Source organism: Embleya sp. NPDC005575 (assembly GCF_040605455.1).
GTDB lineage: Bacteria > Actinomycetota > Actinomycetes > Streptomycetales > Streptomycetaceae > Embleya.
In genome coordinates, this window is sequence record NZ_JBEXCV010000040.1 from 1 (window position 1) to 57,671 (window position 57,671).

Consider the following 57,671-nt stretch of genomic DNA (forward strand, 5'->3'; position numbering starts at 1 on the left):
TCGTCCCGGGTCGGTTCGGGGCCCTCGGGCGGGACGATCGCGATGACGTCGCCCTCATGGCCGAGGGTCAGGTCCGGAAGGTTGAACCCGATCCACGCGTCGCCGCCCTTCTTCCCGGGTTGGGCCAGCGGCGGCGAGCTGTCCAGGTCGACGTAGTTGGCGTTCTCGGTGAGGACGACGCGCACCGGTCCGGCCAACACCTTCGCGGGCTGGTTCGCCGGCGACGCGTTCCCGCCGCCGGACGCGGGAGGCGCGTTCCCACCACTCGACGCCGCGGGCGCGGACGCGCCGGTGTTCGTGGGCCGGCCCTTGTCGTCGTCGGAGCCCGAGTTCGTGGCCAGTTGGATCGACACCAGGATGCCTGCCACGGGGATGACGATCCCCACGACCCACCAGGCCCATCTCGGTTGATTGCTCACAACACTCCCCCGCAGGCACGTCGTCCAGGCTCGGCGAGCGTACCAACAACCCCGGGGTGCCGGGCCGGTCCAGGGCTCGTCAGGTTCCATTCCGGTGGGCGAGGCCTGCCACGTAGGGGCTCCAGTCGTTGCCGTCCCTCCAACGCCTCGTTCGGGATCAGCTGCCCAGGGGGACCGGCCACGATGGGCTGCCGGGTTCGCCACACCACACGGTCTGGGTGCCGTCGACGCCGACGTCGAGGCCGAACGTGTCGAACGCCGGTCGGCCGGCGCCCGTCCACCAGGACCAGGCCGCCGCGGTTTCGTCCCACAGGCGTCGGGGCCCGTGTTGGCGGAGGCGGAAGGTGTCGAGTTGGCGGCCGTCGTAGTCCACGGTGGCCCAGGACGTCAGCGCGTCGTCCCAGATCCACAACCGGGAGCGGAAGTCGTCGTCCGCGGTGGGTTCGTCGTTCCAGTGTGTACGCAGGCCGGGCAGCATCAGGCCCATGACCGCCTCGGCGTGGCGGTCGCCGCCCGCGACGTCCCACGGCGACAGGGTGGTGACGCTGGTGTCGGGGACGTCCCCGGGCCGGACGACCGTTGCGGCAACATCGCGGACGCGGGAGCGATGGCTGCGCAGCGACATGAACGCCCCACCGTGCACGAACCGGCCGCGTGCGCCTCCGTGGTGGTCCGGCGTCAGGACGAGGTTTCCGTACGCGGCCCACGCGGTTGCCCACGGAGTGACGATCAGGCCGCCCGGCGTCGTCTGCCCGATCCACGCGGCCGGGACGCGGGCCACCGAGCAGGTGCCGACGATCCGGTCGTACGGCGCGCCCGCAGCCCATCCCTGGGCCCCGTCGCCGGCCACGACGGTCGGGTGGAGTCCGAGCGCGTCGAGTCGTTCGCGTGCCGCGGTGGCCAACTCGGGGTCGACCTCCACGGTGACGACGTTCGCGCCGCCGAGGCGCTGGGCGAGCAGCCCGGCGTTCCAGCCGCCGCCGGTGCCGATCTCCAGCACGCGGTGCCCGTCCGCGACGTCGAGGGTCAGGAGCGTGGCCGCGACGATGGACGGTTGGGAGACCGAGGACGAGGGCCAGGCGGGTTCGTCGGGCTCGGGGTCGCGGCCGTCGCGGACCTGGATGACCACCGGCGCGTCGGCCCACGCCTCCGCGTTCCAGCGCTCGGGATCCGTCGCCCTGTCGCACGGCACGTGATCCGCCGGCCCGTCGGCGGCCTCCACCCAGATCACGTCCGGCAGGAACGCGGCGCGGGGAACGCGCTCGAACGCGTCGCGCCACGGAGCGGGCAACGCGCCCGTGGTCCGCTCCACGAGGCGGAGCAGGCCCTCGGGGGCCCGCTCCGTTGCTTCACTCGTCACTCACTTGTCCTTTTTGGGAGTGCCGGGGTTCGGCGGCTTGTCGGGCAGGATGGGCGGCGGTATCGGCCGGCCGGGCTGGTTCCCGTCCTTCTCGATGGGGCTCGAGTGATCACCCACGCTTCGGCTCCTTCGCAGCAGTCGGCACCGGTCGAGGGGAGCATGTACCCCGGCGAGTGCCGATACGGTCTGTGACGGATGCGGTACCCATCCACGATAGGACCGCGTGCGGGGCGACGGAATCCCCCGCGATCGCGTGACGAGTTCGACGGCCGACCACGGAGGCCGACGTCGGGAGGCGTGGTGTCGACCACGGTGCCCCGCCCGATTGCCCTTGGGTTGGGCCGTGTCGATCCGGCGCCCCGGTATCGGAACTCCCGACGGGCGCCCTCGTTGTGTCCGGGGACGGCCATTGTTGTTTCGAAGGGAAGTCGCCTGATGGGCAGGAAGTCTCGAACGAAGGCGTCACGGCGCGCGGCGGGAACGAGCCGACGCAGCAACCAGACGTGCCGTTAACGAACGGCGAACCAACCGACAAGTAACCCACGAGTAACTTCTTTGGGGCTGTCTCGCGTCGCCTGATCGACATGCTGAAAGAGGCAGCGCTGCGGACCGGCTGCCTGGACATCGAAGCGTCGCCAACGAGCCCAGTGCACCAGTCGTTTCCGGTCATACTTCGTTTCCCTCGTCCCGTCGGTCCTGCTCGGCGGCACGATCCGGATCGTCCCCGGCAACGCACCGTTCCGCGCCCCTCGGGTGTCGAATCCTTGGGTGTGCGGAAAACGACCGATTGACGAACAAGATCGCCTGGGGGCGGCGCGCATCGGATCCAGCGTTCAAAGCGTCCGGGAATCGGTGTCAAGAAGTCCGACTGTTCAACAACCCCCGCACCACCGTTTTCCATACGATCCAACGTATGGAATCGCGCTCCGACGACCCGCTCGTACCCGAACCCGCCGTCCCGTCGGGCGCGTTGATCGGATACGCCCGCGTCTCGACCAAGGGGCAGTTGCTCGATCGACAGATCCACGCGCTCACCGAGGCCGGTTGCCTGCGGATCTTCGCCGACAAGAAGTCGGGGAAGACCGCCGAGCGCGAGGAACTGTGCCGCAGAGTCCGCACACGCGAACTCGGGGGACCCGGAACGAGACGTCCTCTGATGAGGACTCTGGGAGGGAGCCAACAACCCGCCCGGCGCGCTCGCTCCAGCGGCGATCACGGTCAGCCCGAGTCGTTGAGCCGGCTGGCGTGAGGGCGTGCGTCGTAGAAAGGCCAGCAAACGCAGGGCGTCCCGGCGACCGGAATCCCTGCCAGCCCTGGCCCTCCGAGCGCAGGAACGGGAACAGGTACTGCAGGTCGTAGGCGTACGCGCTCAACGTGTGCGGTGAGAACTCCCGGTCGCCGAGGTGATCCAGGCGGGCCCCACCGGTTCCCCGTCGTCGTCCACGAGCCGCACCCGACGAACAATCCCACCCTGACGCTCTTTCAGAACCTGCACCCGGGCCTCCCCGAACCGTCACTCGACCGGCTCAACGAGCCCTGCGAGCCTGCGGCCACGAGGTAACCACCACAGTCACCCGAAGGTGTCCAGATAAGGACATCTACAGCCGGTTCGAACTGGACATGGACTCCCGGCTCGACCTGAATCTCGGGGCTGGCACGTCCGGTGCCAGCGGCACCGACCGGGGCGACATGCCGGGCTCCACCCGTCAGTGAGCCCGGCCGGAGCCTCACCAGCCTTCACCGGGCGGGGCGCACCGGCGATGTGAAAGTACGCCGTTCCGCAGATCAGGACAGCCGTCAGCCACGTCAACGCCCGGGCGGGGAGATATCCGAACCCGACCACCGCGTCCTGGATCGCGCCCCACAGCGCGCTGACCCGGCCCAGAGCCCGGTGCCGCAGGCGCTCCTTGGCCCGCAGCACCTGGCGCGCCTCGTGCTCGCGGCCCTCACGCTGGAGCGCGGCGGCCAGTTACTCGTACGGCGCGGGCGAGAACCCGGCGCTCGTGGCGTCGGTCTGCCGGGCAAGCCAGGTCAGGCGCTGGGTCACGTCGGGTCGGACGGTGTCGGACGTCCGGTGGGTCAGACGTTCGTACGTGAATCCGTCGAGTTCGGCGGACATCGCCTCGGGCCAGCCGACGACGTCGTCCACGAACCGGCCGAAGTGTGCGTCACGCAGGCTGACACGGCCGCGCGAACCGGCGGTCGGACGCAATCTGGCCATCGGGGCCTGGGCCTCGATGAGCAGCAACACCCAGCCGGTGGAAGGTGGTTCCCGCAACGTCACGTCGACTAGGGCGAGGGTGCCGCCGATCCGCGCGCCGGTGAGGTTCGCTTCGCCGCGTACGGTCAGCCCGTGCGCCAGGAAGCTGCCGTCGACAGTCAGACCGCTCGCGGACAACGCGGTTGCGCCGGGATTGCTCAGTGCTGCCCCGGCCAGGTCGAGGTCACCGGATATCCGGCAGCTCCTGAGCCGAGCCTCCCCACCGCAGGCGAATCCGGTCAGGCGTAGCCCGCCGCCCATGACCGAAGAACCGAGGGTGAAATCCCCGCCGACCGTGGTGTCGCCAAGATCGGCCGTGCCGTCGATCCGGGCGTTGAACATCCACAGATCACCTCCGACCCGGCCACCGCGTATGCCCAGCCAGGTGCTGACCCGCAGCGCCTCGGCCTCGATCCCGGGGAGGTGGCAGCCGTCGAGGTCCAGCGCTACCAGGTCTGCGTGGTCGAACGTCGGTGTCTGGTCAAAACAGGAGGACTTCACCGACAGCGGTATGTCGATACGGGCCGCCGAAAGGTCGAGCTTGCCGGTGATTCGGGCGCCGATCACCCGGAGGGGCCGGGCCACGGCACCGCTCTTAGGCGGCCCGGCGAGAAGGAGCTCGGCGAGGACCTCCGCCCGAAGGAACCGCTCCTCGGGCCAGTCCGAGCCGGCGGCCGGGTCGTCGCGTGCGGGGTCACCGGTGCGGAGGTCGAGCGGGCGTCCGGCGTGATGGGCTTGCCATAACGCCTGTTCGGGCGCAGTCCACATCGCCGGTGGCAGCAGGTCGGGGGTCTGATGTTCCGTCATGCGCTACATCATCGACGCTGTGACGTTGTTCAGCGTGATCTCTTCCGCAAGTGCGTCCTGATCAACTCGTGAGCTACCAGTCAGACCGCATCATCAAGGAGCCCGAAGTCTTCCGGAAACAGGCGCCGCGCAGGGTCGAACTCGGATTTCGCCATCGTCACCAACACCGGTGGGCTGATCCTCGGGCTGGGGGACGCGTCCGGAGCGGACGCCGGGCCCGCGCCCCCGCCCGGTCGTGCGGCGACACGAAGCTCGACACCTTCCGCCTCCGCCAACACGGCCCCGACGCCTGTGGGACGAAACCGCGGCGACCTGGTCCTGGTGGACGGGCGCCGGCCGACCGGCATTCGATTCTTGACTCGTGAAACGCATTCCTGAAACGATCCCGGCGTGAAACCCGCCCCGTACAAGTCCGTCGAAGCGCAAAGATGCCCGATGTCCACCTGCCGGGCCCCGGCGGGCTCCCCGTGCCGGACCACCGCGGGCAAGGTCGCGCTCAAGTACCACACCGCCCGCTTCCGACTCGTCCCCGCGCTCCGCTCCGAACTGCACGTCGCCACCCCGGCCGTACGCCATCCCGGCTCCGCCTGGACGGCGCTCCCGGTGCAAAGGCTCGCGGCGCCGGCCGTGCCGATGGAGGTCCGGCTCGCGTACGCCCGCGTCTCGGCCCGGACGCAGGAGATCCGGTCACAGGTCGACGCCCTCGAAGCCTCCGGCGTACACCGGCTGTTCCAGGAACAGATCAGCGCCCGGGTCCGCGAGCGCCCCGAAATGAAGGCGGCCCTGGCGGCGGCCCGCGAGTACCGCTCGCTCGGCGCGAAGGTCACCCTCGTCGTGCACGAAATGAAGCGTCTGGGGCGCGGCGCCCTGGAACTGTTGAAGGTCGCCGAGGAACTGCGGGACGCCGAAATCGAGCTGGAATTCCTCACCGGCCCCCTCGCCGGGAAGCACGACCCGGCCGGCCACGGCGCCGCGCTGTTCGCGTTCTTCGCCGCCATGGCGGAGTCCGAGCGCGACTACATCCGCGACAAGACCCTCGAGGGGCAGGAGACCGCTCGCACGAACGGCAAGGCGATCGGCGGCGTCAAGGTCTCCGACGACGACATGCTCGCCACCGCACTCCGACTGCGCGACCAGGAACACCTGTCCCTGCGCGAAATCGCCTCCCGCCTCGTCATCCGCACCGGCAAGAAGCGCGGCCGGCACCCGGCCCCCGCAACCGTCATGCGAATGCTGCGAGAACACGACGAGCAAACGGCCACAGCCACAGAGGGAGCGTGATCCTAGCGTTCGATCCTGCTGAAATCTGCGCCGAACTCCTATCCCAAGGAGGAGTTCAACGGGGCCCCTCTAAAGAAGGACCTCGTGGACGGACACGCCTACGAAGTGATCGCGGTCGACGACGAGGGTCAGTTCCACCTGCACAACCCCTGGAACGATCAGCACCCCGAGCCCTTGACGGTGGCAGAGTTCAGGAGATACATCGATCCGCCCTACACCACATTGGAGTGACCACATGACCGGCGAGATCTCGATCAGGCACGGCGTTCCGAGGCGGGCTGCCACCGCCTCCTTCGGAGTAATCCATGTGGATGCCCGCCCCGGGCATCCCCTCACGGTTCGCGTGGGTGTGAACGACGGCGAGGAGCGTCGGTACACCCTTGAACCCGGTGACACCTTTCCCGTCCGGAATGAACTCTGGGTGCTGGACCGCGTGGACGACCCTTCCGGGAACTGGCGGGTCGTCATTCACAAGGCCTTATGACGGACCGAGGCGGGTGGGTCCGTGCGGGTGGTCGATATGAACCGGTGGGTCACATCCGCCTGGGGTACGCGCGGGCGTGCACCGCCCGCCAATCGCTGGACGCCCAGCTCGACTCGCTCGCCGAGGCGGGCGTGACCCGGGTTTTCTCGGAGAAGGTCTCCACCCGCGCCACCCGGCGCCCCGAGTTGGACAAGGTCGTCCATCTGGCCCGCGAGCTGCGCGCCTCCGGGGCCCGGGTCACCCTGGTGGTCCACGAACACAAGCGGCTCGGCCGCGCCATCGACCTCGCGGCCCTGGCCGAGGACCTGAAGGCGAGCGACGTCGGTCTGGAGTTCCTGACCGGTGAACTCCGGGGCTCGCACGACCCGTCCGGGGTGGTGTTCACGGTGCCGGCGGCACTGTCGGGCATGGAGCGCGAGTACATCCGCGATCGCACCCTCGAAGGCCAGGAGTCCGCCCGCCGGCGCGGCAAGACCATCGGCGGGGCCGGCGTCGCCGACGACCACATGGTGTCGATGGCCGTGCACCTGCGCGAGCAGGAGATGAGCCTGCGCGACATCGCCGCCCGGCTCGTCATCACCACCGGGACGAAGAAGGGCCGGCACCCCTCGCCGGTCACCGTCATGCGGATGCTGCGCGAGCACGACGAGCACGCGAACGCGTCACCGGCCCCGGCGGCACCGACACCGGGAGCCGGCCGCCCCTGAACGGTCAACCGCCCGCGCAGGTCCACACGATGCGGCCCGCGCAGGCGTCGCACCCATCGCCCGCGGTGCAGTCGCGCCATCCACGGTGCGGCAGCGCGACGCCGGGGCAGTGGACGCCGAGCGTGCACGACATCGAGCCGTCGCGGTGGTCGAGTTGGTATCCGGAGCACGTGGTGCCCGCGGTCGGCTCCGCGCAGCCGCACCCGGGGGAGCAACTGATCGCCTCGATCGGCCGGGCGGCCGGGTTCTGCGGCCCGGTCCGCTTGTTCCGCACTCTCTTGTCGCGCTTTCCCATATCCACCCAACGAGCCCGCCGGGGCCGGCGGCGCCGTGCGAACGGATGAACCGGGGCGAACCTCGACCGTCGTGGCCGGGCGGTCGGGGCCGTTGCTCCCGAGTCGTCGTCTCGTTAGGCCGAACGCGTGGTTGTGGGCGGTTCGGTGACGGGCCGACGGTGAAGGGGCGGGGTAGCCGGGATGGCGCGGGATCTGGGCCTGGACGAGGTCGTCGACCACTTCACGCTGAACGGTGAGGAGAGCGGTTGGCTGCGCAACAAGACCGGTGCCACCCGGCTCGGTTTCGCGGTGCAGATGAAGTTCCTGCTCTGGCGCGGCCGGTTCCCGAGGATGCGGCTGGAGCTGCCGCGTGATGCGGTCGAGCACGTCGCCCGCCAGGTCGGCGTCGACTCCGGTGATCTGGCCGGGTACGACTTCACCTCCCGGACCGCCCAGCGCCACCGCACCGAGTTGCGGGAGCTGACCGGGTGGCACGAGTGCACCCGCACCGACATGGTGAAGCTCGTCTCGTGGCTGGTCGACGAGATCTGGCACGACGAGCGCCGCGAGGAGTCGATCCGCGTCGAACTCCTCAAGCAGATGCGCGTCGACCTGATCGAGCCGCCCACGCCCGACCAGGTCACCACGATCGTGCGCTCCGCGCTGCACCAGGCCGAGGAGCGGGCCGTCGACGAGGTCGCCACCCGGCTGGCACGGGTCGAGGGGTGCACGCGCCGGCTGGACGCCCTGGCCCACACCGATGTCGTCGGCGACCAGGACGGCGAGGCCGGTGAGGAGGACGTCGAGGCGGTCCTGTCGCGGATCAAGGCCCACCCCGGGAACGTCAGCCTGAACTCGCGCTGGACGAGATCGCCAAGCTTCGACAGGTCCGCGCCCTGGCCGTGCCCGCCGACGCCTTCGCCCGGATCGGTCCGCAGGTCGTCGACGCCTGGCGGGCCAGAGCGGCGGCGTCCTCGCCCAGCCACCTGCGACGCTTCGGCCCTGAGGTACGGCACGTCCTGCTCGCCGCGCTGGTCTTCCGCCGCGAGCGGGAGATCACCGACACCCTGGTGGAGTTGCTGAACTCCACCGTGCACCGGATCAACGCCCGCGCCGAGAAGAAGGTCCTCGAACACTTCGTCGCCGAGTTCACGCAGGTCCGGGGCAAGTCCGGACTGCTCGGGAAGATTGCCGCCGCCTCCCTGGGCCGCCCCGAGGGCTCCGTGCGCGACGTGGTCTATCCGGCGGCCGGCGGGGAGAGGACGCTGCGGGACCTGGTCGCCGAACTGAAGGCGACCAACGCCGAGTTCGCCCGCTCCAAACGCGAGGTGTTCAAGTCCTCCTACAGCAACCACTACCGGCGCGGCCTGATGGACCTGCTCGGCGTGCTGGAGTTCCGCTCGTCCAACGACCGGCACAAGCCCGTCATCGACGCCCTGAAGCTGATCGAACGGCACAGGGACTCCTCCACCAGCTACCTGCCGCTCGGGGAGACCGTCCCGCTGGAGGGTGTGGTGCGCAAGGACTGGATGGAATTCACGCTGCACACCCCCGACAAGGGCCCGCGGCGGGTGATCCGCACCGTCTACGAGGCGTGCGTCTTCCAGGCCCTGCGCGAGAGGCTGCGCTGCAAGGAGATCTGGGTGGTCGGCGCCGACCATTGGCGCAACCCGGACGAGGACCTGCCCGACGACTTCGAGACCCGCCGCGCCGAGTACTACGACAAACTGGGCAAGCCGCGTGACGCGAGGGTGTTCACCGCCGAGCTGAAGGCCGAGATGCGGGCCGAGCTGAGCGCCCTGGACACCGCCCTGCCCACGCTGCCGTGGGTGAGCATCGGCGCCCGCCGGAACGGCGGCGCCATCAAGTTCACCGAGCCCGAGCCGCAGCCGGAGGCGAAGAACCTGCGCAAGCTGAAGAAGGCGATCACCAGGAAGCACGGCACGGTCCCGCTGATCGACGTCCTGAAGGAAGCCGCGCTGCGCACCCCGATGCTCAAGGCCCTCGTCCCGCTCGGCACCCGTGAGGCCGTCGACGAGGCCAAGCTCCTCGAACGCCTGCTCCTGATCGCGTACGCGTACGGCACCAACTCCGGCATCCGCGCGGTCGCGGCCGGCGGCCACGGCCACACCGAGGAGGAGATCCGCTACACCGCCCGCCGCTACCTGACCGCGCCCGGACTCAAAGGCGCCCAGGTCGCAGTCGCCAACGCCACCTTCGCCGCCCGCTCCGAGACGATCTGGGGCCGGGGCACCACCACCGTCGCCTCCGACTCCACGCACTTCAAAGCCTGGGACCGCAACATCTTCACCCAGTGGCACTCCCGGTACGGAGGCCGCGGCATCCTCGTCTACTGGCACGTGGAGAAGGGCTCGATGGCCATCCACAGCCGGCACCTGACCTGCACCGCGTCCGAGGTCGCCGCCGCCATCGAGGGCATGATGCGCCACGCCACCGCCATGAAGGCCGAAGGCAACTACGTCGATTCGCACGGCCAGTCGGAAATCGGCTTCGGCCTGACCCGACTCCTGGGCTACGACCTGCTGCCGCGCATCAAGCAGATCAACACCGCCAAGCTCTACCGGCCCGGCCGCGAGGACGAGGACACCTACGAACGCCTCACCGACGCCCTCACCCGCCCCATCCGGTGGGACGTCATCGAGAACAACTACGACCAACTCATCAAGTACGCCACCGCGATCCGCGTCGGCACCGCCTCCACCGAGGCCATCCTGCGACGCTTCACCCGCACCGCCTCCCACCCCGTCTACCAGGCCATGCTGGAAGTCGGCCGCGCCCAAAAAACGATCTTTGTATCCCGCTACCTGCGCGACCGCGACCTCCAGCGCGAGATCCAGGAGGGCCTCAACGTCGTCGAGGGCTGGAACGGCGCGAACGACGTCCTGTTTTTCGGCAAGAGCGGCGAACTCGCCTCGAACCGCCGCGACCAGCAGGAACTGTCCATCCTCGCCCTGCACCTGCTCCAGGCCGCCCTGGTCTACGTCAACACGCTGATGATCCAGGACATGCTCGCCGAGCCCGAATGGGCCGACGTCCTCACCGACACCGACCGCCGTGCACTCACCCCACTGTTCTGGACGCACATCCAGCCCTACGGCGAGGTACGACTGAACATGTCCAGCCGCCTTCAGCTCTCCACACCCGCCGGCGCCGAACCGGAACCCCCCGCGGCCTGACCGCCTTCACGGTCACCACCGTCTCCGCCTCGGTCTTCACCCTGGTCAGAGCCCCGGAGCGGGTACAAGGATCGGTCACCCGTGACGGCTTCGCGGACCCGCTCCGCCCGCCGTCGGGCCCGGTACGCGGTCTGCCGACACGCATGTCCGCAGTAGACCGCGTCGCGCCGGTGTCCATGACCGAGCGCGAACCGCCGGCCACAGACCGGACACCGGACGACGAGTTCGTCCTCCACACCCCGTAGGAACGCGACCCCGATACCGACGGCCTCCCGGTTGTGCCGGCGCCACCGTCGCCCCGCGGCCTTGCACGCCCGCGAGCAGAGTCGGGCGTCGCTGCGGGCCATCGCCCGCAACGGCTTCCAGCAGTGCGCGCACCGGCGCACCAGCCCGGCCATACCTTCACCGTACGCCCGGCACCCAGCACAAACACTCTCGGTGAAAGCACCTCCGGAACGGGCCACGCTCAGCTACATGTCGGCTGGATCGCCGTTCGTTAACGGCACCCCAACCAGGTGCGGTATCCCCTGTACGTGGCGTGCGCCCCCGGGGAGGCGGAGACGGCCGTGGGCGCCGGGCGAGCCGCCGAACTGCTCGCCCTGTACGAACTCCCCCTGCGGAAGGTCGACGTCGCACTCGACCGGGTTTTGCGAGGGTCGTTCGTGGTGGTGAACGACGAGTGGCCGCAAGGCCGAACCTGGACCCTGGACACCTACGACAGCGTGTGGGCGAAGGACGACGAGATCGAGACCTCGTTCGGGGACTTCCTGCACCAACTCCACGCCGACGGCGCGTTCTTCGTCGACAGGGAAGGCGCACTGCGGGAAGAGTGGACGGGAGCGCTGTCCGGCGATCACGCCGACAGCGCCGTCCGACGCCAGGCGCTGAACCTGCCCATCCAGCGATTCCGCCCCTGACGGGCGCGATCGCCGCGCCTCCGGCACCGTGTCGAGATCCCTAGGAGCATCGGATGGGCCCAGGGGTTCGGCGGAGAGTCGCGGCGTGCCTCTCCCCCGCCATCCGCCGCCGGTCCCGGTGCCGGGCGTCCTCCCTGGCCTCCGCGGTGACGGCCTCGCCGAAGGTGACCGTCGCCGTGTCGGCGACCGCGCTCAGCGAGTACCGGACCGGTGAGCGGGTGGACCGGGCCGGCAGGTGCAGTCGCGCGACGCCGGCAGGGAGTTCGGCGCGCACCGCTCCGTGCCAGCGGATCCACAGTGCGGGGCACCCACGCAGCGCTTCGTCGCGGAGCTTGTCCACGGCGGTGCCGCGCTCCTCCCGGTCGATCTCCACGGCGACGGGAGGGCCGTTCCCGCGCATCAGGCGCAGATCCAGATAGGCGGACCAAGGTGGCGACCAGTACATTCGGCATCCCCCGTCCAAGGAGCGAGGCGGGTCGATGTAACGCATCGGCGCCTCCCCTTCGCTCCTCCAGCCCGACTCCTTCGCCCACCCCGCCACGGCCCGAGTGATGCGCCGGGTCGCCTCTTCGCCGGTCAAGCCGGTGAAGGCGAATCGCGTCTCGGACAGGTGCGTGCGCAAGGCGACGGCCAGGTTCTCGGACTCGCCGATCGCCGTCGATTCGAGGGTCACCCGCCGATTGTCCGCCCGAGCACCGACACCCGCCGAGGCTGTCGAAGCGGACGATCCACGAACCGAGGTTCCACCGCCGGATTCGGCATCCGTAACGGTGCGACGTCCCGTGTGTTCCCTTGGCATCGCCAACGCCGGAACGCTCGGAACCGATGTGCGCCTGCACGCCCCCGAAACGCAACGGTGCGCCGACAGTGCGGTGTTGTCAGCACGGTGTTGTGCGAGCAGGATCCGGAACTTGACGAGTACCGACGAACCGACCCGCCCGCTCCGGACGGTTCCGCATGCGATGGACGAGCAGCAGGCCCGGGTGCTCGTGCGGCTTCGCGACCGGTACGCCGACGCCCTGCCCAGGGTCCGGGACCGCGATCCCGAGGCTTCGATCGCCGTGCTGTTGCACGCGGTTCACGCCCACCAGGCCCGCCGCCTGTTCGCCTCCGACCGGCGGTGGCGGGAAACGACGGGAATCACGGAACGGCCCGAGGACCGCCCAGACGACGTCATCGACGCCCTGACGCTGCTTCGGGTCGCCCGCGCGGACCTGGACTCGATGGAGGCCGCCCTGCTCCTGGCCGCCCGTCTGCCCGCCGCCGACACCGGCAAGCCGTTGCTCACCTTCAAGACGATCGCGGCCGCGCTCGGCGTCGACTCCGAGCAGGCCGCCCAGGGGCGCTACCGGCGCAAGGTCGGCAATCTCAACGGCAGCGACGCCGGCGCCGACGGCACCCCGTAGGTCGAGATTCACCCGATGGCGTGATGCCCGGTGTCCGGGGACGGCCGGGGGCGTACGGTTCGGGCATGACCTCGACGCCGCGGCCGGTCCCTGGTGTGGTGTCGGGGCGGGTGTACGCGCGCGTCCGCCCCAGAGGGTTCACCCCTTGGAATCCGCGAGCCGCGACGCTGGAATTGATCGCGCAGGTGCGGGCGGTGCTCGACGAGTACCGCGACCATCTTCCCCTGACGGCTCGTCAGATTTTTTATGCACTCGTTGGCTCGGGGACGATTCCCAAGACGGAGAACGCGTACGACCGGCTGATCCAGCATCTGGGTCGCGCGCGGCGGGCCGAGATGATCCCGATGAGCGCGATCCGCGACGACCGCGCCGAGGCGTGGGGGCCGACCGGGTGGGACGGGCCCGCCCACTTCTGGCGGTCCGTCCGGGAGAACGCCGAGGACTACCGGCATGCGCTCGCAGACGGGCAGCCCCGCGCGACCGAGGTGTGGGTCGAGGCCGCCGGCGGCCTGCCGATGGTCGGCAGGTTGGCCGCGGAGTACGGTTCCGCGGCGTTCAGTTCGGGGGGCTTCGAGAGCGTGGGCGCCAAGCACGACGCGGCCCGGCGGATCGCCGACCGCGAACTCGCGACCGTCATCCTCCTGTGCGGCGACCACGACCCGAGCGGCCTTTCGATGATCGACGCCGCCGCGGCGGACGTGATCGCGTTCCTGGAACGCATGGCGCCGCCGGCGGCGCCGACGTTCGCCCGGATCGCCGTCACGTCCGACCAGGTCGCCCGCTACGATCTGATCACCGCGCCGCAGAAGGCCGCGGATCGGCGCGGCGAGGTCATGACCGAGACCGTGCAAGTGGAGGCGATGTCGCCGACCCAGCTCGTCACGGAGATTCGCGCGGGCCTCGAAGCCGTGGTGGACATGGCCGCGTTGGAGCGCGCACGGGCCCGCTCGACCCCGAGCGTCGCTCGATCCTCGCGGAACTCGACCGCCTCGGTCGTACCGATACCTGACATGTCGAACACCCCACCCCGGGAGATCCCGATGACCGCCACGACGTACGACCCCGACACCCTGGCCGAGGCGCTGCTTCGGTACGCGGAGGGCTCGAACACCCGCCGCGCGGCGATCGGCCTGTTGATCGAACACGACTACTGGGTACGCCGGATCTCCTTTCATCACCCGGAGTGGGTGCGCGTGGACGAGGGCGGAAACCCGTGGGATCTGGATTGGCCCGCGCTTGGGAAGGTTCTGACCGCCAGCGTCACCGGGTCGACGTCCGAGATCGGCGTCCTGGCCCTGTGCTCCCGAAGCTGCCGCGAAGTGACAAGTAGCTCGCAGTAGCTGTATCTGACGCCCACACGTCGGACGGGGCCCGGCTAAGCGACCACGCCAGGAGGCGCTGTCGCTAAGATCCGCTCATGACGTCACGATGGGCAGATGCCGCGTAGACCGCCGCGCAAGGTTCGGGTCGTAGCTCCCGGCCCTCCGAGCGATGGTGCCACCACCAGCACGTTGTTCGTCGGTCGCTGCTCCGGGGCGCCGGGTTGTACAGGTGTGCACACGTACCTCTTTGTCGATGGACTCGACATGATCGCGCGAAGCCACAGCGGTGCGGTCGGCCTGCATCCCCGACAACTCCTCCGCCCCGGCGGACCGCTCTATCCGACCGATGCAGTTCGAGACGTCAGCGTGGCGTCTGTGGTGCCCTCTGAACCCGAGGCGGGCGGAGTCGTCGTCCGTGTGCGCCTCCAGGGCGAGACCGTCGTGTGGACCGATCTGATGTACCCGGACCTCCAGGGCAGCCTCGTGGACGAAGTCCGGTTCGATCTCGGGCAGTACCTCGGCGAGATCGAGAGGGCCTACCGGGAGTCGGTGACTGCTGACGGCCAGGCCAGCCCGGCAGGAGATGACCGTCGCGACGTCCGTGGTCCAGTTGAATAGGCGCATGAGAAACGCCCGGGGTAAGCGGCCCTCATCGCGCCGATGGCGCCTACGTGGTGGTGCGGCCGACTACGCGTACTCCGGCGAACAGGCGAGGCAGTTGCTGGGCCATCGGCTTGACTGGGCGAGCCAGGAGACCTGGTTCGAGGATGAGCATGGCCGGCTGTTGGCGGTGGTCACCAACGGCACACGCGCGATGGTGATGTTGATGCACGAGGACGGGGATCCCGGTGAGCACCTGATCGACCCCCGTGCCGAGGGACGCTCTGGTGGGTTCGTGCTGGCGAATGGACAGGTCGATACATATGCCGACCGGGACACCGTCGTCTTCAGCGTCGCCGGCCGAGCCGTGGCGCATCTCATCGACCACGGCGTGTGGCCTGATGACGTGATCGTTGAGGATGACCGCGGGACGTGAATGACGAGCTGTGGGCTCAGGCAGGGCCAGGGCTGTGATCAGTCACTGTCGCGCCGCCGTTGACCGTCGAAGCTGTTCGTTGCCTCGGGGACGTAGCCGCAAAATTCCGGGGCACACTCGGCCTTATGGTCCCGGCCCCAGAGATAGGCGTCGCGCTCGGTGGAGCGGACGCAGTGGGCAAGGCGAAGCTGTTGCCGCCGGGGCAGCGCCGTGAAGGTCTCCGGGAGAAACGGCGACCATGCCGCTGACCTGCTCTCCGTCGCGCATCCGCAGCAGCGCGGTGCACTGCCACCAGCCGATCTCGCCATCGCTGCTCGGGGTGTCGGGCCAGTAGTACGACGCCGGGTCCGGCAACAGGTAATGGGCGCCATCGGGATCCAGGTGGACTCGGAGTCACGGACCTCCTCCACCCAGGCCGAGCCGGAGCCGTCGGGCCTCGTCGTACAGCGCGCAGACCGTTTCCGTGTCGAGGGCCTTGAGGACGTTCGCCGCTGCGGGCAGCGGCCGGCGTCCGACGGGAGTCCTGACGGGCCAGCGCCCGAGCAGGAATCCGGCCCGCTGCCACATTGTCATCGGCGACGGGCCCTTACGGCGCTGCGGCAGGGGCGGGGGCGGCGTCCAGGTTCGTCCCACTTGTCCGATGTGGCGCAGTATCCACGCCCCGCAACGGGGGCGGCCCGGGCTGACGGCCTCGGTGCTCGAGGCGTTCGCACGGGCGCGGCCGCTGCTCGAGGGTGTCGAAGCCGTCGGTGACCCGATCGAGGTCCTCCCCTGCGTCTTTCACGCCTTGTGGCACTCGCGTCTGTCCGTGTCCTTGGACGAGCCGTTGCACGAACGCGTCCTGGTGCGTACGTCGGTGGCGGGCGCCGAGGGCGCAACTGCGTGTGGGGAGGCGGGGTGAGCGGGGCACGGCGGGGTCGGCTGCCGGTGGTCGCGGTGGGGGCGCATGTGCGGTTCCGCGGAGAGCGGTGGCAAGTCGTCGCGCTGTCCGGACAATGCTTCCACCTGGTCGGCGAGAGCGGGGGCGACGATGTGGTGCCGGCCGGGCACCTGTTCGCCGATCCGGACTTCGCCGTCCTGGGCGCCGAAGTCGGGCCGCAGGCGGTGCCGCAGTGGGGGCTGTTCGAGACCGCCCCGGCCGCGGCGCGGAGAGGGCGTTGGCGTGGCAGCGGCACATCCGCGAGGTGGAGTGCGGTCGTGCCGGCGGGCCCGACGGTGGCGCAGTGGTGCGGCCGGAGTACGACCCGGCGCGGTTCACGCTGGCCAAGCGGGAACGGGCCAAGGCCGAGGAGTTGACTGCGCTGGGTTTTGGGCGGGTGTCGCGGACGACGGTGCAGCGTATGCGCGGCCGGTATCGGCGGCAGGGATTGTGGGGCTTGGTCGATCACCGCATGACGCGTGCTTCCGGCGGGGTGGGGCGGACCGACGAGCGGGTCGTCGTCGCGATCACGGACGTGGTCCTTGGGCAGCGGGGGCGTTCCAAGGGCACGGTCAAGGGCTTGATGCCGTTGGTCGCGCAACTCCTCGAGGATCGGTACGGCGATGCGGTGCCGATGCCCCCACAGGCCACCTTCTATCGGCTCGTCGATCGACTCGCCCGTCCCGTCGACCGTCCGGGGCGTCCCGTCCGCGATCCCCCGATCACCGAGGACGGGCGGGGGTTGACCCCGACGGTGGCGTTGCGGCCCGGGGAACAGGTCCAGATCGACACGACCCGTCTCGATGTCCTGGCCTTGTTCGAGGACGGCACGGTGGGGCGGCCCGAACTCACCATCGCCGTCGACGTCGCGACCCGGGCGATCCTGGCGGCGGTGCTGTGTCCGGGCGGAACCAAGGCCGTGGACGCGGCGCTGTTGCTCGCGGAGATGGCCGTCCCGCACCCGGCCCGGCCCGGGTGGCCCGACGCGCTGCGTTTCGCCCCCACCCGGCTGCTCTCGCGCGATCGGCTGATGACACTGGACGAACGCCTCGAGGGCGCGGCGGCGCGGCCGGCCGTGGTACCGGAGACGATCGTCGTGGACCGGGGCAAGGTGTTCGTCGACGTGGCTGGTTTTGGCCGACACGTGGGCCTCGGACACGGCGAGCCGCGTCGCCGGGAGGACTTTCGCCCGAGCGTCTGCTACGCGTGGACTGATGAGCAACTGCCCTATTTTCATGAGCTGTTCGATGTGGGCCGTTCGCGTGGTACGGATATTTGTTCCCCTTGACAGCCTGTTGGACGGGCGTTGATGCTCGGTAATCTCCTCGATGCAGGGAGTGATCGGGATGACCCGTACCTTGATTGATGCCTTTTTCACCGTCACGGACGAGGAACGACAGATCGGGTATGCCATCCAGGGCGGCCGGGTCGCACGATGGGACTGGAACGCCGAGAAGGCGCTCGACGCGGACGCGGCGCTGCTTTCGCGGCGCTGGCCGCAGTTGCCCGAGTCGTTCACCGAGGGCTTCGACGCGACCTTGACCACGCCGGGCGACAACCCGTGGACGTGGGTGTTCCGGAGCGAGCGATGTCTGCGGCTCAACCCGTTGGACGGGAGCGTCGCCGAGGTCGGCACGATCTCCGCCCGTTTCCCGGGTCTGCCGGCGGTCTTCACCGCCGGCCTCGACGCGGCCCTGCCCAGCCTCACCGCCAACCGGGTCCACCTGTTCCGAGGCGACCAGTGCGCGCTGTACGACCTACGCGCGTCGAATCTGATCGAGGTCAAGTCGCTCGCCGACACGTGGAGCGGACTGGCCGCGAAGGCACCGGAGTTCACAGCCGGGATCAGTGCGGCGACGTTCAATCCCAAGACCGGCTCGTGTTACCTGTTTCGGGGCGGGCAATACACGCGCGGCAATCTCGCGACCCGCGTGATCGACCTCGACGCGAGCGCGGTCGACAACACGTCGTGGGTGGGACTGATCCCGGCGTTCTCCCGCGGGCACATCATCACCTCGGGAAGTCGCATCTACAGCCTCGACCTGGAGACGCGCACCGTGACGTCCATGGACTGGGCGCACGGAGTGGGGCGAGTCGAGGTGAGCCCGGATGGTCGATACATTCACTTCCTCCGGGAGCTGTCGTACGGGCCCCGGTGGCAGTGCCGTGACATGACCACCGGGCGGGAAGTGGCGACGGACTGGGGGCCCCCCAGGCGCATGGCTTTCAGCCCGGACGGCAGCCGCACGTACTTCGTCCCTGCGGGCACGCGTGATCTGCGCGCGGTCGGTCTGCATCCGCCGGTGAACCTGTCGGACATCCTCCTTGACGATTCGGAGCGCACCTCGGACGCGGCTGACGTCCCCGGCAGTGCCCCCGAATCGGGATCCGGCTCCCCCGCACCCGTCGACTGGACGAGCGATCCGGCCCCCGTGGTCCTGTCGCCCGACGCCCGCCGCGTCTATGCCGCACCGAGCCAGGCGGACGGTCGGTCGATCGTCTACGAGGTGGACCTCGACGAGAGTGTCATGCGCCAGGCGTTCGCGCTCCCCGGTCCGTCTCCGGTCGCCGACCTGGCCGTCTCCGCGGACGGCAGACTCTTGCACGTCGCGCTCTCGAACGGCGTGTGTGCGCTCGACCTGCTCACCGGCGAGGTCGTGCTCCAAGACAAGTTGCCCGCGTGTACCGCCATCGCGCTGACCCCCGACAAGCGGGAACTGTGGTGCCTGCCGACCGCGAGCAACTCCGGAATCCTGGTGGCGGATCCTGCGGATCACCGACTGCTGCGCCGCATTCCGATCGGGGGCCGCGGCGGGCTCGGTACGGCAAGCGTGCTCGCCTTCAGCCACTTCGGCACGTACGCGTACACGATTCATGCGACCAGCGGGACCGTGGCAATCATCGACGCCGGTTGCCATCGCAAGATCGCCTCGATCCGAATTCCGGACGCGATCTCCGGCATCGCCTACACCCAGTACTGATCCGGAGGCCCCGCCGTGCCCGAGAACCAGGTCAACGCGCTCTTCACCGTCGCCAACGCCGGCCCCGGAGCCGAGCAGACCGGATTCGTCGTCCAAGACGACCAAGTGGCCCGCTACGGCTGGGTGAGCGGACGGATGCTGGATGTCAACGCGGTCCCGCTCGCGGAACGATGGCCGCAGCTCCCCGAGGCGTTCAGGGCCGGCTTCGACGCGACCCTGACGACGTCGCTCGACGACCCGTGGACGCTGGTCTTTCGCGGCACGCAATGCCTGCGACTCCACCCGATCGACGGAACGGTCGCCGAGCCGAGCACGATCGCGGCACGCTTCCCCGGGCTTCCGGCAGCCTTCCAATCCGGGATCGACGCGGCACTGCCCGGAACGAGCGGCAACCAACTGTTCCTATTCCGGGGCAACACCTGTGTCCTGTACGACATGCGGGTCCCCGGAGTGGTGGAGACCGGGACGCTCACGGCGATGTGGCCCGGCTTGCAGGCCAAGGCCCCGGCGTTCGTGAACGGCGTCAGCGCGGCGACGTACGACCCGACGAACGACGAGTTCCACTTCTTTCGAGGCCAAGCCTTCACCACGGGCGTCCTGGCCACCCGCACGGTGACCCGGGATGCCACCGCGATCGACGACACCTCGTGGCCGGGCCTGGTCCCGGCCTTCGGAGTCGGGTTCCTCTACCTCACCCTGATGATGAATCCGTCCTCCGGAGACGCCACCCACATCGTCGATCTGCGTACCCACCAATTCGTGGGGACCTTTCCGCATCCGAGATCCATGCGGTACGGCGGAGTCACCACCTCGCCGGACAGCAGGTACGTGTATGTCTGTGAGGAACGCGGACGATTCTGCCTGGACGCGACCACACGGCAGGTGATCGCGGAATTCCCCGAGGACATGCCCACGGGAATGCGCAGCCGGATGGTTTTCAGCCCGGACGGCGAGCGAATGTACATCGTGACCCGGGAGAAGAGCGACCAGGATCCCTACTTGGAGATCTTCCGCACCGGCACCTTCGACAGCATTGCGCGCATCCTCTTACGGGGCTACGGCAACCCCACGAGTGGTATGGGCAGCGAGCACACCTCGTTGGCCGCCGGCCGGGACGACAAGAGTGTCTACGTCGGCGTCGACACGCGTGCCGGGGGCAGCGTGGTCGTCGAGGTCGACTTGCTCAATCATGAGGTCCGCCAAGCCTTCACGTATCCCGAGGCCGGTCGGATGCACTCCATCGCGCTCGCGTCCGACGGCACCGTCGTGCATGTCGCGCACGAGAAGGAGACTCTCGCGATCGACGTGCGCACCGGAGTGGTCCTCCGGCGTGGAATCCTCCCACGCTGTACGAGACTCGAACTCGTTCCGGGTCGGAACGCGTTGTATTGCACGCCGATCGTCGGCAGCGAGCCCGGCCTGCTGGTGGCCGACCCAGCAGACCACCGGGTCGTCCACCGGATCCCGATCCGGTCGGGCGGCGGCCTGGGCAAGCCGGGTGACATGGCGTTCAGCCACGGGGGCGCGTACGCCTACGTGACCGACACGTTTTCCAGGTCCATCGCGATCGTCGACGTCGCGGATCACCGACGGATCGCGTCGATCGATCTCGCCGCCGACGTGGTCAACCCCGCCGGCCTCGCGTACACCCCCTACTGAGCATCGGCGCCGCCACGGCGTTTCCAACCGACCCGCACGGGAGGCCCACCATGCCCGAGCACCAAATGGACGCGTTCTTCACGACAGCCAACACCGGCTCGGGCACCGAACAGACCGGGTACGTGGTCCAAGGGGACCGCGCGGCCCGATTCGGCTGGGCGAGCGGCCGGATGCTGGACGGGGCGTTGGCGCTCGCGCGCCGATGGCCCGATCTCCCCGCCGCCTTCCGGACCGGCTTCGACGCGACGCTGACGACGTCGGCGGACGACCCGTGGACCATCGTCTTCCGCGGCACGCAGTGCCTGCGGTTGCATCCGTTGGACGGGACGGTCGCGGAGGTCACCACGATCGCGGCACGGTTCCCGGGGTTGCCGGCGGCGTTCGCGTCCGGGATCGACGCGGCACTGCCGGGGTCGAGTGGGAATCAGGCGTTCCTGTTCCGGGGCAACACCTGCGTTCTGTACGACATGCGGGCCGGTGCCGTGGTCGAGACGCAGACGCTCGCGGCGATGTGGCCCGGCTTGCAGGCGAAGGCCCCGGCGTTCGTGAACGGGATCAGCGCGTCGACGTACGATCCGAGCAAGGGCGAGTTTCACTTCTTCCGTGGCACGCAGTACACCAAAGGCGTCCTGGCCACCCGCACCGTCACGGCCAACGCGGCCACGATCGACGAGAGTTCGTGGCCGGGGCTGGTTCCGACGTTCGCACCAGGGCACGTGTACGCCTGGACCTACGGCGCAGGCCACTCGCTCGACGTCGTGGACGTGGCGGCCGGGAAGGTAACCGGCAGCCTGGACATCGCCGTCGCCTCCGATCCGCACCAGACGCTTAGCGTCAGCCCCGACGGCCGATACCTCTACGTCCGAGCGGACCGGACGTGGGCGTGCCTCGACACGTCCACCAATCGTGTCGTGGCACGAACCCCGGAGATGGCGCAAGGCCTGACCGGCACCAACATGGGATTCAGCGCGGACGGCCGGCTCGTTCACGGAGTCATCACGGTCTACCAAGGACCGACCTACCTGGACACCTATCGGGTCGGCACCGCCGAACGCACCCGGCGCATCGAGATCCGAGGCACCGACCTGTTCGCCGACCCCACCGAGGCTGCCAAGAGCGGTGACCTGTATGTGTTCGATACTCCCCTGCTCACCGTGCCGGGTGGTCGGTACCTCTACTTCGGTGGCTCACTCGACGGGAACGCCGCCGTGATCGAGGTCGACGACCAGGCGGGCCGGGTCCGACAGGCGTTCCGGATCCCCGACTCCGGCGACGCCCGAGACCTGGCCATCTCTCCAGACGGCCTATTCGTGCACGTGGCCACCCGCAACGACGTCGTAACGGTTGACGTGCGCAACGGGAGCATTCGGCGCCGCGGCGTGCTGCCGGAGTGCGAGAACATCGCGTTGACACCGGACGGACAGTCGTTGTACTGCCTGCCCTCCGCGCTCAAGAGCGGTGTCCTCGTGGCCGATCCGATCGATCACGGCGTGCGATATCGCATTCCGGTGGGCGGCCGGGGCGGTCCCGGCAGTCCCCAGGGGATCGCGTTCGACTTTGCCGGAACCCACGCCTTCGTCTGCGACCGGGAATCGACCTCGGTGTCGATCATCGACACGACCGACCATGTGCTGGACCGCGCGATCGCGGTAACCCCGGGCGCAGGGCTGCGCGCCATCGCGTTCACGGTCTACTGACCTCCCCGTCCGCCCGGCGCCACCCCACCCCCGTCCGCCGAGGAGGCCCCCGTGTCCCCTGCCACCGAACAAGTCACCCTGCTCGACATGTTCAACGCCATCGACCAACCGATGGTGGAACTCCCGGACGAGTTGGTCCCCTACCTCGAGAACGTGGTCGAGCACACCGACCTGCCGCTCGGTGAGAAGCTCTACACCGCCCGCTCGCCCGGCTACGACCAACCGGGCGAGGCGAGCCCCGTGGACCTGCTGTTCGTCAAGACCAACCGGGTCGGGAACGCCTCGCTGAGTGCCGCCGTGCTCGACATCCGGATCGGCTTCGACGCCTCCGGCCTGAGCCTGGTCGGCGAGAGCATCCCCAAGGGCGCGTTCGTCTTCCCGACTGTGCGCGTCGTCTACATGTCCCGCGCGATCGTCGTGGACGAGGTGAACGAGCTCAACGCGGTGCTGCGCGGATACGGGATCACCGAACCCATGTTCCCGCTCCCGAACGTGATGACCGCGCACGCATGGCCGCAGAAGTTCACCGCGGTGCTGAGTTGGTGGGTGAACGGCGGCGAACTGCCCGGCCTGTCGATCTCACTGGACAAGGAGAAGAAGGACAAGCCGGATAGCCCGGACAAGGACATTCGGGTCCCCGGCTTGCCGGTCGGCTTCGGTCCGGTCGAGATCGCCGCCGTTCGCCGCGCCTACGACAAGAAGAAGGGGCTGCGGATCTTCCTGGTCGGCGAGTTCCGCCTCTCGGGCTTCACCTTCCAGCTCGACGGGCTCGGCATCGTCGTCCCGCTGAAAGGCGGCTTCGTCCCCAAACCCGAACTCATGGGCGCCGCACTGGATATCACCCGCCCCAAGCCACCCATGCAGATCATGGCCGCGATGCGCTGGGCCGGCGGCAGGGATCCGGAAATCGCCGGCGGCCTGGTCGGACTCGTCCGGGTGACCACACCCGCGGTGGAAGTCCTGGGCGCGGGTGGTTTCTTCCGCGCCACCGAGGGGTTCAACTCGGTGTTCCTGTACGTCGAGGCGCTGCTCGCGGGAGGCCGGTCGCTGTTCGGGCCGCCGCCGTTCACCGTCACCGGGCTGTCCGCCGGGTTCGGCATCAACAGCAGCATTCGGCCGCCCACCGCGGCCCAGTTGCCCGCCTTCCCGCTGGTGTCTCGGCTGGACAAGGCCCCGCCGACACCTGAGGATCCCGAACCCGACCCGCCGACACCGATGAACATGCTCGACAACCTCGCGGGCAAGGCGGGGTGGGTCCGGCCCGAAGACGGCTCGTACTGGGCGGCGATCGGCGTGCAGTTCACGTCGTTCCGCTTCATCGAGACCAAGGCGCTCGCGCTCGTCGAGTTCGGCAATCGGCTCAACCTGATGCTGCTCGGTCGCACGTCCGTCACCTTCCCCAGGAACGCCGACGTCGGCGGCCGGGTGCACGCTCGGCTGAACATCGACCTGCGCCTGGCATACCTCTCCGACGAGCACCTGATCAGCCTCGACGTCGCGGTCGCCCCGGGATCGTTCTTCTTCGACCCGGCGTGCGAGCTGACCGGTGGGATCGCGCTGTGCGTGTGGACCGGCGGCCGGCGCGCCGGCGACTTCGTGATCAGCATCGGCGGCTATCACCCTCAGTTCGCCCGCCCCGCCTACTACCCGACGCCCGCCCGGCTCGGCTTCCGGTGGAACCCGTGCAGCCGGGTGGTGATCCAGGCCCAGGGGTACACCGCGCTCACCCCGGGCGCGATCATGTTCGGCGGCGCGCTCGCCGCCCGCTACGAGAAGGGCCTGCTCAGTGCGTGGTTCACCGCGCACCTGGACGCGCTGATCCAATGGAAGCCGTTCTACCTCGACATCGCGATGGGTGTCTCGATCGGTGTCGCGTTCACCATCAAGGTGTGGTTCGTCAAGGTCCGGGTCTCCATCGAGGTCGGCATCAACCTGCAATTGTGGACCCCGCCGCTCGGTGGCCACGTCACCGTCAAGGTCTGGTTCATCTCGTTCGGCTTCGACTTCGGCTCGTCCCGCAAGGGCGCGCCACCCGTGCCGTGGAGCGAGTTCCAGATGCAGTTGCCCTCACCGATTCGGGCCAAGCCGGAGAAGGGCCTGCTGCTCGACGTCGACGAGTCCGAAAGCGAGGCGCGGGAGGCCGCGAAGGAGCCGCTGCTCGTTTCCTCGGACGGGTTCGCGTTCTCCACCGAGGCCGCGCTGCCGGCGTCCGTGATCCGCCTGAACGGCAAGGTGTTCGCGACCGCCCGGGAGAAGGTCGACATCCGGCCGATGCGCAAGACCGGCCTGACCTCCGAGCACATCGTCACGCTCGGCCTCGACGGCGAGGAGTTCACCCCGGACCCCAAGCTGTGGAAGCTCGGTGTCATCCGCCGCGACCTGCCTCGCGCGCTGTGGGGCAAACCGGTGATCAAGCCCTCGCCCGACGAACCCGGTCTGGAACCGGGCTTGTTCACCGGTCTGCGTGTGGAGGTCCCCGGCCCCGACCTCAGCCCCGGCCTCGGCCCGGTCACCTCGGCCGCGCTCGGCGTCGAACCCCAGGCCGAGGGTTACACGCCCCTGCGCCAAGCCGACGCCCAGGGGCCCACCCCGATCGACAACCCGGACAGCGTCGGCCTCATCGTCGACACACTCGCCGCGACCGCGACCCGACGCAGCGCCGTGTTCGACGCGCTGACCCGCCTGGGAGCCGCTCCCGGCAAGGACACCGACGGCGCGCTGACCGACTACGCGCGCCTGGTCGGCCGCAGCATGACCGACGCCCCGTTGACCACGGCCGCTCCCGCTCCGTCGACCCCGACCGTAACGAGGTGAGCCGCGTGCCCGAAGGCCTCGCATCGACCGAGCCGCCCCGACTCGACGTCACCTTCCACGACTACCTCGTTCCGCGCGCGGACCCCGGCGTGTACACCGTGCGCGCCGAGCACCTCCTCGAAGAGGCGGACGGCACCCGTGTCGACACCGAGCCGCTGCCGGCCGCCGAGCAGGAGTTCGAGATCCGGGCGGCCCGGTTCACGCTGCACGAGACGTCCGTGCACGCGTTCTACCCGCCCGCCGGCAGTAGTGGTCGCTACGACGCGGTACTGCCGCACATCACCTTGGACCGGGCGATCCTGCCGTGGGAGCGCCCGCTCACCGGCGCGCGCTCGCGCGCTCGCGCACCCTGGATCGCCCTGCTGGTCTTCCGCGAGGGCGAACTGCCCGACGACCCGGCGGCGACCGGGGAGTCCGTACTGCGCACCGTCACCGAACTGACCAGGCCCACCGAACAGGGCGTGATCGGCCCCACCCTCGACCCCGGCGGGATCACCCCCGGCATCGCCGGGAGCAAGTGCACCACCATCGACGTCCCCCGTGAGGTCTTCCGCCGGGTCGCGCCGCACCAGGAGGAGATGTACTACCTCGCGCACGTGCGCGACGTGGTCCGCCCGGTGCAGCGCGCGGACGGGGAGGTGCTGATGGAGGGCAAGTACGCCGTGGTGACCGCCAATCGCTTCCCGCGCGACGCCGGGCGCTACACCGCGCACCTGGTCTCGCTCGAAGGCTACGAGGCCCAGTTGGCCCCGGGCGCGCCCGGGAACCACCATGCACTGCGCCTGGTGTCGCTGTCCTCGTGGTCGTTCACCACCGACCTCACCAACGCGCTCGACATCCCGGAGATGCTCGGGCACCTGGTCGAACCGAGCCGAACCGGCCACCCGGAGGACCTCGCGCTGCGGATCAACCCGCCGAAGGGCGAACCCGCCGACGACGCGGAGCGGTACGCGCGGGCCCGGCTCGCGCTGGGTTACGCGCCGGTGCCCTTCCGGACCCTCTCCGGCGAACTCACCTACGCCTGGTACCGAGGGCCCGCCACCCCGGTCACCGCCCCGGACGTCCCCGATCAGGTCGGCGAGACCGGCCACACCACGGCCGACCACGCGCTGATCTACGAACAGGAGAACGGCCTGTTCGACGTCGGCTACGCGACCGCGTGGACGCTCGGCCGCACGATCGCCCTCGCCGACCCCGACTACTCGGCGCAGATCACCCGCGCCCGCCGCGAACTCGGCAACCGAGCCGCCACCCTGCGTGCGATGGCCGCCGACCCGGCGCGTGCCCGCACCGACCCCGATGCCGGCCGCGGACTCGCCGCACTGCACGAGCTCACCGCGGACGGCGGCCGTTCGCTGCGCGCGACGCTCACCGGGCCCGTCGAGCCGGGGCCCTCCCCGCGGGTGGCCGGCCGTCGTCGCCTCACCCGCGCCGAGGGCCGCGCCCTGCTCGCCGAGGAACGCTCGGTGTCCCTGCTGCGCGCCACCGCCGAACGCAACATCGGGGACATGCCGGCCTGGCTCGACGAACTCGGCCTGCTGCGCGGCATCCCGTTCTGCTACCTCGTGCCCGACCCACGCATGCTGCCGGCCGAGTCGATGCGGATGTTCCGAATCGACAAGCGCTGGCTGGACGCGGTACTGGCAGGTGCGAGCGACGTCGGCATGCACACCTCGACGGACCGCGACCTCGACCCGCAACTGCGGACCGTCGTCGCACGTGCCCGGCGTACCGAACCGCTGCCCGGCGCCGGGCTGTTGATCCACTCCGAGCTGGTCAGGGCGTGGCCGGACTTCCCACTCGTCGCCAAGACCGCTCTCGGCGCGCCGATCGCCGAACTGCGCCAGGATCGCCTGGCCCCCAACCTCATTCTCTATCTCTTCGAGGATGTCCCCGATGTGATCGAGATTCGCGAACCCGGACAGGGCATCCACTTCGGCATCGACGCGGGCGATCTGATCGGCCTGCGTAGCCTGGGCGGTGCCGACCAGCCCCCGCTGGGCGAGTCCACCGGCGAATTCTTCCCGGACCCCGATCATTCGGACGGGGACACGGTGTTCGGCGAATACCTGCGCGAGCGCCCGGACGGTGGAACCCCGGACGTGCTGCGCCTGCTCGGCGAAGACGGCTTGGTCCCCGACTTGGCCGCCGCGTTCGCCATGGACGACCTCACCCCATCACAGTTCGCCCTGCAACTGATCAACGCCCCGGTGCTACAACGCATCGCGCCGAAGCCGCCCGCCTTCCCGACCGCCGGGACCGTCACCACCACCGGGAGCCCGCGATGACAGACACCGATCCCGATCTGATCGTCCCCGTACGGCTGCACGCCCTGGTGGTCAACGAGACCGTCAAGGAAAGCGAAGCCTTCATGCGGTGGCAGCCCAACTTCGACGACATGCTGAAGAAGAAGACCGCGGCCGAACCCGCGCCCGGCAAGGACACCAGCGGAATCGCGCACGGCGTGCACGTGCAGTGGCAACTACCCGAGGCACTGACCTCCGGGCACTACGACCCCGACACCGGCGAGACCACCTTCCCACTGGTGCCCAATCGCTGGCTCGTGGTCCGCCATCACACCGTGCCCTCGCCACGCCCCGGGGCGGGGCAGACCCGGGCCGCTGCCTGGCTGATCCACAGCGACTATCTGCAACGAGCACACGGCATCCCCGGCAAGCGGGGCGCGTCCCCCTTCCTGTTCGAAAATCCCGAAACCGGCGAGCTCGGCGAGGACTGGATCGGCCGCGCGCACGATCTGCGCGGGGGTGGGTGGACCGAGCCCGCGCCGGTCGAGCCGTTCCTCACCGCGATCGGCCCCGGGCTGCCCGCGTTCGCCGGCTTCCAGCCCTACCACCAGAACGTGTTCTCCTTCCACGACACGCTCACCGACCTCACCGGCGACGGCCACAACGTGCCCGCGCCCACCACCCTGAGCTACTTCGTGATCGGCTGGTACGCCGACGACACCGCCGAATTCCTGCGCCGGGCCGTCGAGATCCCCGGTCTGCTTCCGCCCGAGGCAGAAGGTGACGACGACCTGCTGCGGGCCTTGCGCTGGGGCCTGCCCGGGTACACCGACCTGCCCGAGGACCATGACCCGCCCGCCGGTGTCGGTCCGCAACGCTCGGTGTACACCGGAACCGCGCTCGGTATCCCGTGGACTTACTACAACTGGTCGCCCCCGTCCGACATCCCCGATCACGAGGTCGGCCTCTCGGTTGCCGTCGGGCACAGCACCGCCGACGCGCTCGGCGACATCGCCGCACGCCAGTCTCGCTCGGCTCGTACCGGGGAACTGATCAAGGCCCTCTACCACGGCACGATCGACGGCTTCGACCAGGCCGAAGGCGGCTACGACCTGGACGAGATCACCCGCCGCGCCTGGTTCTCCGCATCCGCGTCCGGCTACTCCTGGCAGATCGTGCCCCGGCCCACCGACAGCCCCGAACCCACCCGAGCGGCGCCGACCAACACCCCGCAGTGGCTGGCCGAACTCAACGTCCGCCAGCGCCGATACGACGCTGCCGGTCGCGAACTCGCGTACGTGCAGGAGCGGTTGCGTACTCTGTGGTGGCTCAAGGGCCTGCCCGGCGAGCATCCCGAGGGCTTCGACGAGGCCGCCGCGTGGCAACTCGAACCGGACAACGAGGACACTCCGGCCGAGCGAGCCGACACGCTCCTCGCCGAACTGGACGACTTGCGCGGCCACATCCCCCAGGGCACCACCTCGGAGCAGATGCAAGCGGCGATCGACCGCTTCGCCGCCGACCACCACCTGCCCGCCCACCTCGAACTGCGCCGCGTCGCGGACCCGCCCTTCCACCGCACCGGCGACCCCGTCGTGCTGATCACCGGGGCAGGCGCCAAGGAGCCGCTGACCCGCGACCCGGAAGACCCGCTGCCCTGCCGTACCGTGTCCGGGCTGTTGTCCGCACTGCGGGTGAACGACCAGTGGGACGACACGAGCGTTCCGCCGCCTCCGTTGGATCGGCCCGAGCTCGGCGCGATCGACGTGCCCAACCTGCCCGTTCCCGGGCCGGCGCTGCTCGCCGAGTTCGCGCTGCTCGACCGGGCCGCCCGCACGCCCGCCATCGGCGACCCGGAACAGCGCAGCGCGCTCGAGGTGGCCCTGAAGACGCCGACCGAACACATGCAGGGAGTGCTCGCCGAGTACACCTCGGTCTGGCGCCAGCCCTGGCTGCCCATGTATCTGCAATGGGACCTGCGCTATCACCCGATCCCGTACCAGGCCGAGGACGGGACTCGCAACTGGTCCTTCACCGGCAGCGAGTACTGCTGGAAGGGGACCGGGGCAAATCCCGGCAACGGCGAGGACGGGCCGCAGTGGATCCCGTTCGGCGCACGGACCTTCCTCACCCCGAGTGCCCCGTACGTACTGGCCAAGCAGATCGACCGGCTGACCGAAACGTACGCCACGACCAGCGCCGAACGCGCGGGCCTGCGCCTGCTCCGTAATACCTACGCCGAGCTGGACGTACTCGCCCAGACCCTCGACGGCTTCAACGACACCCTGCTCATGCGCGACATCGGCGCCCGTACCGCGACCCCGGAGGCGGTGGCCCGGTTGACCGGGGAGGCCGGGCACGTCGCGTCACCCGGAACACCGGGCGACGACGTCGACTTCCGCTTCCAGCCGGTCCGCGCGGGCCAGTTCTACTTCCGCGACCTGCGCATCATCGACCGGTTCGGGCGCTCCGTCGTGATCGCCACCCCGGAAGGCGACGCACACCTGCAATTGCGGCTCGTGCCGGTGGACAGCACCAGACCCAGCGCTCCGCTGGACGGGGGCATCGAGGCGCCCGAACGATTCGCGCAACTGCCACCCAGGCTGCTCCAGGACGCGCGGGTACGAATGCGGACGGTATCCGGTCGCGACGACGCGGAGAGGCCCGCCGATCGCGCCGGTCGCGTGGGTGCCCCGGACAGCCCGCTCGTCGGGTGGGTGCTGATCAACAAACTCGACGACAACCTGCTCGTATACGGTCCGGGCGGGGAGGCGTTCGGCGAGCTGCGGATCATCCGCAATGCCGGCGGCGACGAAGAGACCGCGTGGACACCGCTGCCCTCCTCTCCCTATCACGAGGAGACCGACGAAGCCTTCGGCGACGATCACCCGCACCTGGCCGGCTTCGTCCGCGGGCTCGTCGGCCCCACCGGTCCGTACACCGCGCTCCTTGCCACCATCGACGCGGGCGTGGAGAGCATGACCGACACCGGTGCCCAGGACGATCGGGCGCCGGCGCGACTGGTCGGCCGGCCGGTCGCGCTCTACCGCATGCGGATCGACGTCGAACTGCGCGGGGACCCGTTGAGCAACCCCGGCTGGGACTACGCCCTCGGGCAATCCTCCGAGGAATACCCCGACTATCGGTGGCCGATCCGGTTGGGCAACCCGGACCAAGTCACCGACGGGCTCTTCGGTTACTACGCGAGCGCCGGGGGACCCGGCGGCAAGACCGACTACAGCCGGCTGCACGTCGTCGAGCCCGCGATCGAGGACCCCTACCTGGTCGACATCGACAACGGCTCGGGACTGGAACTGCCCGCCCGACCGCCGGGCGACGAGGCGGTCTCGCACCACCTCACGATCCTGGCCGACCCGCACAACCCGATCCACGCGACCACCGACATCCTCCCGGTCACCGACCTCGAACTGCCCGTCGATCTCGTACACCGGGCGCTGTTGCGGATCCGCGCCGCGTTCCGACTCAACCCGCTGCTCGCACCGACCCGGATCCCGGCGACCGAGCCGGGTCGCCGCAACGGTGGGTGGTCCCCCGGGCCCGGTACCTTCGGCGACGAACAGCCGCTGCCCGACGAGATGTTGGTGATGATTCGGCCCGCGGCGTGGCACGGCACGTGGACCTGGGCCGAGCCGCTCTCGGCCGCGGACGGGCACTGGCACGAGCGGGCGATCCTGGCCGCCGACACCGACCCGCACTCCGACGATCCGGCCCCGTACGCGCGTGCCGGCTACCTGCTGCTGCAACCGGCCCAGGCCGCCGACGAAGAGGAGGAACTCGCGTGATCCTGCACTCCCAGGACGGCGACACCGTACTCACCTACACGTTGACCCCGGTGCCCACACCGGTCAACGTCAGCACCCCGCAGAAGCCCGAGCCCCTCCGACTCGAACTCACCATCAGAGGCGACGCCGACACACCCGTGTACCTGGATCGGGTCGACATCGCCCTCCCGCACGGCACCGGCGAGACCCACCTGACCAATACCGCCGTCACGTCGATCAACACGACCACGGACTACGAGTCCCCGCCGGACCAGAGGTGGAGCACGGACGCGAGTCTGGCCGACAACATCGCCACCGTCACCTTCAGTGCCCGGCAACCGGTCTACGCGGACGGCGACTTCACGGTCACCCTGATCGTCTACGCCTTCCTCGTCAACGAGGTGGTCGGCACCGCCGACGTCCTGGTCACCGAGTGGACCTCGCCCAAGGACGGCGACGAACCCACCGACCGGTCGACGGGGTTCCCGATCGACAAGTGGCCCGCGGACTTCACCTTTCGCAACTTCCGCCCGGACAAGGTCACGGTCGCCAACGGCGAGAGCGTAACGCTGCGCTGGGAGCGCAGCCGAGGCCCGAAGTACACGCTGTACTGGGACGGCGGATCCCAACCCGTCGACAACCTCAGCTCGTGGCCCTCGCACGACCTCGAGCACACCACCGGCTTCATGCTGGTCGCCGTCGACGGCACCGGCACCGGCAGGCGGACCTACGCGCTCACCACCGCCGTCACGGTCACCGAGCCCAACCTGCTCGTCGGCAACCTCGACGTCAACGGGGTCACCCAACTCCAAGGCCCGCGACACCAGTTCCCGCTGCCAGGGGTCGGAACCTCGCAGTACTACAAGGCGTACACCGACGGCACGCTCGTCGGCTACCTCTCCGGCCGCAGCGGCGCGCCGGGCGCGACCCTGGCCGCCACCGTGTACCGGGCCGGCCAGAACGAATACACGATGCGGTTCACCTCCGAGAACCCCGCGGCGAAGCCGCCCGACGAGACCCCGATCACCGTGCCTGTCCCGCAGGACGCCGAAGTACTGCTGTACTTCGGCGGCCAGAGCGGCGACACCCTCGACCTGGTCTGGTTGCCACAGGGCACCGGCGAGTTCGAGGTGATGACCCGATGACCCCGGCATCCGAAGCGCTGCTCGCCTACACCCTCACCACCGATCCCGACCCGATCGAGACCGGCCGGCCCGCCACGCTGCGCCTGGTGGCCCGGGGCGGCGACACTCCCGCGTACTGCCGCCGGATCACCCTGGGCGTGCCCACCGGAACGGGCGCGGGCGCGCTCACCGACAATCCAGCGGCGATCAGCCCTGCGCCGGTCCAGGGTGGCGGCCATCAGGACCAGGGCGGCGGCTGGACCATCGCCCGTGCCACGCCGGCCGGCCGGGCCGACTTCACGGCCACCCCGACCGCGGCTCGGGGCTGGCTCGCGGGCGTCACCCCGCTCACCCTCGAACTCGGCACGATCGCCGTCAACGGGGCGCTCGGCGGCACGGCGCTGACCGTCATCGAGGAGACCAGCGCCAATGGCACCGACTGGGCCACCCGCACGATCGAGCTTGCGGTGCCGAAGTTCCCCGCCGACTTCGTCTTCCGCCACTTCGCCCCGGACGAGATCCACGTGCCCAACGGCGATCCGGTCAGGCTCACCTGGCAGGGTTCGCCCGCGACCTACACGATGCGCTGGGGCCGGCAAGGCGAGTGCGACGTCAGCGACGCCAAGGAATGGGTCTCCCCAAGCCTGTACGACACCACGACCTTCCGCCTCGCCGCCACCCTGCCCGGCAGTACCGCCGAACGCGTCCTGACCACGACCGTGACGGTGTTCCGCCCGCACCTGCGCGTCCGCGATCTCAGCGCCCGCCGCAACGTTCACATGATCGGCGCCGACCAGCGCCTGGACCCACCCCAACCCGATCGTCCGCTGCGACTACGGGCCGGGACCGACGGCATCCTGGTGGGTCACGTCAAGGCGAAGGCAGGCGCCGCCCCGGCCGCGATCAGCGTCACGACCGCCGCCGGCACGACCGTCGAATACGCGCAGACCTTCACCTCCGACAACCAGGACACCTCGCGGGTCCCGGCGGAGACCCCCTTCCATGTCCCCATTCGTCGAGGCGCGACCGTCGACATCACCGCCGTGGGGACGGACGCCGACGATTTCGGCCTCACCTGGCTGCCGCTGGGGACCGGCCGCCTCGACCCCGCCCACTGACCGACCAGGGGCCGCACGGAGGGCGGCCGGGTGACGGCGGCGTCCTTGGGGCGGGTCACACGCCGGTTTGGCCCCCGGTCGGGGCGGCGGAAGGTCCGTCGGTGGCGAACGACCACCTGCCGGGTCCTTGTCCTTGCGCCAAGCGAGCAACAGCGGCTCGATCAAGGCTTATCGGACATCCGTCGGATCCGAGGGACATGGCCTTGACTCGCGGACACTCGTCGGCCCTGTGGGTGCCGAATATCCATCCGCGCAGGTGAGAGCGCCTTCAGCGGCTGCACGCGAGCGGTGTCATAGATCCCCTGGCCGGGCGCGGTCGCCCGCCGTGGCAGCATGATCATTCGTGCTGCTTCGACTCGCCTACCTCACGGTCACGAACGCGTTCGCCGCATCGCGGCTGCTCCCGATGAGCGACCGCGACAAGGACGCCGAGATTCTGGCGTTGCGCCACCGGCTCACCGTCTTGGAACGGCAGCTCGGGGACCGGCGGCCGCGGTTCACCGCGGCTGACCGGGCCTGGCTCGCCGCGCTGCTGCACCCGCTGCCGCGCCAGGTGCTGCGACGGCTCCGGCTGACCGTGCACCCCGACACCGTCCTGCGGTGGCACCGCCACTTGGTCCGCCGCCGGCACGCGGCTGCGTCCCGTCCGAAACGACCCGGGCGTCCGTCGACGGTCCGCTCGATCCGCGTCCTGGTGATCCGGCCGGCGCGGGAGAACCCGGCCCGGGGGCTACCGCCGCATCCACGGTGAACTCGCTGTCCTCGGCCTGCGCGTCGCAGCCTCCACCATCCGGGAGCTCCTCAAGGACGCAGGCATCGACCCCGCACCCGAGCGCGGCGCCGCCACCTGGGCCGCGTTCCTGCGCTCCCAGGCCGAGGCGGTCCTCGCGTGCGACTTCTTCGAAACGGTCACCCCGAACGGGCAGCGTCAGTACATCCTCGCGGTCATCGAGCACGCCACCCGCCGGGTCCGGGTCCTCGGCGCCACGCCGCACCCGACCGCCGTGTGGGTGGCCCAGGCCGCCCGCAACCTCGCCATGGACCTCGAAGACGCCCAAGCCAAAGCCGCGTTCCTCATCCGCGACCGGGACGGGAAGTTCCCCGGGCTGTTCGACGAGATCCTCGCCGACGCCGGGATCCGCACCGTCGTCACCGGCGTCCGCATACCCCGTATGAACGCGATCACGGAGCGCTGGGTCCGCACCTGCCGCCACGAACTCCTCGACCGCACACTGATCTGGAATCAGCGTCACCTGCTCCGTGCGCTGCGCGAGTTCGAACGGCATTACAACGCGCACAGGCCGCACCGAACGCTCCAGCAGGCGGCGCCGCTCCGTGCGCTGCCCGAGCCGATCACCGACCCCGACGAACTCCAGCGGTTGCGCATCCGCAGACAGGACCGACTCGGCGGCACCATCCATCAATACCGACATGCCGCCTGACCAGCCCGGATGCGGTTTCCGGCCCCCACAGCGCTCGCTCATGTGGGCCAGGCCCAGCATCGCGGCCTCCTGCGCGCCGAGCGCCCCGAGTTCGGCCGCCTTCGCCCGCCGCCGTTGGCCCAGCGTCGTACCCGCCGGATCGTAGGCCGGCCGCGGCTCGCCGGGCAGGGCCCGCGAGTGGTGACCACCCCGGTAGCCGGTCTCCGCCTCCAGCATGTGTGCAGTACGCAACCGGAGCTGCGCACGCTGGACCTCGGTCAGGTCCGCCTCGGTCACCGATCGGAACGGACGTTCCGCACCGGACGCCGGGATCGTTCGCACCGGGCGGCAGTCGGGGTGGTGCATCAACCATCGGATCGGCCGCCGCTGCCGTTCGCCCTCCGCGTCCCGCAGGACGACCAGTCCCCGCTGTGCTTCCACGGCATCGACGGTCCACTCGACGCCGTTCAGCCGAAGACCCGTTCCCGCAGCCAGGTCCAGCCGTTGGTACCTCACGACCTACCCCTTCCCGCTCTCGCTCCCGGCCCACACCGGCGAGGAATCCCCCAACGGCGCGGCCAGGTCCACGGCCAGGCGCCGGTGCCAGATCAAGTGCAGCGCATGGGCACGAGCCACCACCGGCCACGGTGTCGCCGCAACCAACTCCCCGAATGCCAAGTGTCCTTCCTCCGCCGCCGCGATCAACGGCCCCTGCACTCCCAGGAGATCCTCCAGGGGCCGGCGTTGGGCCGACAGGGCATCCAGCACGCCGCACACGTGTCTCCGCCATCCCGTCACCACCGCGTAGCGCCATCCGCAGGCGGCAGCCGCCTCCTCGGCCGCGGCGAACCCCAGCACGTCGCGCTCCCCGATCAGGCGGCGCGGGCGGACGTCGAGGAGCCACCGAGCCCCGTCCGGCCGGATCGCCAGGAAATCCGGCGTATGCCTCCCGCGTCCCCCTCGGTGCTCGAACTCCAGTCGGAACGGTTGTGACAGCACCTCGGCCACGCGCAGAAAGTCCAGCGCGAGCAGCAACCGCTGTTCCTCCAACGACTCGAACCCGTGATGACGGCCCGTGGAGACCATGAACTGCAGACCCGGCCGGTGCCGCTGACGCGCCCGCCAGGTGAAGCCCCTGACCGACTCGGACTCCGACACCGGAACCGCCGCCAGATCACGGACCGGCCACACCACCTCGCCACCCGCGAACCGCCACACCGCCGTCCATCGGCGCAGCGATCCCTCGCCCCGCACCAACAGAGCCCGCACCGCGTCGGGGATCGCGTACGAAGCAACGAGCTGATCCAACCCGCACGCATCCGACCGCACGCCAACAAACGCGTCCATCCCACCAGCACAGCACTACGACACCCGCAGCAGGGCGATTTCCGTCTATATGCTCACTCCACGTACCAAAACGGGCAACGGCTGGCCCACGTGGCCAACAACCGCTGCCCATGGCCACCTAACGCTGACCGTCGCAGACACAGCGATACCCAACCCCCGTTTTGTAAAATCTGAGTATGATTCAAGTTCTGAGAATGTCTTATCCGTGGTAGGATCGCGGGTAGGAGGTGGAACATGTCCGACTCGCTCTTCGATGCGGTGGACGCTCTGCTGGCACAGGCCCAAAGCGATCTCCCGCCCCCCGCCGAACGCACCCGGCTGCGCAAGGCCGGCGGCTTCACCCAGCAGCAGGTAGCCGACGCCCTGGGCGTCACCCGCGTGACGATCGTGGGCTGGGAAGCCGGCCGCACCGAACCCCGACCACCCCAACGCCCCGCCTACGCCCGACTCCTCGAGGGCCTCGCCGAGCGCTACCCCACACTCGACCCGGCCGCCGACACCGCCGGGACCGGGACCGTGACCGTCGAGCCGACGCGGATCGAACCCGCCGTCGACGAACCCGGCCCGACGGCCCCCGAACCGCAAGCGCAGCCAGCCGCCCCCGCGCCCGACCCGACGACCGCCTCGACCACCACGACGCCGATCGCCGAGCCCGTCGTCACGGCGGCCGCGCCCTGGACCCGCACACCGACCACACCCCCCGCCGCACCCGCAGCCGCGCCGAAGTCCACGCCGACGCCGTCGCGAGCGGCATCGGTGGACCGCCGCGCCCCGGCCGGCACGACGTCGCCGAGCGGGCCCGCCAGGGCGGCCGCGAAGACCGAGGACGTCGACGCCAAGCCCGCGCGTTTCCCGGCGGGCCCGCTCGCGGTCCTGGACGTCGACACCGACACCACCACGCTCCTCGCGCACCTGGCCGACGGCACCGTGCTGCCCTGCCCGGCGAAGTCGCTGCTCACGGTCGTGTCCTGGGCCCTGGACGCGGGCCTGGGGGCGGAGCGCCTGCACCGCGCCGGCCGCGACGCCGACCCCCTGGTCGTCGTCACCGCCGCCGCAGCCGAGCGCCTGCGCCTGCCGGCCGAGCTCGACGACCGCAAGCACCTGCGGCTGACCGAGTCCCACCCCGTCGTCAAGCAACTCCTCAAGCCCGGCTGGAAGCTCACCAAGCGCGGCTTCGGGTCCTGGACCAAGGTCTACAAGCCCGTCGACGGCGGCCGCCGCCAATGCGTGCAGTTCGCCTTCCTCGGCTGGGACGCCCTCGACACCCGCTCCTGGGCCGACGCCGCCACCCTGCCCGCACCCGAACTCGCCGCCCTGCTCGGCGCGTACGCCACCCGCGTGGTCACCCCCCGCGGCTCCACCGCCGCCGCCGGCCTCGCGTTGATGACCGAGCTGCGCCCGCCGACCCAGGCCGTCAAGGACGAGACCACCGGGACCTGGCGCTCCGGCCCCGTCGCCGGCTCCCTCCTGGAAGCGGTCGACCCGGCGCCGCCCGAGGCGGTTTCGGAGCACCCGATCGCGCAGGACCGCGACGAACGCGACGTGATGGTCGAGGAGGCCTACGTGTGGTCGCGCGAGCTCCACGCCGTCACCGATCCCGAAGGCGAAGCCCCCTACGCCATCGGCCTGGACGTCAACGCCGCGTTCCTCGCGGCCGCGTCCCGCCTGCCGGTGGGCATCGGCGCCCCGGTCCACGTCACCGGCCCGCGGTTCGACCCGAAGATGCCGGGCTGCTGGTACGTCGACCTCTCCGACGTCCGGGTCGACCCGCGCCTGCCGTCCCCGTTCACCCCGAATGGGATCGCACCGACCGGGCCCGGCTGGTACGCCACCCCCACCGTCGCCTACGCCGCCGAACTCGGCGCGACCGTGCAGCCGTTCGAGGCGTGGATCCGGCCGGAGAACGGCCCCTACCTCGACCCCTGGTACACCCGCCTGCGCGAGGCCTACATGACCACCATGTCCCGCCTCGGCGTCACCCCCGACCTCACCGACCAGGCCTTCCTGGACGCCATGGCCGGCCACAAGCAGATCGACCCCGCCGAGGCCATCGTGCTGGCCGCGATCAAGGCCACCGTCAAGGGCGGCATCGGCAAACTCCGCGAACGCCCCCAAGGCGCCGCCCACCACGGACGCGGCGAACGCTGGGCCGCCCTGGAACGCCCCACCTGGCGCCCCGACATCCGCGCCGCCGTCATCTCCACCGCCCGGGTCGGCATGCACCGCAAGATGCGCAAGTTCGCCGCCGCCACCGGGCTGTACCCGCTCGGGATCCTCTCCGACTGCGTCGTCTACGCCTCCCCCGGACCCTCCCCGCTCGACCTCCTCCCGCCCACCGTCCCCGGGCAGCCGGTCAAGACCGGGTTCCGCCTCGGCGCCGGCCCCGGACTGGTCAAACACGAGGGCACACAGACCATGGAATGGGTCCTCCAGGGCCTTGCCAACAACCCGCCCGTCAACCCGGCCCGCCACATCAAGGACGGCGTGGACGCCGTCGCCGAAGGCGAATAGGAGACCGCCGTGGGCAAGATCGGCGACGGCTTGGACCAGGCCGCCCAACACGTCCTCACCCGCAAACCACCACAGTCGACGAAGGCCCGCATCCGGTTCCTGCTGAGCAAGAACCGCGGCAGCACCCGGAAGGTCGCCGAACGCCTCGGCGTCAGCCAACGCTCCGTCGAGCGCTACCTCAAGGGCGACCGCAAGAACCCGCCCCGACCCGTCAACAACCGCATCGACGCCGAGGTCCGTCGTCTGTGGCAGCCCCAGGTCCGCCGCCGGGTCGAACAGCGCGCGGCCGCCACCGGCGGCGTCATCGTCGAGACCAGGGCCAGATTCGGGTTCTCCTCGGCGGCCGGCTCGACCGACGACCCCCGGATGCGCCGCATTACGCAGCCGCTGTCGCCCACCCACGCCCAGGAGTTGTTCGACGCCCACCACGCCGGGGCGCCCGAACGTGAGCTGGAGCGCATCGTCGCCGCAGGCCTGCAACAGGCCTACTTCCAGGAGGGCGGCACTCGGGCCGGCGATCTGGAGGCAGTCGAGCTGACCGACGTGGACTATTGCGAATTCGATATCCGAGGCTGAAGTCGAACGCACGTGTGCCCCGCCGTCCTGGGACGCCGTTGGCGAATTCGAGGGCTACTTCGCCCCGTCGAGCTTCGGCTCGGCGGGGCGAAGTGCTGCGAAGTGGCTGGTGCGGGTGTGGGCTCGGGGTGTGTCGGTGAGGTGGGCGTCGATGCGGGCGAGGTTGATCGCGGCACCGGTGAGCTGGTGCTGCAAGCTGGTCTTGGCGAGTCCTCGGTAGCGGGATCTGCGCAGGCCGCAGCGTTGAACGCCTTGGGAAATGGTTCCTTCGACCCCCGCGCGGATCTTGTAGCGTTCCTTCCAGTCATCCGTCTGCTGCAGGGTGCGGGCTTGACCGATGGCCCGGTGCTCCTCGTGGTGGCGAAAGGTCAGCTGACGGTATTGCGCCTTCGGGGAGTCGACGCAGTCCCGAAGATGCGGGCAGGGCCGGCAGTGGGTGGGCGAGAACTTCACCCGGACCACGGGGGTGCCGCGGTGGGACAACGTCGGCTTCCATTGGTCGGCGGTCCGGCCGCCAGGGCAGGTGACGTGCCGATTGTCCCAGTCGATGGTGAAGGCGGCCTGGCCGAAGGGCCCGCCTGCCGTGCTCCCCTGGGCGGTGGTGTCCGTTCCGATGGGGCCGTGCAGTTCGATGCCGTACTTGGCGCGGGCGTTCACGATCTGGGCGCCGGTGGGGTATCCGGCGTCGACCCAGTGCTCGCCGGGCAGGCAGTCCCGTTCGGCCAGGGACGTGTGGATCTCATCGGTTACGAGGGTGTCGGGGACGGTGGCGAGGGTGGTGACCACGTTGGTGACCAGGTTGGGGGCGTCGGGCTCGCAGGTCTCGGTGAGGTGGACCTTGTAACCGTCCCAGAGGGTGTCGCGTTTCACGCTGCCTCGTGCCTGCGGATCATAGGGCGTGACCAGGCGCTTTGCTCCCGGCGGCCGGTCTTTTGGGTCTCGGCGGGCCACCTCGCCGTCGACCAGGTGGAACTGCTGGACCCACACCCGGCGCAGGACCTCCACCTGCTCCAGCGTCCGCAGTTCCCGGGGTGCCCGGGGCGAGAACACGGCCGTGAGCAGCCGCATTCCGTCCGCCCCGACCCGCTGTCCGACCTCGTCCCGCTTGGTGCGCGCCTTGGGGAAGCGGGAGTCCTCGGCCCGGGTCGCGTAGTGCCGGAACCAGTCCGGCTCGGCGACCTGCGCCGTCCAGTCGGGGGCGGCCCGGGCGAGCGCGTTCAACGCTGAGCGCATCGTCTCGGACACCATCTCCAGCCAGCACAGTTCTCGGGCTGCCGATAGGACGTGCGTGGAGTCGGTCCGGGCCCGGCCGGTGGTCTTGAGCAGTCCGTGTTCCCGGGCTGCGGTCAGGACGCCGTCCAGCACCTGCCGCCCGGCGTCCGCTTCGACCAGGCGGTCCCTGAACTCCGACAGCAGCGAGAAGTCGAAGCCTGCGTCGTCGAGTTCCAGCCCGAGGGCGTACTTGAAGTCGATCCGGGCCCGCACCGCTTCTGCGGCCTGGCGGTCGGTCAGCCCTTCCACGAACTGCAGGACCAGCACCAACGCCAACCGGCCCGGTGACCAGGCGGGCTTCCCCCTGGCCGGAAACAGGCCGGCGAAGTCCTCGTCCCGGAACAACACCCCCAACTCGTCTCCGCCCCTGACAACCGCCCTGGCCAGTCCTTAACTTCGGAGGGTCTGCACCCAATTCCGTTGCGTAAGCGGAATCCCTTCACCTACTTCCGCAAACTCCTTGATTCAGTCACGGGCTGCCGCCAAGATCATTCCCGTCTCTAGTCCATCCATCCGGTTAGGGGAACTTGTGGCGGAGTACCTTCGCGAAGCGTTCGGAGATGCCGAGTACGTGACGCGGGATCTGTCGGAAGCGGACATTCCGCTGATCATCGGCTACTGGGCCGGCGCGAGCGATAGCTGGCTCGAAGGCCTCAACGTGAGTCGCCAGCGGCTCGGCAGCGAGGCGGACATGCGGGCCCGGTTCTCGAACATGATCCGCGGCGTCGGCGATGCCGATCGCGTCGCGTTCGTCACCGAGTGCAACGGTGACGTGATGTCCTACTCGAACATCCACATCGTCGACAACGGCGCTGCCGCCTACCTGCACGGCCATGTCATTCGAAAGGACATGCGCGGCAAGGGAGTCGGCAGCGTCCGGTTCTCCAGCATGCTGCGGATGATCATCGACGAGTTCGGCGTGAAGACGGTCATCGCGGAACCGCTCGCATCCAACGTCGCGGTCAACCGCCTGCACCAGAGCTACGGCCTGACGCCAGACCGCAAGTGGCTCGACACACCTGACGGCCTGGCCGAACCAGGCTGGTACAACCTGTACTACTTCACCCGCGACGTCTTGGATTCTGCGGATGTCCGCGCAACACGGGCCAGGGGCCTCCAGAAGATCGAAGCCGGATCCGCCTGACCAGGCAAGGACGCAGATGCCGCTTCCACTCGCCGCGGCGCGCCTCGTGGGCGTCGCTCGGCGGTTATCCATGGGGGATTCATGACGTTAGCCCTCGACCAACGACAAGGCCTCGTCGAGTCCGAGGTTCGCTACTACGCCCGCAAATGGCCTGCCACGTTCACCCGGGCGGCCGGACCGTTCATGTATGCCGCCGATGGACGGCGGTTCATCGACTTCTTCTCTGCCGCCGGGTCGCTGAACTACGGTCACAACCATCCTGTCCTTGTCGACCGGATGATCGAACTACTCGCGCAGGAGCGTGTGCTCCAGGGGTTGGACATGGCCACGCCGGAACGGGCGGCCTTCCTTGAGATCTTCGGCCGCAATGTCACATCGCGGATCCCGGGGAGCTGGCGCGTCCAGTTCACCGGGCCCACCGGTGCGTCGGCGGTGGAGGCGGCACTGCATCTGGCGCGCAAGACCACCGGGCGCAGCAATGTCGTGAGCTTTACCAATGCGTTCCACGGTATGTCGCTGGGGGCCGCGAGTGTCTCCGGGAGATCGCGGGCTCACGGCCGAATCGGCGTGGAGTCCACGGTCCTTCCATTCGACGGGTATTTCCCGAGCGGGCCCACCGCGGTCGAGATGTTGCAGCGTTACCTGGACGACCCGAGTTCGGGCCTGGCTCCTCCGGCCGCAATCATCGTCGAAGCCGTGCAGGCCGAGGGCGGAGTCCGGGTCGCCGGAGACCGGTGGTTGGCGGACCTCGCACTGCTGGCCCAGGCGCGAGGGATTCCGCTAATCCTCGATGATATCCAGGCTGGTTGCGGGCGTTCCGGAGCATTCTTCAGCTTCGAGAGGTCGGGTATCGCCCCTGACTTGGTCTGCCTTTCCAAGTCGCTCAGCGGCTCCGGGCTGCCGATGTCCGTCCTGCTCATCCGCGAAGGGCTCGACGCCTGGGAGCCCGGAGAGCACAGCGGTACATTCCGAGGTCAGGGCCTGGCGCTAGCAACGGCGTCGGCGGCTGTCGAGCACTTCTGGGGCGACGACAAGCTGGAGCTGGGGGTCGCGGAGAAGGAACAGGTCATCCGCGATCACCTGGAACGCATCGCCGACGAGTTGGCGGCTGTCACCGGTTCGCGTGGCCGCGGCATGCTGCACGGGCTCGAGTGCCAAGACCAGGAGTCCGCCGACGCCGTCGTCCACGAGTGCTTCACTCGAGGGCTGATCGTGGAGACCGCCGGAGCGCTCGGCAACGTGGTCAAGCTCCTGCCCGCGCTTACGATCGACGAGGATGTGCTGGCGGAAGGGCTGGGGATCCTCGGCGCCGCAGCCCGCGACGTGCTGGCCGGTGGCCGGCGATGAACTTCGTCGTTGAGCACCGTGCGCCGTCGGCGCACGTCGGTCAGTGGGTGCGCGCGCACGCGGGCCGATGCCATGTCTACCGCGGCGTGCTGAAGGACTCGGCCGCGCTGCGCCGATGGTCGACGGCGGAACTCGCCGAGCAAGCAGGCAGTCAACGCGTACGGGTCAAGTCGTACGCAGACGGCCGGATCAGTGTCGATACGGTCCCGTTCGGCGACTATGTGGCATCGCTAACGAGCGACCAGGGCGACCGGCCTGAGAGTCGTTACCTGCACGACGTCCCGCTCCTCGAAGTCTTCCCGGACGCCCGGGGCCTTGTCGGCGACATCCCCGCCGGATTCGTTCCACGCTGGTACGCCGACGGCTGGGAGCGTTTCGCACAACTGTTCATCGGCCCCGCAGGCGCACGGACACCGTTCCATTTCGACTGCCTGCTCACGCACAACTCGTTCTTCCAGGTCGACGGCACGAAGCGGTTCTACCTGGTTCCCGCCCGATACCGGACGGCGAGCTACCTTCGCGACTGGCGCTGGTCCCAAGTCGACGCGGCGCGCCCTGATCTCGCGGCCTTCCCCGAATTCACCGGCGTACCCGTCCACCAAGTGGACGTCGGCCCCGGTGATGTGCTGTACATGCCGCCCGGAACGCTGCACCAGGTCCACAGCCTGACCGCGAGCGTGTCCTTCAACATCGACTGGCATACACGCACCAGCGTGCTGACCGCACTGGCCGCCGCTTACCGGGGCATGCCCGCCGAGAACACGCGCTACAACCTCATGATCGCCGGAGGCCTCTTCGGACGCGGCCGGCCGCACGAAGTTCTGCGCCGCTACGGCTCGTATCTGTCCTACGTCTCCTGAGCGCGTCGCGCTCCCGCCCCGATTGGCGACAACCGATGACCCAGGCAATCAGCGACACACATCTCGCCGAGTACCACAAACATGGCTACACCGTCGTCGAGCGGTTCTTCTCCGGCGACCAGCTCACACGCTGCCGCGACGAGATCGAGCAGCTCCTGGCCGTCTCCGAACCGGACGAGCGGTCGCACGTCGAACACACCTTTCCCCTCGGAGTCGCCAGCGTCATGAGCCGGTCCTTCAAAGGGATCAGCGCGGTCGACAAGGACATCCACACGGACGCGCTCAACGCCACGTTCGTCGACGAGCACCTACTGGACTTCGCACGCCAGGTGATCGGCGTCGAGCACCCGCTGATGGTCTTCGGCTACCTCAGGGCCAAATACCCCGGCGGAGCCTTCGACCAGCCGCTGCACCGCGACATTGACAACACCTATGTCGTCCCACGCGAAGACCCCAGGCACCACCACCTCCAGGCATTCGTGTACTGGGACGACGTCACCGAGGAGCTCGGCCCGACCACGGTCGTCTCGGAAGCCGCGGGCAAGGGGGCCCCGCCCGTCCTGGGACGCGACCGCGACCACCTCTCCCGGTTCTTCGGCGCACGGCCGTTCGACGACAACGCCCTCAGGCCCGATCTCTACGATGCCGAGCACAAGGTGCTGGTGCCGGCAGGCTCGGTCCTCCTGTACTCGATGAACACCCTCCACCGCGGCACCCATTTCGCCGCACCGCACGGTCGGCGTGCGGTGACGCACATGGCCTTCCGCAACCCCGCCAACAACTGGCAGGGAATCGACGGATACGGCCGCCGCACATTCGATCCCCTCATGGTCCGCTTCCTGACGGGAGCGACACCGCAGCAGCGCACCGCGATCGGCTTCCCGAGCGTGGACTCCGACTACTGGACGGCCGAGACACTCCTCGGCGTGGCCGAGCGGTACCCGGAGATGGACATGAGTCCGTACCGCACCGCTCCCAGTCCGGCATGATGCCGCGTCCCGGCCGCCCGACACACACAGCGCCGCCAAGCACCGCGCCCCTGCCGCCCCTAGAGAAAGACGGTCCACGATGAACGGCCGCCTCGCGCCTAAAACCACAGGCGACCCGGGCCAGCCGATCTTCCGATGCCGAGGACTCCGCCACGCCTTCGGCGACAAGGAGGTCCTGCGCGGCATCGACCTGGAGATCGAACCCGGCGAGTGCTTCGGTCTGCTGGGTCCGAACGGCGCCGGCAAGACCACACTGACCAGAATCGCCTCAGGCGTGCTGCGACTCCAGGCCGGCGAAATCCAGGTCCGCGGACGCACCATGACCCGGACCGAGCGCCAGTCCTGCAAAGAGCTCATCGGCGTCGTGCCGCAAGGCAACACCATCGACACCGGGCTCACCGTCGAGGCGCTGCTGACCGTACACGCGGGCTACTACCGCATCACAAGGTCCACGGCCCGGACGCGAGCGGTCGAACTACTCGCACGCGTGGGACTGGACACCCGCAACGCCGACCTCGCCGACCGGCTCTCCGGAGGCCAGCAGCGGCGCCTCCTCCTCGCCCGCGCCCTGGTCTCCGACCCCGCGTTCCTCATCATGGACGAACCCACCGCCGCGCTGGACCCCGGCTCACGCCTCCAGGTCTGGGACGTCATCCTGGGCGCCAAGGCCGACGGGCGCGGCATGCTGCTGACAACGCACTCCATGGAAGAGGCCGAGCGGCTGTGCGACCGCATCGGCCTGATCTTCGAAGGCCGGCTCGTCGCCTGCGGCACCCCGGCGAACCTCCTCAAGGAGCATCTCAGCCCATACGTCCTCGACGTCAACGGCGTGACGCCGCCGGACGACGGCGACTTCGTCGTCACGCCGGGCGGCTTCCGGTCCTTCCACGACAGCGAAGCGAGTCTGGACGCGGCGGTGGCGCGAGTCGCCACGGTGGGATCCGAAGTCTCCTACCAGCGGCGGCCGCCGACCCTGGAAGACCTGTTCCTGAAGCTGACCGGCAGTCAGCTCTGACCCGACGTCTGAGGGTGTCATGCAAATCGCTTACGCAAGCAGGCTGTACATACGGAACGTCGAGAACTTCCGTCGCTTCTGGTACGAGAGCGTCCTCCCACAGGTCTTCGAACCGATCCTCTACCTGGGGGCGATGGGCTGGGGTGTCGGCCAGATCGTCGACGACGGAAGCCTGAACGGTCAGTCGTACGTCGAGTTCATCGTGCCCGGCGTGGCGGCCGCGGCCGCGATGGGTGGCGCGGTATTCGAGTCCACCTACTTCGCCTTCTACAAGCTGCGCGGGTCCCGGATCTACGAGTCGATCCTTGCCACCCCGCTGGAGACCCGGGACATCGGTGCGGCCGAACTCGCCTGGGCCACCACCCGCGGCTTCATCCAAGGCCTCTTCGTGATCCTCGTGGCGGCTCTGACCGGCGTCGTCGACACCTGGCGGGCGGTGCTCTGGCTCCCCGTGATCGCCCTGGTGGCACTCCTGTTCTCGGGGCTCGGATTCGCCTGCGTCGCGCAGATCCGCCGAGGCGAGACACTCACGCTCATCCAGCGCTTCGTGGTCACACCCCTGTTCCTGTTCTCAGGCGTGTTCTTCCCCATCGCCAAAGTGTCGGACGCCGGCGCGGTGATTGCGAACATCTCGCCCGTCTACCATGCAGTTGAAGTGGAACGCGCCACAGCGCGCGGCGACTTCGATGCGGCGGCCGCCCTCCACCTAGGGGTGCTGACCGCGTTCGCGTGCGCGTGCTGCTACATCGGCCTGCGCCGATTCAGCAACGCCCTTATCGACGGCGACTGACCCCGGCTCCACGCGGCACCCACCCCACCCCAGCCTGAGAGGCACGATCACCATGCACGACCAGCCGACTTCGTTGCTCGAACGCTACCTCGGGCAGGAGCGCACGGGCGGCCTCGACCCCGCCGCGGTCGCCGTCATCGCTTCGCTGGACCACCTGCGGCAGGCCTCCCCGGTGATCGCCTCCGGAATCGCCCGCGAACTACAGAGCCAGCGCACGAACCTGAAGCTGATCGCGTCCGAGAACTACAGCTCGCTCAGCGTCCAGCTCGCGCAGGGGAACCTGCTGACCGACAAGTACGCGGAAGGCGTCCCGGGCCACCGTTTCTACGCCGGGTGCGACAACGTTGACGACATCGAAGCCGAAGCCGCCCGGCTCGCGTGCGAGTTGTTCGGCGCCGACCACGCGTATGTGCAGCCGCACTCCGGCGCGGACGCGAACCTCGTCGCGTTCCACGCCATCCTCCACCAGCGTGTGGAGCGCCCGTTCCTGGAGAAGGCGGGCGTGAGCGACGTCGCCAAGCTCGGCGACGACGACTGGGCGGAACTGCGCCGTCAACTCGGCAGCCAGCGCCTCCTCGGCCTCGACTACTACTCCGGCGGACACCTCACCCACGGCTATCGGCACAACGCCTCCGCCCGGCTCTTCGAGGCGCACTCGTACGCGGTGGACCCGGAGACCAAGAGGCTCGACATGGCCGAGGTCCGCGAGCGAGCGCACGCGGTGAAACCCCTGGTCCTGCTGGCCGGCTACAGCGCCTATAGCCGCCGGATCGACTTCGCGCAGATGCGCGCGATCGCCGACGAGGTCGGCGCCGTGTTCATGGTGGACATGGCCCACTTCGCCGGGCTGGTCGCCGGCAAGGCGTTCACCGGCGACCACGACCCGGTGCGGCACGCACACGTGGTCACCTCCACCACCCACAAGACTCTCCGCGGCCCCCGCGGAGGCCTCGTGCTCTGCACCCAGGAGTTCGCCGAGTCCGTCGACAAGGGCTGCCCCGCGGTCCTCGGCGGCCCGCTTCCTCACGCCATCGCGGCCAAGGCCGTCGCCTTCCAGGAAGCGCTGTCCGCCGATTTCGCCGACTATGCGGCGGCGGTCGTCCGCAACGCGCAGGCCCTCGCGTCCGCCCTCGTGGACCGCGGGGCCAGCGTCCTGACCGGCGGCACCGACAACCACCTCGTGTTGGTCGACGTCGCCGCGTCCTGGGGCCTGACCGGCCGTCAGGCGGAGTCGGCGCTGCGCGAATGCGGGATCACCCTCAACCGCAACTCGCTGCCGTTCGACGTCAACGGCCCCTGGTACACCAGCGGGCTCCGCCTCGGCACCCCGGCCCTGACCACCCTGGGTATGGGTCCCGCTGAGATGGCCGAGATCGCCGACATCCTCTGCACCGTCCTCGCGGCCGTACACCCGCGTCCGCTGCCCAGCGACCCCACCGCCACCAGCAAGGCCAAGTACGACCTTGCCGACGACACGGCGCAGGCCGCCCGCAAGCGAGTTTCGGAGCTTCTCGGCGCCTACCCGCTGTATCCGTCCCTGGATGCCGACCTCATCGCCGAAGTTGCGGTGGCCCGAGGCTGACAGAAGCCCAACGGGCCCGGTCGACGTGGCGGCGTCCGTCAAACCAGCCGTCCTTTGACCGAGTCCAAAGGGGCCCGCAGTCAGACCGGAGCCGCCCTGGCAAACCAGGGCGGCTCCGTATGTTCAGGCGATGGCCAAGCCGTTGGCCAGTGCGAGGGCATCCGTGGGCCGGGCGTCGGCGAGGTAGACGCCCATCTTGTCCTTGTCGTCGCCGACCGACGTTAAGAGAGCGGCGGTGTACTCGGCGGGGAAGTTCGCCTTGAGGTACGCGGTCCAATAGGAGACCAGCCCGTAGCCGAATCCCGAAAATCTTGGCAGATCCGCCAAGCGATCTAAGTCACAATCGCGACCGCCGAAGGTGGAGACCGCCGTGCCCTGGTGGTCCAGCTGTCCCATGCGCGCCTGGCGAGGAGTAGGCCCCGATGCTCGGGCAGCTCGGCGAGCGGCCCGGACCCCGGCGCGTCGAAGCCGCGGGCTAGGTTCCGCCCCGAATCAGAACAACCACCTGTATGGCATGGGGGCGGGGCGTGAGCGACGGCATCGTGTGGCTGGTGGACATCAGGAGCCGCATGTCCAGCGTGATCTTCGCGCGCGGGATCACCCCTCACGACCTCCAACGCGTCGCCACCGCGACCGAGGGCGGCCGAGAGGAAGCCCACGCGGCCCTCCTGAAGCCCGCGGCCGTCGACCTGGGCGACCACCTGTCCTACGTGCCCGACAAGACCAACGACCACGGTGCCGAACCCGGGGGCATCGACCAAACCTTCTTCGTCTACCTCGGCACGACCAAGGTGGACACCGTGCACGTCGACCTCGTCGTCCGCCGCAACATCACCGCAGTCCCCGAAACCGTCCGGCTCGAACCCCGACCGCTCCTGGACTGGCCCCTCGACTGGCCCATGGTCAAGCTCTACCCCTCGTGGACCACATCGCCGACAAGATCTGCGCCATCCACGAATGGCGAGAGACGACCCCATCAAACCGCTTCCGCGACCTGGCCGACGTCCTCCTCATCAGCCAACGCGAGTCCCTGGACGCCGCCGCGTGCCACCACGCACTCCACACCGAGGCCGCGCTGCGACGAGCGCGCCACCCTCGCGATCGAGTACGACACCGGGACCGAGCGCCTGGCCCGACTCGTGGACAAGATCGGCGCCTACGACACCCTGCTGGACGCCTGGAAGCGCGGCATGGACACATACGTGGCACAAGACCTGTTCGGCACCGAACACCCCGTCGTCCTCTTCGTGTTCACCTCGCCGCGCCGCGAGATCGAGGCCCGCGCCGCCCTGAACCGCACCCACACCACCGTCCCCATCGCCACCGGCGTCCGCCCACCCCACACCTCACCCGCACAACCCCTGTGGCTGCCCCTGGGCGCCCGACCCCCACGCCTGCGCCCGGCGCAGCTACACACGGCCGCGACGACACCGCCCACACCCACACCCGACACGGCGCCCGGCCGACCCCGACCCACCACGACCCCGACAACCGACGCCTGGCTCGAGGACGACCAGGACGAACCCTGGTAGACACCACACCCGCACAACCGCACCACATCCGCACACCGCGCCACCGGCACCCGCACGCCGCCGCTGCGCCGCGTGGTCGGTTGCCGTGCGGCGACGATCGGTGCCGTCGTCGGCGCGTGTACGTACGTGAACCGGACGAACCGTGCGGACAAGGGTGGATCAGCCATCAAAACCGGCTGAAAGGCGCGAACGATCCCGGACAAGGGGTTGTCGACCCACGGGTCGCCACCCCTTGTCCGGGATCGGCCCCACCCGCCGGCGAGTCGTATCCGCGCTGGTCACAGCCCTGGTCCAGACGGCGGACAAGGGGGTCGGCAGGCCGCGCGACGTCCCGTCCGGCCGCACCCCGGCAACCCCCACCCCCGCGGCGACACCCCGGACTGTGGTCACGCCTACCGCCGCGTGTCCACCACCGCCCGGGGCACCCACCCGAACCCGTGCCTGGCCGAACACCGGCCGGGCCCGTCGTGCATCAGGTCCCGCCTCGGGTCCCCGCTCAGGTCCCCGCTCGGGTCCCGCCTCAGGTCCCGCCTCGGGTCCCCGCTCAGGTCCCGTCGGGCGGGTGGAGCAATCGAGGAAAACGCCTGGTCACCCGCCCCGGACAAGGGCCGAAGAACAGCCGACTACTTCCACACAGGGGGGTGTCGCCGTATCCGCCCCTGCGCCCGGAGCCTCCGTGAACAGCCACCGGCCGGGCCCGGGGCGGGCGGGAAGGCGGCCGGCCCGGCCGTGGGCGAGGTTGCCTTTCCTGTTGCTTTTCGTATTGCTCTTCCTGTTGCTCTTCCTGTTGCTTTTCGGGTTGCTTTTCGTGTTGCTTTGGCATCGGACGCCGACCGATCGTTTTCCCTGGTCACGGCCCCGTCAGGTCTCGATCGGAGCGCTGACTACTTCCCTGGGGACCCCTCTCTCCGGTCGGAGGCCCCGCGTCGTGGAGTCCTCGCCACCGCCCGAGGTCCGGCCCAAGCACACCCGCCGGCGGCGTTGCGGCGGCCGGCCCCGGGTGATGTCGGCCGACGAGGCACCTCACGCCGGGGCCGAGATGTGAAAGCCGCGTGCGGCTGGCCCCGACCGACCGCCGGGGCTGGCCGCACGCGGAGGTTGTTACTCGGGTCGTTTCGATGGCGACGACCAGACCGGGAAAACGCCTGGCCACCCGGTCCGGACAAGGGCCGAAGAACAGCCGACTACTTCTCCAGGGGACCCTCGCCCGCGAAGGGAGGCCCGCAACAGGCACGTCCTCGCCCGTCCCGAGGCCCAGCCGGGTCACCGCTGCGCCGGCGGTGCGGCGGCGATGCCGAACCGGCCGGGGCCGGCTGTCCCCGCCACCTCGGCCGGCGGGCGGGCGGGGGAGTTCCCCGCTGCCGACCGGGCGGTGGCCGGCGGGAAGATCCTCTTCTCCTTGTCGGCGGCGCGGAGTACCGTTCCCGATCCTTGATCTTTGGGAGGTCCCATGTGGGTCATCCGCGAATGGACCAACGACGACGGCCACAACGTCAGGTCCGTCATGACACAAGAGATCGCCGCGCGATCCGACGAGGAACCCCGCGCGATGCACCGCCACCTCGAACCCCTCGCACAACGCCCGCCCGACCCCGCGATGGACCCGATCAACCGCGTCCTCAACGCCAACATCGACGCCTTCGTCCTGGAACGCCTCGAAGAACTCCACACCCCGGCCGACACGTCGGACTCAACGACCTCGTCCCCGGACTCCTGCGCCAGGACCCGGCCCCGCGGTTGATCGCGACGATGGACCGCCTGTTCGACCGGGAGATCGACGAACTCGCCGCCCGCATCCGCAGAGGCGAGGCGGGATGACCCGTCCACGTGGCGCCGGCCCTCCACCCCCCCGGCCAGCACCCGTGAGACGAACAACGGCTCCGACCACATGCGTGGTCGGAGCCGCTGCCTTGTTCCCGTCGCGGGGCACATCCCACCGACAGATGAACGTGTGGACCCCGCGAAGAGCACGTGACCCACAGTGACGCCAACCCCGCCCGGCGCGTGGGGACTTCACCCAATGCGAACGCGCCCGCTCGAAAGTGTCGTTGGCAACGAGAGTGTCAGCAGACTTGGCCACGAGATGTGTTAGCAGGGTCAGCGTTTGACGCGGCATCGGATGGCGAGGACGGCGAGGACCAGGAGGACGGGTTCGAGGAAGCGCGACGGAGCTCGCGCCTCGACTGCGGTGCTATCCGACGGTCTTGCGGACCCATTCGCGGCTGCGGCCAGCGTGGTGGGCGATGGTGACCTGGGGCATGTTCATGCGGGCGGCGCTGGTCACCACCCTGGCCAGCCGCTGCCTGGCGTTGGTGACGGCGAGCTGGGCGCTGGCGGCCTTGGCCTCGTGCTCTTTCTTCTCCGCTTCGAATCTGCGGATGTCCTCCGCGATTTCGGTGATGAGGTCGCCGGTGGCCTGCCACTGGCTGTCCAGTCCGATGGCGGAGGTGGCGGTGGGGACGCCCTGAGGGACGGCCTGGTCCCAGACGAAAACCTGGTACAGCGGCATGGCCTTGGTGCCGTCGTCATGCTCCAGGTACGCGCGGTAGGTCGTGTCCAGGACATCGGAGGCGACTTGCCGGGCGTCGAGCGACTCGGCGCCGGGTCGGAGGAATGCGGGGCCGGCGGTGCTGACCACTGGGGACGTGTGCCAAGTGGCGCCCTGGTCATCGCTGATCTGCACGGTGAAGCAGAACGTAGTCACGTGCGCGTATTCCAATCGCTCAGTTTGCTTTGATGCCAACTCTAGTGTGTCTGTTGGCATCTGCGCCAAGAATTGCGAACTTCCCTTCCGAGGGGTCCAGTCAAGGGGAGCCCAGAACGGGCCGGACAGTCACGGACCCATCGCGGACACCGTCGCTCCTGGTGTCGCGTACAGCCTCCGCATTTCACTGTTGTCAGACGTGAATTTGTCGGTCCGTTGGCCACAGGCAGATGTCAGTGATTTCAGCGTTTGACGCGGCTTCGGATGGCGAGGACGGCGAGGGCGAGGAGGACGGGTTCGAGGAAGCGGGACGTCATCTCGATGTAAGCCCCTGTGGTGGTCAGGTTCTGGCCGGAGGAGCGGAAGACTACGGAGTTCAGGACGACTCGGGTGGCTTTCTCCGCTCGTTTCCCGGTCAGTCTCGTGAGGGGTTGTCCGGTGAGGGCGGGATCGGGGTTGTCGAGGGTGAGTTGCATGTCTTGTCCGACGGCTGCCTGTTTGCCGGTGATTTGGGGCTTGGGGTCGGTGTTGGGCAGTCCCCAGAGCATCATCGCGAGGATGGTGGTGGTCATCGCGAGGCCGAGCCAGGTGAGGGCGCGGGAGGCGCGGAGGCCGTAGCCGGACAGGGCCCAGTAGGCGGTGAGGAGTCCGCGTTCGGCGCGGGTGGTGTCGTGGCGGTCATGGCGGCGCATCTCCATTTCGGCGTAGTAGAAGTCGGCTGCGCCGGGTTCGTTCTTTCCATCCTCGAAGGCTTTGCGCAAGGCTCGGTACACCGGGGCGAGGTCGTCGGGGCCCGGGGTTAGCGCCGGGTCGGGGTGGTGGGGGCCAGGTGTCCAGTCGCGGTCCGTGAGGGCGGTCGGATGGACGTGTGGAGTCTGGGCTGCGCGCCAGTGGTGTTCCTCGGCCAGGACCCGGCGCCGGGTCCACCGCAGGGGGAGTACACCCTGTCGATGGATGCCGGCGGGCGTGTTCCGGAAGATCGTGCGTCCCTCGAGGCGGAGCTGGTCAAGGTGGAACGCCCCGGTAAATACACACTCGGACAGGTCGATGTCGGTCAGGACCAGGTGCGCGGCGTCGACGCCGCGCAGCGACGCGACGCGGACGCCCGGGGTGGTGCCCGGCAGTGCGCTCTCGTCCACGACATCCGGGCCCCATGGGAAGACGGTGGGGTGGGCGGTGACGGCGATGGGTTGAGTGACGACGACCTCGGTCAGGTCGAGGTCGGCGTGGCGCAGGCGCAGGATCGCGGTCGCGTCCCACCGGGTGCGCTCGCAACGTACGCGTGTGGCAGCGGCCTCGATTACCACCGGCACGCCGAACACCGCCTGGGACAGCCCGAGTTCCCCGACGCACACGAAGGGCCCCAACATCGCTGCGGAGTGGAATCTCACGCCGTCGAACCCGGCATCGGCGGAGAAAGTCGCGTTGTCGAACCGGGCGTCGGCGGAGAACGTCGCGTTGTCGAACCCGGTGTGGGCGCAGAACGTCGCGTTGTCGAACCAGGCGTCGGCGGAGAACGTCGCGTTGTTGAACTGAGCGGTCGCGGAGAACGTCGCCAAGCTGAACCAGGCGTCGGCGGAGAAAGTCGCCTTGTCGAACCGTGTGTCGGCGAAGAACGCCACCCGGCCGAACCGTGTGTCGGCGGAGAACGTAGCGCGGCTGAAACCGGCGTCGGCGGAGAACGTCGCGCCGTGGAACCGGGCGGTCGAGGAGAACGTCGCGTTGTCGAACCAGGCGTCGGCAAAGAACGTCGCTCCGCCGAACTCGGCGTGGGCGGAGAACGTAGTGCTGTGGAACCCGGTGAAGCCGGAGAACGTCGCCCGGTCGAACCGTGTGTCGGCGGAGAACGTAGCGCGGTTGAAACCGGCGTCGGCGGAGAACGTCGCCCGGCCGAACCGTGTGTCGGCGGAGAACGTAGCGCGGTTGAAGTCGGCGGCGGCGGAGAACGTCACGTTGTCGAACGTGGCTTCGGCGGAGAACGTCGCGCCATGGAACCGCGCGATACCGAAATGAGGGTGGGCGGTGGCGGGGTCTCGGAGGGCGTCGAGAAGAGCGGGCAGGAGGGTGCCGTCGAATGTGGTGCCGCGGTGGTCGACGTCGTCGCCGGAGCTCAGGCTCGCGAGGTACGTGATGCGGTCGGCGGGGTCGAGGTGGGCGAGGCAGCGTGTGTGCCCAGTGACCTGGATGCCTTGGCAGCCGACTGGATCGGTCGGGCTCGCGCCCTCTGCGCAGTGCAGCCACGACGGGGGTGTGTATGAGGGTGAGGGTGCCGGAGGCGACGTCATGCCCTCGGGACGCCCCGATGCAAGCCCACGGTTGCCCGGCACCTTCCGAATTCACTGACGCTTCGGCGACCAACTCTAGCGTTGGTTAGCCAATTCCGCTGACAGTATCCAACAACAGATTGAGCGAAACTGCCGCCCGGCCCCGGATCCGACTCTCACACCTGGCCGAGGCGCGCGGAGTTCCTTCCGACGGGAACGCCGCGCGTTCGGTCGCATGTGACACCGAACCCGACATCCGCCCGTTCTCACGTCCAGCGCATGTCGAGTGTGTCCAACGCCGCGATCCGCTCTGCGGGGAGTTTCGGTCGTCGGTTCCTGGTGGTGGTGATCCACACCCCCAACCTCACGTCCTCGCGCCATCCGTCGAATGCGGTGACGGTTTCGACGTGTCCGCGGGGGACTTCGAGGTGTCCGATCCGTTCCCGGTAGGCGGTTGCCGCGCTGAGCGCGATTTCGAACGCCTGCTCGCGACTCCGCCTCGGTTTCGGGCCGCTCGGCTCCGCGGCCTCTTCGGCCGCCGGCCCCGCCGCGACGGTGGTCTCTGCCGCCCGGGGCGGCGTCAGCCCCAACGCCTCCAGCGCCGCCCGCTGTTGCTCATTGAGCTTGTCCCAGCCGGCTTTTTGCCTGGCGACCCATCGTCCGATGGCCTCGCCGCGGTGGACGGCGTCGAGGGCGACGTCGTCGAGCCGGGCCCGGTCGCCGCGCGCGGCCAGGTACTCGCTGGCGTAGGTGAGGCGTCGTTGCCAGGACACGGGCCAGTGCGGCGGGTTCCACGGTTCGCCCTCGACGAGCGCGTCGAGGGCCTGGGTCCGTGCGGTGTCGAGGCCGGTCTTGCGGTCCTGGGTCCGTTTGGTCTCCAGCCACTTGCCGATGGGGAAGCCCTCGATCACCGCGTCGCCGGGGGCGGCGAGGGTGGCGTGTTCGCGGGCGTATTGGCGCGCTATGGCCAGCCCGTCCTCCCATGCCTGGTCGAGGAGGGACCACACCATTCCCAACTCGTTCAGTTTCTGGATCTGCTTGGTGTTCAAGCGCCCTGCGGTATTCCCTGCGCTGTTCGGAAATCCAGCCGCCGAGCGGAAACTTCACGCCGTGGTGGTCGACGTCGACGCCGTCGAGCGGGACGCGCAGGTCGGGATGCGCGCGGCGGTAGCGCTCGGCCGCCCGCAGCCCGCGCAGCCAGTTTCGCGACTGCGGATCGACCACGCGCATCTCGACAAAGCGGGCGATCTCGACGGGGTCACGGCGGCTGGAGAACCGCAGGATCGGCCGCCACTCCTCCCGCTCGTCCTCGCCGTCCCGGTCGTCGTCGGCACCGCCGGCGGCGTCGTCCTGGTCCGGCTCGTCGGGGCCGCGTTCGCTCTGGGGTGTGCCGTTGACCTGGGGCACGGCCAGGATGTCGACGATGTCCGCGTCGTGGGCCCGCAGCGCCTGAAGCACGCGCTGGAGCGGTCGCCAGCTCGGCGACACGAGCATGTCGTCCCGGTGCTCACCGGCCTGCAAGAAGATCGGGACCACGATCGTGGCGATCTTGTCCCCGCGCACGGACGGCCGGACCGCGCGCCCGACGGCCTGGACGATTTCGACGATGCTGCCTTTGGGGTCCAGGATCGCGACGGTGTCGATTTCGGGCACGTCCACGCCCTCGCCCAGGACGCGGCAATTCGAGACGAAGGATCGGTCGACGACGACGCCGTTCGTGTCGACGCCGGCGCCGAAACGGCCCAGGACGTGCCGCCGATGTCCGGGGTCGTGCTCGCCGGAGAGCCAGTCGGCGGACATGGTCCAGGCGTAGGTGTCCAGGTCGTTCGCGCGCAGCCTCTTCAGGGCCTTGGGCAGCCCCTTTGCGAAGGCTTCGGCCTCGATGGTGCGGAAATGAAAACTGAGGATCCGGCGCAGGTCGTGCTCGGCTGCGGTCTTGAGCAGCGCGGTCTGCAACGCGGCCAGCCGCTTGCCCCGGTATGCCTCTTTGGCCTCGGGCTGGGCGGTGTGCTTGTTCAGCTTGCTGCCGCTCTGGGCGGCGGCGGCCTGGACCTCCTCGTCGCGGATCTCGACGACGAAGATCCTGAAGGGTGCTACCAGTCCCCTGGTCACTGCCGTCCCGAGGGGGAGGTTGAACGCCACCCTGCCGTACAAACGATGATCATCCATGGACGCGGCCAGCCCGGCCGGGAGCGGCTGGTACGCGTCCCGGGCGTGCTCGTCCTCCTCGAGCTCGTCGGCGAGCTCCAGGTCCGCCTCGTCCCACGCGTCGTCCTCGTCCTCGTCGTCCGAGGGGTCCAGCTCGGGGACGGGCGGCTCGGCGGCGAGTGCGGCGTACGCGCTGGTCATCGACGGCTCCCAGATTCGTGGCGTTGCCGTCAGGTACAGGCGTCGCGCCGCGGGGAGGCGTCGGTTGTCGTGGATCGCCGCCCAGGATTTCCCCAGCGCACCGGATGTGCGGTGCGCCTCGTCGACGACCACGAGCGAAAACGGGCTCGGGGGCTCC

Annotated in this window: 40 protein-coding genes and 6 pseudogenes (1 of these 46 running past the window's edge); 33 read left to right on the forward strand and 13 right to left on the reverse strand. The window is 69.5% G+C overall.

All coding sequences use genetic code 11. From position 1 onward, the window contains the following. Positions 1 to 368 (reverse strand): annotated as a pseudogene (locus ABZS54_RS16105) (hypothetical protein); the annotation flags it as partial. 208 nt (positions 369 to 576) lie between these two features. Further along, positions 577 to 1,779, reverse strand: a complete 1,203-nt coding sequence (locus ABZS54_RS16110) for a methyltransferase domain-containing protein (RefSeq protein WP_355535306.1) — start codon at positions 1,777 to 1,779, stop codon at positions 577 to 579. A gap of 913 nt (positions 1,780 to 2,692) precedes the next feature. Here ABZS54_RS16110 and ABZS54_RS16115 point away from each other — a divergent pair. Continuing rightward, positions 2,693 to 2,881: pseudogene (locus ABZS54_RS16115) on the forward strand (recombinase family protein); the annotation flags it as partial. An 867-nt stretch (positions 2,882 to 3,748) separates the two neighbouring features. Here ABZS54_RS16115 and ABZS54_RS16120 read toward each other — a convergent pair. Then, positions 3,749 to 4,846 carry a hypothetical protein gene (locus ABZS54_RS16120; RefSeq protein ID WP_355535309.1) on the reverse strand — a complete coding sequence of 366 codons (1,098 nt, stop codon included), beginning with the start codon at positions 4,844 to 4,846 and terminating at the stop codon, positions 3,749 to 3,751. 435 nt (positions 4,847 to 5,281) lie between these two features. Between ABZS54_RS16120 and ABZS54_RS16125 the strand changes: the two genes are divergently transcribed. From ABZS54_RS16125 to ABZS54_RS16140, 4 genes are all read left to right on the forward strand, one after another. Continuing rightward, positions 5,282 to 6,127 (forward strand): recombinase family protein, encoded by an 846-nt coding sequence (locus tag ABZS54_RS16125; protein WP_355535312.1) that lies wholly within the window; start codon positions 5,282 to 5,284, stop codon positions 6,125 to 6,127. 84 nt (positions 6,128 to 6,211) lie between these two features. Then, positions 6,212 to 6,358, forward strand: a complete 147-nt coding sequence (locus tag ABZS54_RS16130; protein ID WP_355535315.1) for a hypothetical protein — start codon at positions 6,212 to 6,214, stop codon at positions 6,356 to 6,358. 4 nt (positions 6,359 to 6,362) lie between these two features. Beyond that, positions 6,363 to 6,611: a DUF6406 domain-containing protein gene (locus ABZS54_RS16135; RefSeq protein WP_355535318.1), complete on the forward strand. Its 249-nt coding sequence runs from the start codon at positions 6,363 to 6,365 to the stop codon at positions 6,609 to 6,611. 44 nt (positions 6,612 to 6,655) lie between these two features. Then, positions 6,656 to 7,318: a recombinase family protein gene (locus tag ABZS54_RS16140; protein ID WP_355535321.1), complete on the forward strand. Its 663-nt coding sequence runs from the start codon at positions 6,656 to 6,658 to the stop codon at positions 7,316 to 7,318. A 4-nt stretch (positions 7,319 to 7,322) separates the two neighbouring features. On the opposite strand, the gene ABZS54_RS16145 is transcribed toward ABZS54_RS16140, so the two are convergent. Beyond that, positions 7,323 to 7,619, reverse strand: coding sequence for a hypothetical protein (locus tag ABZS54_RS16145; protein WP_355535324.1), 297 nt, complete (start codon positions 7,617 to 7,619; stop codon positions 7,323 to 7,325). 175 nt (positions 7,620 to 7,794) lie between these two features. On the opposite strand from ABZS54_RS16145, the pseudogene ABZS54_RS16150 reads away from it, so the two are divergent. The 3 genes and pseudogenes from ABZS54_RS16150 to ABZS54_RS16160 all read left to right on the forward strand — a co-directional run. After that, positions 7,795 to 8,241 (forward strand): annotated as a pseudogene (locus ABZS54_RS16150) (DUF4158 domain-containing protein); the annotation flags it as partial. 254 nt (positions 8,242 to 8,495) lie between these two features. Then, complete coding sequence (locus ABZS54_RS16155; RefSeq protein WP_355535327.1) at positions 8,496 to 10,790, forward strand: Tn3 family transposase; 2,295 nt, start codon at positions 8,496 to 8,498, stop codon at positions 10,788 to 10,790. 515 nt (positions 10,791 to 11,305) lie between these two features. Next, on the forward strand, positions 11,306 to 11,707 hold the full coding sequence (locus tag ABZS54_RS16160; protein ID WP_355535330.1) for a hypothetical protein: 402 nt from the start codon (positions 11,306 to 11,308) through the stop codon (positions 11,705 to 11,707). Positions 11,708 to 11,747: 40 nt separating this feature from the next. Here ABZS54_RS16160 and ABZS54_RS16165 read toward each other — a convergent pair whose 3' ends face one another. Next, on the reverse strand, positions 11,748 to 12,380 hold the full coding sequence (locus ABZS54_RS16165; protein WP_355535333.1) for a hypothetical protein: 633 nt from the start codon (positions 12,378 to 12,380) through the stop codon (positions 11,748 to 11,750). Between the two features lie 238 nt (positions 12,381 to 12,618). Between ABZS54_RS16165 and ABZS54_RS16170 the strand changes: the two genes are divergently transcribed. The 4 genes from ABZS54_RS16170 to ABZS54_RS16185 all read left to right on the forward strand — a co-directional run bounded on the left by ABZS54_RS16170 (position 12,619) and on the right by ABZS54_RS16185 (position 15,471). Next, entirely contained in the window at positions 12,619 to 13,113 is a 495-nt protein-coding gene (locus ABZS54_RS16170) for a hypothetical protein (protein WP_355535336.1), read from the forward strand. A gap of 65 nt (positions 13,114 to 13,178) precedes the next feature. Beyond that, positions 13,179 to 14,453, forward strand: coding sequence for a hypothetical protein (locus tag ABZS54_RS16175; RefSeq protein WP_355535339.1), 1,275 nt, complete (start codon positions 13,179 to 13,181; stop codon positions 14,451 to 14,453). Positions 14,454 to 14,699: 246 nt separating this feature from the next. Continuing rightward, complete coding sequence (locus ABZS54_RS16180; protein WP_355535342.1) at positions 14,700 to 15,053, forward strand: hypothetical protein; 354 nt, start codon at positions 14,700 to 14,702, stop codon at positions 15,051 to 15,053. Continuing rightward, complete coding sequence (locus ABZS54_RS16185; protein ID WP_355535345.1) at positions 15,019 to 15,471, forward strand: hypothetical protein; 453 nt, start codon at positions 15,019 to 15,021, stop codon at positions 15,469 to 15,471. Before ABZS54_RS16180 ends, ABZS54_RS16185 begins: the two co-directional genes overlap by 35 nt. Before the next feature lie 393 nt (positions 15,472 to 15,864). On the opposite strand, the gene ABZS54_RS16190 is transcribed toward ABZS54_RS16185, so the two are convergent. Next, positions 15,865 to 16,044, reverse strand: a complete 180-nt coding sequence (locus ABZS54_RS16190) for a hypothetical protein (RefSeq protein WP_355535348.1) — start codon at positions 16,042 to 16,044, stop codon at positions 15,865 to 15,867. 584 nt (positions 16,045 to 16,628) lie between these two features. Here ABZS54_RS16190 and ABZS54_RS16195 point away from each other — a divergent pair. The 10 genes and pseudogenes from ABZS54_RS16195 (at position 16,629) to ABZS54_RS16240 (ending at position 35,253) form a co-directional block, all read left to right on the forward strand. Beyond that, on the forward strand, positions 16,629 to 17,678 hold the full coding sequence (locus tag ABZS54_RS16195; RefSeq protein ID WP_355535351.1) for a hypothetical protein: 1,050 nt from the start codon (positions 16,629 to 16,631) through the stop codon (positions 17,676 to 17,678). Between the two features lie 58 nt (positions 17,679 to 17,736). Beyond that, positions 17,737 to 19,371 (forward strand): hypothetical protein, encoded by a 1,635-nt coding sequence (locus tag ABZS54_RS16200; RefSeq protein WP_355535354.1) that lies wholly within the window; start codon positions 17,737 to 17,739, stop codon positions 19,369 to 19,371. Between the two features lie 15 nt (positions 19,372 to 19,386). Then, a complete protein-coding gene (locus ABZS54_RS16205) occupies positions 19,387 to 21,030 on the forward strand; it encodes a hypothetical protein (protein ID WP_355535356.1) in 1,644 nt (547 codons plus the stop codon). A gap of 50 nt (positions 21,031 to 21,080) precedes the next feature. Then, positions 21,081 to 22,727, forward strand: a complete 1,647-nt coding sequence (locus tag ABZS54_RS16210; protein ID WP_355535359.1) for a hypothetical protein — start codon at positions 21,081 to 21,083, stop codon at positions 22,725 to 22,727. 51 nt (positions 22,728 to 22,778) lie between these two features. Continuing rightward, positions 22,779 to 25,541 (forward strand): DUF6603 domain-containing protein, encoded by a 2,763-nt coding sequence (locus ABZS54_RS16215; protein ID WP_355535362.1) that lies wholly within the window; start codon positions 22,779 to 22,781, stop codon positions 25,539 to 25,541. Positions 25,542 to 25,546: 5 nt separating this feature from the next. Next, positions 25,547 to 27,829 (forward strand): hypothetical protein, encoded by a 2,283-nt coding sequence (locus tag ABZS54_RS16220; RefSeq protein WP_355535365.1) that lies wholly within the window; start codon positions 25,547 to 25,549, stop codon positions 27,827 to 27,829. After that, the gene (locus ABZS54_RS16225; protein WP_355535368.1) at positions 27,826 to 31,590 is read left to right on the forward strand and encodes a hypothetical protein; all 3,765 of its coding nucleotides are present in this window, start codon (positions 27,826 to 27,828) and stop codon (positions 31,588 to 31,590) included. The genes ABZS54_RS16220 and ABZS54_RS16225 overlap by 4 nt, the downstream gene beginning before the upstream one ends. Continuing rightward, positions 31,587 to 32,714, forward strand: coding sequence for a hypothetical protein (locus ABZS54_RS16230; protein WP_355535371.1), 1,128 nt, complete (start codon positions 31,587 to 31,589; stop codon positions 32,712 to 32,714). The genes ABZS54_RS16225 and ABZS54_RS16230 overlap by 4 nt, the downstream gene beginning before the upstream one ends. Beyond that, on the forward strand, positions 32,711 to 33,811 hold the full coding sequence (locus tag ABZS54_RS16235; protein ID WP_355535374.1) for a hypothetical protein: 1,101 nt from the start codon (positions 32,711 to 32,713) through the stop codon (positions 33,809 to 33,811). The genes ABZS54_RS16230 and ABZS54_RS16235 overlap by 4 nt, the downstream gene beginning before the upstream one ends. A 343-nt stretch (positions 33,812 to 34,154) precedes the next feature. Continuing rightward, positions 34,155 to 35,253, forward strand: a pseudogene (locus ABZS54_RS16240) (integrase core domain-containing protein). A gap of 498 nt (positions 35,254 to 35,751) precedes the next feature. On the opposite strand, the gene ABZS54_RS16245 reads toward ABZS54_RS16240, so the two are convergent. Beyond that, complete coding sequence (locus ABZS54_RS16245) at positions 35,752 to 36,579, reverse strand: TnsA-like heteromeric transposase endonuclease subunit (RefSeq protein ID WP_355535377.1); 828 nt, start codon at positions 36,577 to 36,579, stop codon at positions 35,752 to 35,754. Between the two features lie 234 nt (positions 36,580 to 36,813). Between ABZS54_RS16245 and ABZS54_RS16250 the strand changes: the two genes are divergently transcribed. Further along, positions 36,814 to 39,090 carry a helix-turn-helix domain-containing protein gene (locus ABZS54_RS16250; protein ID WP_355535380.1) on the forward strand — a complete coding sequence of 759 codons (2,277 nt, stop codon included), beginning with the start codon at positions 36,814 to 36,816 and terminating at the stop codon, positions 39,088 to 39,090. Positions 39,091 to 39,099: 9 nt separating this feature from the next. Further along, positions 39,100 to 39,666 carry an XRE family transcriptional regulator gene (locus ABZS54_RS16255; RefSeq protein ID WP_355535383.1) on the forward strand — a complete coding sequence of 189 codons (567 nt, stop codon included), beginning with the start codon at positions 39,100 to 39,102 and terminating at the stop codon, positions 39,664 to 39,666. Positions 39,667 to 39,720: 54 nt separating this feature from the next. Here the strand turns inward: ABZS54_RS16255 and ABZS54_RS16260 are convergent. Beyond that, a pseudogene (locus ABZS54_RS16260) lies at positions 39,721 to 41,310 on the reverse strand (IS1182 family transposase); the annotation flags it as partial. A gap of 157 nt (positions 41,311 to 41,467) precedes the next feature. Here ABZS54_RS16260 and ABZS54_RS16265 point away from each other — a divergent pair. The 7 genes from ABZS54_RS16265 (at position 41,468) to ABZS54_RS16295 (ending at position 48,665) form a co-directional block, all read left to right on the forward strand. Then, entirely contained in the window at positions 41,468 to 42,082 is a 615-nt protein-coding gene (locus ABZS54_RS16265; protein ID WP_355535386.1) for a GNAT family protein, read from the forward strand. Positions 42,083 to 42,163: 81 nt separating this feature from the next. Continuing rightward, on the forward strand, positions 42,164 to 43,429 hold the full coding sequence (locus ABZS54_RS16270) for a diaminobutyrate--2-oxoglutarate transaminase (RefSeq protein ID WP_355535389.1): 1,266 nt from the start codon (positions 42,164 to 42,166) through the stop codon (positions 43,427 to 43,429). Then, positions 43,426 to 44,289 carry a cupin-like domain-containing protein gene (locus ABZS54_RS16275; RefSeq protein WP_355535392.1) on the forward strand — a complete coding sequence of 288 codons (864 nt, stop codon included), beginning with the start codon at positions 43,426 to 43,428 and terminating at the stop codon, positions 44,287 to 44,289. Before ABZS54_RS16270 ends, ABZS54_RS16275 begins: the two co-directional genes overlap by 4 nt. Before the next feature lie 35 nt (positions 44,290 to 44,324). Next, a complete protein-coding gene (locus ABZS54_RS16280) occupies positions 44,325 to 45,278 on the forward strand; it encodes a phytanoyl-CoA dioxygenase family protein (protein ID WP_355535395.1) in 954 nt (317 codons plus the stop codon). Between the two features lie 79 nt (positions 45,279 to 45,357). Beyond that, on the forward strand, positions 45,358 to 46,293 hold the full coding sequence (locus ABZS54_RS16285) for an ABC transporter ATP-binding protein (protein ID WP_355535398.1): 936 nt from the start codon (positions 45,358 to 45,360) through the stop codon (positions 46,291 to 46,293). Positions 46,294 to 46,312: 19 nt separating this feature from the next. Further along, positions 46,313 to 47,083, forward strand: a complete 771-nt coding sequence (locus ABZS54_RS16290; protein ID WP_355535401.1) for an ABC transporter permease — start codon at positions 46,313 to 46,315, stop codon at positions 47,081 to 47,083. A 52-nt stretch (positions 47,084 to 47,135) separates the two neighbouring features. Further along, positions 47,136 to 48,665 (forward strand): glycine hydroxymethyltransferase, encoded by a 1,530-nt coding sequence (locus ABZS54_RS16295; protein ID WP_355535404.1) that lies wholly within the window; start codon positions 47,136 to 47,138, stop codon positions 48,663 to 48,665. A 123-nt stretch (positions 48,666 to 48,788) separates the two neighbouring features. Here the strand turns inward: ABZS54_RS16295 and ABZS54_RS16300 are convergent, their stop codons facing one another. Then, the gene (locus ABZS54_RS16300) at positions 48,789 to 49,061 is read right to left on the reverse strand and encodes a hypothetical protein (protein WP_355535407.1); all 273 of its coding nucleotides are present in this window, start codon (positions 49,059 to 49,061) and stop codon (positions 48,789 to 48,791) included. Between the two features lie 118 nt (positions 49,062 to 49,179). On the opposite strand from ABZS54_RS16300, the gene ABZS54_RS16305 reads away from it, so the two are divergent. After that, the gene (locus ABZS54_RS16305; RefSeq protein WP_355535421.1) at positions 49,180 to 50,877 is read left to right on the forward strand and encodes a nucleotidyl transferase AbiEii/AbiGii toxin family protein; all 1,698 of its coding nucleotides are present in this window, start codon (positions 49,180 to 49,182) and stop codon (positions 50,875 to 50,877) included. A gap of 770 nt (positions 50,878 to 51,647) precedes the next feature. Continuing rightward, the gene (locus ABZS54_RS16310) at positions 51,648 to 51,938 is read left to right on the forward strand and encodes a hypothetical protein (protein WP_355535409.1); all 291 of its coding nucleotides are present in this window, start codon (positions 51,648 to 51,650) and stop codon (positions 51,936 to 51,938) included. Between the two features lie 450 nt (positions 51,939 to 52,388). Here the strand turns inward: ABZS54_RS16310 and ABZS54_RS16315 are convergent, their stop codons facing one another. From ABZS54_RS16315 to ABZS54_RS16330, 4 genes and pseudogenes are all read right to left on the reverse strand, one after another. Continuing rightward, positions 52,389 to 52,916 carry a hypothetical protein gene (locus ABZS54_RS16315; protein WP_355535412.1) on the reverse strand — a complete coding sequence of 176 codons (528 nt, stop codon included), beginning with the start codon at positions 52,914 to 52,916 and terminating at the stop codon, positions 52,389 to 52,391. 227 nt (positions 52,917 to 53,143) lie between these two features. Further along, a complete protein-coding gene (locus ABZS54_RS16320) occupies positions 53,144 to 55,186 on the reverse strand; it encodes a pentapeptide repeat-containing protein (RefSeq protein ID WP_355535415.1) in 2,043 nt (680 codons plus the stop codon). Positions 55,187 to 55,431: 245 nt separating this feature from the next. Then, positions 55,432 to 56,175 carry a helicase associated domain-containing protein gene (locus ABZS54_RS16325; RefSeq protein WP_355535418.1) on the reverse strand — a complete coding sequence of 248 codons (744 nt, stop codon included), beginning with the start codon at positions 56,173 to 56,175 and terminating at the stop codon, positions 55,432 to 55,434. Between the two features lie 100 nt (positions 56,176 to 56,275). Further along, positions 56,276 to 57,671, reverse strand: a pseudogene (locus tag ABZS54_RS16330) (DEAD/DEAH box helicase family protein); its annotated part runs 488 nt beyond the window's last position; the annotation flags it as partial.

Coding starts and splice junctions, on each gene's coding strand:
- ABZS54_RS16190 (WP_355535348.1), bottom strand. CDS start 16,044: ATGACAATGTGGCAGCGGGCCGGATTCCTGCTCGGGCGCTGGCCCGTC.
- ABZS54_RS16235 (WP_355535374.1), top strand. CDS start 32,711: ATGACCCCGGCATCCGAAGCGCTGCTCGCCTACACCCTCACCACCGAT.
- ABZS54_RS16270 (WP_355535389.1), top strand. CDS start 42,164: ATGACGTTAGCCCTCGACCAACGACAAGGCCTCGTCGAGTCCGAGGTT.
- ABZS54_RS16290 (WP_355535401.1), top strand. CDS start 46,313: ATGCAAATCGCTTACGCAAGCAGGCTGTACATACGGAACGTCGAGAAC.
- ABZS54_RS16175 (WP_355535339.1), top strand. CDS start 13,179: ATGACCTCGACGCCGCGGCCGGTCCCTGGTGTGGTGTCGGGGCGGGTG.
- ABZS54_RS16320 (WP_355535415.1), bottom strand. CDS start 55,186: ATGACGTCGCCTCCGGCACCCTCACCCTCATACACACCCCCGTCGTGG.
- ABZS54_RS16210 (WP_355535359.1), top strand. CDS start 21,081: ATGCCCGAGCACCAAATGGACGCGTTCTTCACGACAGCCAACACCGGC.
- ABZS54_RS16310 (WP_355535409.1), top strand. CDS start 51,648: ATGTGGGTCATCCGCGAATGGACCAACGACGACGGCCACAACGTCAGG.
- ABZS54_RS16280 (WP_355535395.1), top strand. CDS start 44,325: ATGACCCAGGCAATCAGCGACACACATCTCGCCGAGTACCACAAACAT.
- ABZS54_RS16295 (WP_355535404.1), top strand. CDS start 47,136: ATGCACGACCAGCCGACTTCGTTGCTCGAACGCTACCTCGGGCAGGAG.
- ABZS54_RS16185 (WP_355535345.1), top strand. CDS start 15,019: ATGACCGTCGCGACGTCCGTGGTCCAGTTGAATAGGCGCATGAGAAAC.
- ABZS54_RS16200 (WP_355535354.1), top strand. CDS start 17,737: ATGACCCGTACCTTGATTGATGCCTTTTTCACCGTCACGGACGAGGAA.
- ABZS54_RS16225 (WP_355535368.1), top strand. CDS start 27,826: ATGACAGACACCGATCCCGATCTGATCGTCCCCGTACGGCTGCACGCC.
- ABZS54_RS16135 (WP_355535318.1), top strand. CDS start 6,363: ATGACCGGCGAGATCTCGATCAGGCACGGCGTTCCGAGGCGGGCTGCC.
- ABZS54_RS16250 (WP_355535380.1), top strand. CDS start 36,814: ATGTCCGACTCGCTCTTCGATGCGGTGGACGCTCTGCTGGCACAGGCC.
- ABZS54_RS16180 (WP_355535342.1), top strand. CDS start 14,700: ATGATCGCGCGAAGCCACAGCGGTGCGGTCGGCCTGCATCCCCGACAA.
- ABZS54_RS16125 (WP_355535312.1), top strand. CDS start 5,282: ATGTCCACCTGCCGGGCCCCGGCGGGCTCCCCGTGCCGGACCACCGCG.
- ABZS54_RS16305 (WP_355535421.1), top strand. CDS start 49,180: ATGGGGGCGGGGCGTGAGCGACGGCATCGTGTGGCTGGTGGACATCAG.
- ABZS54_RS16245 (WP_355535377.1), bottom strand. CDS start 36,579: ATGGACGCGTTTGTTGGCGTGCGGTCGGATGCGTGCGGGTTGGATCAG.
- ABZS54_RS16325 (WP_355535418.1), bottom strand. CDS start 56,175: ATGGTGTGGTCCCTCCTCGACCAGGCATGGGAGGACGGGCTGGCCATA.
- ABZS54_RS16275 (WP_355535392.1), top strand. CDS start 43,426: ATGAACTTCGTCGTTGAGCACCGTGCGCCGTCGGCGCACGTCGGTCAG.
- ABZS54_RS16300 (WP_355535407.1), bottom strand. CDS start 49,061: ATGGGACAGCTGGACCACCAGGGCACGGCGGTCTCCACCTTCGGCGGT.
- ABZS54_RS16285 (WP_355535398.1), top strand. CDS start 45,358: ATGAACGGCCGCCTCGCGCCTAAAACCACAGGCGACCCGGGCCAGCCG.
- ABZS54_RS16120 (WP_355535309.1), bottom strand. CDS start 4,846: ATGACGGAACATCAGACCCCCGACCTGCTGCCACCGGCGATGTGGACT.